Below are 57,671 nucleotides of genomic sequence, written 5' to 3' on the forward strand. Positions count from 1 at the left end.
GTCCGCCACCACCCCCGCGGGCGAGATCGGGCAAATCCGAAATGCGATCATCGGACCATCAAGATCAAGTCAGGCCGGCCCCATCGGTGAGTTGGCCACCGCTCCCAACGATCTCCGGACGGCTGACAGGCTTATTTCGCGACTACCAGCCCGCGAGCCCACCAGCCCCGCGAACCATGATCCAAACCGGACCCACCCCGGTAAGACCGGACCCCGTACATCCGCAAATACGAAAAACGCCCCCGACCAGGCAAGTCAGAGCCGCTACCGCACGCTCAAAAGGCGCCCGCAACCAGGCGTGCGCCGCGTCCCGGAATCGCCGATCATGGTCATGGTCGGCACTTCGAACACTGACATCAACCACGCCGGCACCCTCCCAGGGCCCGCCGGCCGCTGTCCATGCCGCCGCTTGGCCTCGTGGCCGTGACCATCCCGGGTGACAGCCGGTACCGCGCCACCCCCGCCCTGCTCGATACTGGTGCTGCCTGACCATACGATCCACAAAGGAGCGGCGCGGTGGCCCGGAAGGTCGTCATCATCGATGATGACGAGCGCGAGGAAGCTGACGGTGCCCTCGCCTTGGACGAGCAGATCATCGCGTCAGGCGCATTGCTGGTGGCCCGACCCGCGGTCTTCCTTCCCGCCGATCCGCCTCGGCACGGCCGGGTCGCGTTCCTGCCGACCGACGATGCCGGGCTTCCCGCCCTGCCCACCGCCGAGGTGGACATCGTCGAGTACATCCATTCGACCAAGACGGGAAGGCCACGCAAACATCCAAAGATCGAGGTACGCACCGTTTCGGCGGTCTGCCTGCCGGTCGAGGAGGCCATCCCAGTACTGATCCATGCGCGCAAGCTCGCGCTCGACTCGCCGGACTCCGCCGTCGACCCCGCTGCGGTCTTCTGGGGCACCGCTGCACTGTTCGTTCTACGCCTTGTCGCACGCGGCCGGATCCTTCCGGGCGTGTCGCCGGCGGGTATCGACGCTTGGCGTGTGGGGCCGTTCGATCGTGAGGATGCCGAGCACCTGCGTGCACTGGCGGCGCTGATGCCGCCGACAGCCCGTGCCGTCCCGCTACCCGACGATCGCGGCGATGTCCTGCTGCCGGATGCGGAACCCCTGCTCCGGGCGTTCCTCGACGCAGTCGCCGACATCCTGCCGCGTAGCCCAGCCGCCCCGGTGGTCGCCCGCAACAGCGGTGATGCGTTCACCGCGCTGCCCGCCGTGCACATCCCGGATCAGCGCCGCTGGGCGGCGGAGGTGGCGGCGGGCATCGATGTCGGGGCCCGGGTATCGCTGCGGTTGGAGACGCCCGGCGACGACGGCGCCTTCCGCGCGATCACGCAGCTCCACAGCCTCGCCGATCCGACCCGGGTCGCCGATGTCGGCGCGGTGTGGCGAAGCCTGGTCGCCGGATCCGACGCGGAGGCCGGGGCGCGCACGCAGATCGACGTGTTGCTGGTGCTGCGACGCGCGGCGCGGGTGTGGGAGCCGCTGGCACGGCTGCTGGCTAAGCCGGTCCCGGCCGGCCTCGACTTGACCGACGAGGAGGTCCACGACTTGCTCGGCGAGGCCGCTCCCCGGCTGTCGGCCGCGGGGATGGACGTGCACCTGCCCAAGGAACTGGCTCGGAGCCTGAGCGCGCGTGCGGTCGTGGGCGCGCCGAAACGTCCCGGATCCGCTGCGACCTCGTACTTCGACGCCGACTCGCTCCTAGTCTTCCGCTGGGAGCTGGCCTTGGGCGGCGAGACGCTGACCCCGGCAGAGATGAACCAGATTGCTGAGGCGACCAGACCGCTGGTGCGGTTACGTGATCAATGGGTGCTGGTCGACGAGGCGCTGGCGCGCAAGGCCAGGAAACGCGAGCTGAAGCCCCTCACGGCGATCGAGGCGCTGGGAGCCGCGTTGACCGGAGGTGCAGAGGCGGACGGGGAACTCGTCCCCGTGGCCGTCGACGGCTGGCTGGCCGATCTCCGGTCCCGGATCGCGGATCCCGCGGCGGTCGGCCGGGTCGTGGCGCAGCCGCCGGCTCTGCAAGCCACACTGCGTGACTACCAGATGCGGGGTCTGACCTGGCTGGACCAGATGACGGCGCTGGGTTTGGGCGGCTGCCTGGCCGACGACATGGGCCTGGGAAAGACGATCACCCTGATCGCGCTGCACCTGCACCGCCAGGCGGACGCCGACACCACACGCCCGACCCTCGTCGTATGCCCGACTTCGCTGCTGGGCAACTGGGAGCGGGAGATCGAGCGTTTCGCACCCGGCACTCCGGTCCGCCGCTTCCACGGAGTCGAACGCGACCTGGACGCCGTCGGCGGCAGCGAGTTCGTCCTGACCACGTACGGCACCCTGCGCGTCGACGCCGCCCGGCTCGGCGAGATCGACTGGGGCCTGCTCGCCGCAGACGAGGCCCAGCACGTGAAAAACCCCTACTCGCACACTGCGAAGGCTTTACGCGAGATCGGTTCCCAGGCCCGCATTGCGCTGACCGGTACCCCGGTGGAGAACAACCTCTCGGAGCTGTGGGCGCTGCTGGACTGGACGACACCCGGGCTGCTCGGCACATTGCCGGCGTTCCGCTCCCGGTACGCCAAAGCTGTGGAGAGCGACCGCGACCATCAGACGACCGAGCGGCTTGCGACCCTCGTCCGGCCGTTTCTGCTGCGCCGCCGCAAATCGGACCCCGGTATCGCCCCTGAGCTGCCGCCGAAGACCGAGACCGACCACCCGGTGGCGCTGACCCGCGAGCAGGCGGCGCTGTACGAGGCATTCGTCCGCGAGATGATGGCGCGGATCCAGAACAGCACCGGCATCGAACGGCGCGGACTGGTCCTCAAGCTGCTGACCGCGCTCAAGCAGATCTGCAACCACCCGTCCCAGTATCTGAAGGAGAGCGCGAACCAGCCGCTCACCGGCCGCTCAGGAAAACTGGAACTGCTGGACGAACTCCTCGACACGATCCTCGCCGAAGACAACGCAGTGCTCGTGTTCTCCCAGTACGTGACCATGAACCGGCTGATCGAACGGCACCTCGCCGCCCGCGGCGTCGCCACTCAGTTCCTGCACGGCCAGACTCCGGTGAAGAAACGCGAAGGGATGGTCCAACGGTTCCAGGACGGCGAGGTCCCAGTCTTCCTCCTCTCCTTGAAAGCCGCCGGTGTCGGGCTGAACCTCACTCGCGCCGGCCATGTCATCCACTACGACCGCTGGTGGAACCCCGCTGTGGAGGAACAGGCCACCGACCGGGCCTACCGGATCGGCCAGACCCAGCCGGTCCAGGTGCACCGCCTCATCACCGAGGGCACCGTGGAGGATCGCATCGCCGCGACGCTGAAGGAGAAACGCGACCTGGCCGACGCGGTCCTGGCCGGCGGCGAGGCGGCGTTCACCGAACTCTCCGACGCCGAACTCGCCGAGCTGGTGACGTTGAGGAGGGGACGCTAGGTGGCCACAAAGAGATTCGGCACGAAGGCCGCCGCCGGCGACCGCAGCAAGACGTTCCCATCCTTCCCACCGACCGTCGGCTCCCGCGGCGCCTTCGCCGAGACCTGGTGGGGCCGGGCCTGGGTCGAGGCGTTGGAGAACACCTCCATGGACTCCGGACGCCTCGCCCGCGGTCGCACCTACGCCCGTCGCGGCGCAGTCGAGCCGATCACCGTCACACCGGGACTCGCCAAAGCGAAGATCCATGGCAGCGCGCCAAGGCCCTATTCATCATCGATCGCCGTAAAGCAGCTCTCGGACGCCGACTGGAACCGGCTCCTCGACACCGTCGCGGCACGCGCGGCGCACATCGCAGCGCTTCTGGACCGCGACATGCCGCCGGAACTGGTCGACGACGCACAGGCCGCCGGGGTCCGACTGCTGCCCGGTGTCGGCGACCTGTCGCCGGACTGCTCCTGCCCGGACTGGGGCTGGCCCTGCAAGCACGCTTCCGCACTCTGCTACCAGATCGCCCGCCTCCTCGACCTCGACCCGTTCGTGCTGCTCCTGCTACGCGGACGCGGCGAGCACGAGCTGATGGACGAGCTTCGTGCCCGCAACGCGGCCGCCGCGTCCGCCGAAGCCTCCGCCGCGAACCGCACCGATCTCCCGTCGCCCACGACAGTCGACTCCCCCCACGCAGGGACGACCGGCAGGGAAGACGCAGCGGACGTCTTCGCGGCAGCACCGGACCCAGCGACCGCTCTAGCCGCACTCCTCAGCATGGAGTGGGGCGTCCTGCCGGACCTCCCCGGGCACCCGCCGATCCTAGCGGCGTCCCGCGAACCGATCGGAATCGACCAGCCCGGCCTGGAGCTGGTCGCCACCGACGCGACGCACCGATCCCACAGTCTGCTGGCCGCATACTCGGCCACCGATGAACCAGCGCGGACCGCCGTCCTCCCGAGGCTCTCACCCTGGCAGGACGCCGTGCGCATGCTAGCCACACGCCTCGACGACGAGACACTGCGCGCAAGAATCGCCGAAGCCTACGCCGTAAGCGACACCGATCTCGGCATCGCAGCCCTGGCTTGGCACCAAGGCGGCCCGGCGGGACTCGATGCCCTGGAGAAACCGTGGTCCCCAACCGTCACACAGAAGGCCAGAGCACACAAAGCCCTGGAGGACTACGCCGATGGCGGTGAGCCACCGCCACTGCGCCTGTGGCGCAACCGCTGGACCGCCGAGGCCGAAAACGTGCAGATCCGCCTGGGCGCCGACGGCCGCTGGTACCCCTACCGCCGAGACGCGGAGGACAACCGCTGGCGGCCGGACGGACCAGCAGAGATAGATCCGGCGGCCGCGCTGGCCACTCTGTTGGCCGGCTGAGTTCGGGCCATGCAATGTCCCGGCGGCCGGCGGGCGAACCGCGCCGAAAGTCGACCCATACGCCGAATCGCCACCACCAATACACCACAAATCCCAGACCCACGACCTACGACAGGTTCGGTCGAGGCGTGATTCTCATCCACCTTGAAGACAGAAAGGGCTTTGACCTGTAGGCCAGAGCCGCACACCCGCCGTTCGAAAACCTGCCCATGGCCACGAGGTGGAGCCTTATGGACTCACGCCCTTGGGCAGGATACGTGCGTCGACCTGCGGTTTTATTTGTAATATCAAAAGCGTGGAGCTGATCATGTGCTACTTGAACACCAGACCCGACCACACGTAGGGGGTGCGGGTGGCGGAGCCCCCACCCGCACCGCCTGCAGCGCAACAAACAATGAGGCGACATGGTCCGCGCTTTCGGCGGAGACACGTCGCCTGTCGTCGAGTGGAGATGCTCATCGCTTACTCAAACCCAACGGACCAAGTACACAACCAGCTCATGCAGATACAGCCAAGGCTGCGTTGAAGCAGCAGCGAGCTGGCTCAGCTGCAAAAGATGGGACATCTGCGCCGGATGGAGTGTTCTGCCGCGCGCAAGTACAGCGCGGTATGGAATGCCATACCGAGATCATCGCGCCACGGGCCTGTCGCAGTCACGTTCGCCGCGTGCCCACGCTCCTCGAAGTCCCCGAAGAAGCTGGTGAGCTGAAGGTTGTCGCAGTACTTCGGCGTCTCAGCAGGCAGCTCGATCGCGGCGGCGAGGCGCATCGCCGCCGGCAGCATCCGTTGCGCGCTCCGAGCCGTGGTGGTCTGCGAGTAGTAGTTCTTCAGCGGCAGGTCAATGGGGCCTTCGAAATCGATCGGGACCAGTACGTCCCAGTGGAAGACCTCCACGTCGCGCGGGCTCAGCTCACGACGGCAAAGCTCGTTGAAGCCGTCGCCCGAGAAGATCAGCTTCTCCTCGAAGGCGTACCCGGTCCCGCGCGGCTGGTGCCGATACACGGGGACCTGGATTCCGTCGTCAATGCCCATCGCCGCGAGGGTCTCATCAAGCGTCGTGAAGACATCGATCCACGGGGAGCCCCCTTCGAGATGCTCGGAGTTCGCGCTGACCAGGTACACACCCATGACGGTGCAGCGTAGCCGGGTGCACCGACGACCGTGGCCACCGTACCGGTTGATGTCGACGGCCGGCTTGAGGCGTCGGTTCACTCTCCGCCTCATCTTGTCCAGCCCGATGGTGGCGGCCTCATCGGCGTCCGGCGGAGCGTGGAAGCAGAACCACCGGGTCTGCCAGGCCATGAAGGGATGGACGGTACCCGGGGACGTGGGCCTGGCGGCAGCGGAGTGCTGCGGCAAGGCTACGCCCGACAACCTGTCAAAGTGCCCGACGGAAGCGTAATCTGTAGGGCATGACCGCTGAGACCGCGGGCCAGCCGCGTAAGGCCCCCAGGAAGACGCATCCCCGCGGAACCCGGGAACCGATACTCGTACTGACCATGCGGGAGCTCGGCAAACTGACGGTCGAGCAGGTCAAAGAGATCGATCATCCAGTTCCGGTCACCAGCAACGGCACCCCGGTCGCCTGGCTGGTCCCCCTCACGCCGGCCGAACGTCACCGCGCCGAGCTGATCGCTGCCGGCCGACTCGAGCCGCGACGCCGCGACGACCTCGAAGGTTGGCAGCCGCTGCCATCTGCCGCAGCCGGCGAGTCGACCCTCACAGAGATCCTGCAAGCCATGCGCGAACAGGAGCGCACGTGATCTACCTCGACTCCTGCGCGCTGGTCAAACTGATCCTGTCGGAGAAGGAAACCGAGGCACTGACCTCATTCCTTGCCGACCGACGCTCCGAGATGGTCAGCAGCCAACTCGCCCTGACCGAGGTGATCAGAGTCGTCCGCAGGTCCTGCTACGACCCCCAACGCCGTCTCGCCGTGGATCCAGTGGTCCGCGACGAGAGGATCGCGACAGCGGCCCGCCTGCTCGATCGGATCGACCTCGTCATCGTGGACCGTGCCATCTTCACGGCGGCGGCGGCATTCGATGACGACCCCCACGTCGGGTCCCTCGACGCCATCCACCTCGTCTGCGCCAAAGAGATCGGCGCCGCACTCAGCAGCTTCATCACTTACGACAAGGCTCTGGCCCGCGCTGCGGCCACAGCCGGGCTCCCACTGGAACAGCCCGCGTGACGTCGGCAACGCAACAGGCCCTTCAGGAAGATCCCTTTAGGGCCTGTTTTATGTGGAATGGTGGAGGTGATGTTGTGCTACTTGAGCACCGCTGACCTGCTGGAACGTCTGGGAGTACCGCCGGTTCGCCCGATATAGGTCGCAGCGCGCCGCTGAGCGTCACTTGGACGTGTCCCTTGAGCGGCCCCGTCCAGCTGTCGCCAACTGCCCAGAGCTACCAAGTCCACCTCTGCCGGTGATCCTGTTTCCAGGAGGGAGCAGCAAGCTGGCCGTCGGCCTCGAGCCCCGAGTTGGGTAGGAGTCGCGATGCTTCCTCTCTCCCCATAGCCGCCCATATCTTTGACAGTTCCCGGAAGCAGAGGCCATCTCCCATAGCTATCCCTTCAAGTAGGACCTTCTCAGCTCCTGCCATGTCTCCCATTTCTTGAAACATCTCCGCGAGATGCAGGCAACTCGTCGCGTGGCCGAGACTTACTGCCCGCCGCAACAGCGCTTCGGCGTTTTCCACATCGCCAGCGGCTTCGGAGACATCCGCAAGGAACGCCAGCGCTTCAACGTTTTCCCATTCGATCGCAACGCTCTCAAGACCGGTCAAACCAGCATGAGTGGCGACTCGTCGCCACTCATGCACCAAGCCGATAAGCGCGCCAGCGTTGCCGTTACGCGCTGCCTGCTCGCAGAGATCTTCGGCACCAGACCAGGAAGCCTTGAGCCGCCACGCCGGAAAAAGCAGGGCGGCGCTATCGCTACTGTCGATGACACGCCGCGCGGCCTCGAGCGCCTCATCCTCGTGGCCGATGCGGTGCAGCATCCACGCGAGACCGGCGACTTCGGGCTCTCGTCCGATCTCAACGGCGTATCGTGCCAGATCCAGGGCCTTGTCGCGTTCTCCGAGACGCTCGACAATTTCAGCGAACTCCGTGAGCGTCTGCGGAAATCCGGACTCCGCGGCAGCGATGGCGAACCGTTCAGCCTCCTGGACATCGCCCTCGTTGAACCGCATTACGGACAGTGCCCTCAATGCGAAGGGATTGCCTGCTTCGGCACCAGCCTCATATAGCCTTCTCGCGCCTGAGGTGTCACCACGGTGGTGAAGTACTGCGGCGAGCTCGACGACCGGATGAGTGTCTTTCGCCTCCAGCGACAGACGGGCGATCCGCTCTGCCTCATCAGGATCACTCAAACGCGACCACATGAGGCTGGCAAGGGGCTGGACAAGACCTTTCCCTGCCGAGAGGAGCGCTAGTTCTTCGGCTGACTCGTAGTCACCGGCCTGTTCTCTCAGATATGCCAGGTCTTCGAGCGCCATGAGACTTCCGGCCTCGGCCAGACGCCAATGCAAAGCCTCGGCATCTTCCAAGTCGCCCATCTCCTGCCGGAGCCAGGCAAGGCCGGACAAAGAGGACGTACTACCGAGATCGAATGCACAATGGAAAGCCAGGGAAGCCAACTTAAATCGCCTGCCAGACTTTGCCGACCAGCCGAACCTCTCAAGCTCCCGCGCGACGACGACGTTGTTCTCCACTGCCTCCCAGAAGGAGTTAGGCGGAAAGTCTCCGCGTCGAGTCAGCCTTCCGTAGCTGTCCAGGTAGTCCGCGAGTTGATAGGCATCGGGAGTAGAACCCATCGCTCCAGGTACTGCTACGTTTGACAGCGGTGATGCTACGCCTCTGATCTTGGTGCGCGCGTAGATGAGAGCCTGATCGAACCAATCGGGATCCGCCTCCTTCCGTTCAGAGTCGCTTAGGTACCCGGGCGCCGCCTGCTTGAGAAAGGCCGCGGAAACCACGCGCACGTCACCCAGTCGTGCAGCGTCCATCGCAGCATCGATGATCGCGCGTCCGTAACGCTGAGATGGCGAGGCGGCCTGTTCGTAGTGATCGACCAGCGCCGGACCCGCCGCAAGGGTCTGGGTGACATCGTCACGCATGCTGGCCTTCAACACGGCGTCCAGCGAGCGATCATGCTTCGCGGTCTTGCGAAGCACCCGCATGTCGCGCCCTGAAAAAGACCGCGGTATATCGACCGGCCTGCTCGAGGCCAGAAGCTTCCCTACGTGGCCGCCCTGCGCGAAGATCTCCCCATAACGTTCCGGCCATAGTGTCATGACGACAAACGCGGGCCCCGGCTGCTCCAGGTAGGTCCTCAACGCTGCAGCCACGACTTCGCTGGAAAGGTACTCCTGAGCTTCGTCCAGCCACAGCACGGTTCGAGGGCCTGCGGCCTGCGCCGCGAGGACGGAGAGCAGGCTCTCTTGCGTCTTCGGGAAGATGAGGACCCAGTCAGGAAGCCTGACCCGAATTGCTTCGACGGCAGTCCTTGTCTTTCCGGTGCAGGAACCACCGCGAAGAATCAGGAGCGCAGCCTGGGCTTCGGCCAGTGCGGAATCCATTCGTCTACGAAGCCCAGCGTCGTGATCACGTTCGACGTATGTCGGCACCACGAACCGGCCGAGCTCGACCTCGCGTGCCGATCCCGCTACTGCGGCGTGAACGCCCAGTTGGGCTTCAGTCCAGTCAGCCACCAGGCGAGGCTCGTCGGCGAGCACATCAACCATTGCTGTCTGCCGCCTCGTCCGCAAGCTGGTTTGAGCTGCAGAAGCCTTGACGGCAGCTCGAACATCCGCAGCGCGCAACTGTACAACGGCGAAGTAGCGCTGCCTCCATGATTCGTGGTCGAGGGCCTGGAAATCTTCCACGTTCAGCGTCCGCGCCTCGAGGGCAGCTTTGCGCAGTGCGCCGACGAGTGCCAGGAACTGATGCTCCTGTTGGGGAAACGAACGGCCTTCAAGCCAGTTGGACACTGTAGTCGGGGCCACTTGGAGCGTTCGCGCCAGCCGCCTCAAGGAGCAGTGTGGGGCGAGTCTTGCCTGATAAAGCGAGTTCAGATGATGCACCGCATCGAAAAACGCTTGCTCGGCATCAACACTTTGCGAAGACACGCGCCTGCTCCCCAAGGCTAAGCCTGACCTGGTTGGGAGTCTATGCAGACTTCGACGTGTTCACGTTCAGACGTCCAAGAATCCGGCGATCGGTTGTTGGACACCCCGATGGACGGTGACCGTGGCCCCATCCGCACAATCCACTGCCGTCGCCTTGCCGAGAAGGAGCCGTCCATGAACATCGCCGAGTTCGCGTCACAACCTTGGCCATACCTGACTATCACCCTCGCCTACCTGGGCCTCGCGCTTCCTGCAGTCTGGTCGCGCGATCCCGAGCGACGCAGGGCCGCCCAACAGGCACTCGAGACGCTTCTCAGTGCTTTGCAGCGGCGCGGGGGCCGCGACTGAGCTACCACGCCTACGGTTGCCGGCGCCCGCCCTTGCGACATGCTTACCGAGCCCATCGAGCCAACCGTCACCATCCCCACTGCCGGAACCACCTGGCGCCTGTCCCCAGTGTCCGGGAACGACAGCGGCGGCATGATCGCGATGATGATGCCGCCCTATCGGAATAAAATACAACAAAGTGGAGCTGAGGTTGCGGTACGTGAACACCGGTGACCTGCTCAGATAGTGAGCGCGCCAGCCGACTTCATCGCGGATCTGGTGTTCAGCGCCGGTAAGGGTACGACCCACATCGTCAATTCCGACCCAGAGGCCTGCGATACCAGGAGGAACGAGACTTGACCGCAGCAGCAGCTCCGACGTCGTCCATCCCGAACGCTGAACATCATGAGCGCACAGACGAAGAAGTCAGCCAGCTCAACGACCTCCCTGCTGCCGTTGACATGTACTGGGATGACCGCCGCCAAATGACGGTCATCGTGGCGAATGACCTCCCGGAGGGGGCACGAGGTGTCGCGTGGAACACAGCCGATGGATCCAGGGTCGCCGTCATGTCGAGCGTGATCTCGGTCGAGCTACGAGAAGCATGCCTGACTGAACTCGCCCGTGGGTTCAGCAAGGAGGCGCAAAAGTGATCGTTGGAGAATCGAGTGCGGCACCAGTGCCGCGACTGGCGGTTGTCGAATGCCCTCCATGGTGTACCGAACACGCTGCGGACCTTGAGTTGTGCCTCAGCGAGGACATCTATCTCGACTTCGGCGACCGCGGACCGTCCTGCGAAGCCGTTAACGATGTCCGTACAGACCTGTCCTCGTCGGAGGGCACAGTGTCCGTCGGGCTCATAATCAATCACCGGGACGGTCATGCTCTCGACTTCGACCAAGCCGAGGCACTCGCATATGCGCTGCTCTCGCAGGTCGCAACTGCTCGAGGCGAGAGCGAGCGTGCCCGAGAGCTTTCTCAGTCCGCATTCGACAGCACCCATTTCGCCGGCAAGCGCAGCGGCGAACGCGCGGACCGCTCGCGATCCCACCGCGAAGCGATCATGTGGTTGCAGCTGGGCCGCGAAGTTGAGCGCGAAGCGATCGGAAAGGCCCTTGCAGACCTCGGCATCAGCATTCCCGAACGCAAGCCCCACGCCGTGAAGTAAAGAAACGGCACACCGTCATCGAAGCCACTGGCTCGTACCAGTACATCGACCAAACACTGAGGGTGTTCCGAATAATTCGGAGCACCCTCATTTGTTCTACTTTGTGGAGCCAAGGGGACTCGAACCCCTAACCCCCTGCTTGCAAAGCAGGTGCGCTACCAATTGCGCCATGGCCCCGTAGAGCGGTCCGCCTCCCGCGAGGGGTAGGCGGACCGTGCCCCGGCTCTGGCTGCCGGGGAAGCCGGATGAGTGGTTCTCAGGCCGAAGGTACCGGGTCGGTCGCCTCGGTCCAGAGGTCCTGCTCCGACTTGTCGGACTGGACCTGCCGGTAGACCAGCAGACCGCCGATGGCAGCCACTGCGAGCAGAAGCAGCTTCTTCACGTGGCCACCTCCCTTCTGGTAGACGTCTGTGCCCCCGAGCTTAACAGTCGCGGGGCCGAATCGGAGCTGTGAGCATCACTACGCAAAAATGCGGAGCTGTTCCACTCGTCCCGGGTACGGAGTGCTACGTCGGGTGTCTAGATGCCTGGTGGGTCCGGGTCCCGGCCTTCGTGGTGGCCGGGACCTGGTGGGATGAGCGGATGGCCGCAAAAGCGTACTAATAGGGACGGGTGATCGGGTCACGCCGGCCGGGCGTACGACACCACCGGCATCGTGCTCACCGCCGCCACCGACACGGTGCTTCCCGGCTGCGGGGCGTGGATCACCAGGCCGCCGCCGATGTACAGCCCCACGTGGTTCACGTAGCTCGAGCTCCCGTAGAAGAACACCAGGTCGCCGGGCTGGGCCGCGGACGCCGACACGGCGTGCAGCCCCTGCATTTGTGCGGTGGCGGTGCGCGGGATGCTCACGCCGGCCGCCTTCCAGGCCGCCTGCGTCAGGCCCGAGCAGTCGTAGCCGCCGGGGCCGGTCGCGCCGAATATGTACGGCTTGCCGAGCTGCGACTTGGCGAACGCCACCGCGGCTCCCGCGCGGCCGGACACAGCCGGGGCGCTCGTCGTCGACCCCGAGCCGCTGGAGCCGCTGGAGCCGCTGGTGCTGCCCGAGCTGCCGGAGGAGGACTTCGACGACCCGCTGGAGCCGGACGAGGACTTCGACGAGCCCGAGCCCGAGGAACCCGAGGCCGAGGACGACGAAGACGACGAAGACGAAGACCCCTCCGAGCTCTTGGCCCTCGCCGCCGCCTCATCCGCCGCAGCCTTCGCCGCGGCCGCCTTCGCGGCCTCCACCGCCGCCGCCTGCTCCCGGGCCCGCTGCGCCTCCAGCGCGGCCCGCTGCTCGGCCTGGAGCGAGTTCAGCAGCGCCTGGGCCTTGGCCACGTCGCCGTCGAACTGCTTCTTCTTGGCCTCGGCTTCCTTGGTGTTCTCGTTCAGCAGCGACATCTTGTCCGCCGCTTCCTTGGCCTTCACCGCCAGGTCCGCCTTCTGCTGCGCCAGCAGTCTCAGCGTGTCGGAGCTGTTCGCGGTCACCCGGCCGACGGTCGCCGACATGCTCAGCATGGTGCTGGGGTCGGCCTGCATCATCAGGGCGAGTGTCGGGTCGACGTTCTCGCTGCGGTACTGCGCCGCCGCCAGGCCGCCGAGGCGGGTCTGGTTCTCGGCCATCGCGGCCTGCTCGGCGGTCATCTCCTTGTTGATGCCGTCGACCTGCTGCTGGAGCTTGTCCTGGGCATCCTTGGCGCCGTTGTACGCCTCGTTGGCGTCGGCGGCCTGCTGGTACAGCTTGTCCAGCTGGGTCTTCACCTGATCGACGGTGGGCTGCGGGTCGGCCTTCGCGACGCTGGGCACCAGGACCATGGTCCCGGCCGCGGCGGCGCCGACCGCGAGCTTCGAATACCGGGTGGCGCGCGGACGACGATGTCGGGCTGTCACTGTCATGCGAGCTTCAAGGCTCCAACTCCTTCTCGCCCGCCTACCGGGTTAGCTGACGGATTCGGGCCGAAGAAGTAGCCCTACGGTCCGCGCCTCGCGCGCACCCGGAACGGGGACGCGCCGACGCCGACCGATTCACCCCTGGCGCCGCCGGGGTCTGCTTGCGACCCGGCCGCGCCGACGAACCTGGTTCCCCGGCTCCGCGTGGTGTGCGGACTCGGCGGTGCCTCGACGCCCCGGAACCTCTACTGGCCCGTGGGAAGCGGCGAAGCGGTTCTGGACGCTAGCCATTTCCGGCGCACCGGACAAGCAACCCGTCCACTTTTCGTTCAGCGAACGCTCAGGAACCGGCCACCCTTCGGGAGTGATCCGGGACCCGCAGTGAGGAGCCGCCCCGGCCCGGGCCCGCCGGTGAAGGGCGCGACCTGGGCCGGGGCGGCCGATGTCCGATTAGCGCAGAAAACGAACCCTGCGACGTTTGTTGCCCGACGTTGTGACGTCGGTCTCAAAAGCCTGCTCGCCCTTGTCCCCGCGGTACACCCGCACGGGGAGCATGGCCGCGTTCACAGGGTGTGCCTTGTCGTCGTCCGCCGGACTCTTCACGGAGACCGGCGGCATGACGACCTCCACCGGCTCGCCGTTCATGTCCGGCAGCACCGCGCCGACCAGGCGCACCTCCTGCGGTTCCTTCGGCCCGCTCTTGGCGCCGGGCCCGTACAGCAGGTTGCTGATCTCCAGCCAGGTCTCCTCCACGTGCGAGATGTAGTCCAGCCCGCGCCGGCCCAGCGGGGCGTCGCCGACCGCCTTGGCGTTGAACCGGCCGTAGCCGAGCATCCGGCCCAGCAGGTCGCGCTCCACCCGCATGTCGTTCACCTTGCCCAGCGGCAGGGCGTCGTAGGCTCGGGTGATCACCCCGTGGGTGTGCAGGATGCGTTTGTTGGTGACGATCAGCAGGTCGCCGTTCCACACGGCGAGATGCCACGCCATGTAGAGGAACGCCACGCCGGCCACCACCCATGCCCCCAGCCGCAGTTTGTCGGCGTCCGGAGTGGAGAAGATGTCGATGCCCATGGCCGCGAGCACCGCCGCCACCGCGATCAGCACCGGGATGATGATCGCGGCGAGGTGGTGCCGCACGACTATGACCAGCCGCTCGCCCGGCACCAGGAACCGTTTCGCGCGTTCCTCGAGTTCGGGCCGCAGCAGCATGCGGCCATAGAGCGGCGGTGAGGAGTCGGACACGTCAGGTCACCGCCCCGGTGTTCAGCTGGAGACGAGATTGTGGAAGGTGTCGCCCAGAGTCTTTCCGACGCTGGCCACCCAGTTCAGGGCACCCTGAACCAGGTTGCCTGCCCCGGACGGGTTCTGGACCACGAAGTAGACCAGGAAGAGCACGATGCCCCACTGCACGGCCGGCTTGAGTTTCACGTCAGATCCCCTTCATCGTGACGGTCGTGGTGCCGCCCGCCCGGTCCCAGCATCATGTGCAGCGCTCCCGGTTCACTACTAGAGAACAGCATCCCCAACACCGTCAAAGCCTAGCCGGGGCAAGGTGATTTGGCGGCTCCGAGCCGGAGGGCGGACATAACGACTCAGTGGACATCTGTCTCAGGGGGCACACATACCGAGCATTCCCAGACTAGGTTGATCGCATGCAGATCGGTGTCTTGACCGAGCAAGCTCCGTACGAACGCCGCGTCGCGCTGACGCCCGAATCCGCGGGCCGGCTCATCGCCGCCGGTCACAGCGTCCATGTCCAATCCGGGGCCGGCCTGGCCGCTGACGAGGACGATGACGCTTACCGCGCCGCCGGCGCCATGATCGGGAAAACCCCTGACGAGATCTTAGGAATCGTCGATCTGCTGACCGCCGTCGGACAGCTGGACCAGCAGACCGCGTCCAGACTGTCACCGGGCACGGCGGTGGTCGGGCTGGCCTCGCCGAAGGACGGACGCGGCCCGGCCGGCGTGCTGGTGGACCGGCACGCGACCTTCTTCGCGCTGGAGCTGCTGCCCCGCATCACGCGCGCGCAGTCCATGGACGCCCTGTCCTCGCAGGCGATGGTGGCCGGCTACCGGGCCGGCCTGGTCGCCGCCGAGCGGCTGCCGCGCTTCTTCCCGCTGCTGATGACGGCGGCCGGGACCGTGCCGCCGGCGAAGGTCCTGGTGCTGGGCGCCGGGGTCGCCGGACTGCAGGCGATCGCGACCGCCAAGCGCCTCGGCGCGGTGGTGGAGGCGTACGACGTGCGGGCCGCCGCGGCCGAGGAGATCCGTTCCCTGGGCGCCAAATTCGTTTCGTTGGACATCGAGAGTCAGACCTCTACAACTGGGGGCTACGCCCGCGAACAGGCGGCGGACGCCCAGGCCAGACAACGCAAAGCTTTGACACCCTATGTAGCAGCGGCGGACGCGGTGATCACCACCGCCGCGGTACCGGGGCGCCCGGCGCCCTTGCTGGTGACGGCCGAGATGGTCGAGAAGATGCGGCCCGGTTCGGTGCTCGTGGACCTGGCCGCCGACAACCCCAACGGCGGAAACTGCGAGCTGTCACGGCCCGGTGAGGACGTGCGGCACGGCGGGGTGCTGATCCACGGCGGCCGTAACGTCCCCAGCGAGCTGGCCGGACACGCCTCCCGCCTCTACGGCGCGAACATGTCGGCCTTCATCCTGGCCATGTGCCGGGACGGAGTGCTTTTATCAACTCCTGAGGAGATCGCCGCCGACGAGATCGCCGCCGCGTGCTGTGTGCTGCTGAAGGGGGAGTTCAGATGAGTTCCACCGCCTGGCTGACCGTGTTCGTGCTGGCCGTCTTCTTAGGCTTCGAAGTCATCTCGAAGGTTTCCTCGATCCTGCACACGCCTTTGATGTCCGGCGCGAACGCCATCCACGGCGTCATTCTGGTCGGCGCGATCATCGCCACCGGTTCGACCGATGACAACGTGCAGCTGACGATCGGGCTGCTGGCGATCGTGATGGCGACCGTCAACATGGTCGGCGGCTTCGCCGTGACCGACCGGATGCTCGGGATGTTCGCCAAACCGCGGCAGCCGCGCGGCGGCGACGGGCCCGCGGCGGCTTCGGCGTCCGCGGCGGGCACGGGCCCCGGAGCGGGCGGCCCGGCGGGCGGCTCCGCCGGCGCCTCGGGAAGCGCTGGAACCTCAAGCCGTACCTCAACCCGGGAGGGCGGCAAGTGACCGGCGCTTGGGCCGACACCGCCTACTTGATCGCAGGAGTCTGCTTCATCCTGGCGCTGAAGGGCCTGTCGGCACCGCGCACGGCCCGGCTGGGCACGCTGATCGGAGCCTGCGGCGCGGCCCTGGCGGTGATCGTCGCGCTGACCACGCCGCACCTGAAGCACCTGGGCCTGATCATCGGCGCGATCGTGGTCGGCACGGCCATCGGGCTGCCGACCGCGCGCCAGGTGCGGATGACCGCGATGCCGCAGCTGGTGGCGCTGTTCAACGGCGTCGGCGGCGGCGCGGCGGCGCTGGTGGCGTCGGTGGAGTTCCTGCGGCCGGGCAACGCGATCTCCGACGCGGCGACCGCCGACCTGGCCGCGATCGGCTTCACGATCCTGGTCGGCGGCGTGTCCTTCTCCGGATCGCTGATCACCTTCGCCAAGCTCCAAGAACTGATGACCACACGGCCGGTGGTCCTGCCCGCCGGGCGCTGGATCACGATCGGCTTCGCGGCGGCCGGGGTGCTGTCCGCGGTGTTCCTGGTGCCGTGGCCGAGCACCGCGCTGATGACGCTGCTGGCCCTGGTGTCGCTGGTGTTCGGCGTGCTGTTCGTGCTGCCGGTCGGCGGCGCGGACGTGCCGATCGTGATCTCGCTGCTGAACGCCTTCACCGGCCTGACCGTCGCGGCCAGCGGCTACGTGCTGGGCAACACGCTGCTGGTGATCGCCGGCACGCTGGTCGGCGCCTCCGGGACGCTGCTGACCCGGATGATGGCGGCGGCGATGGGACGGCCGCTGACCGGGACGCTGTTCGGCGCCTTCACGGCCACCGCGAGCGCGGCGGTCGGCGGCGGCGACGGGGCGGCGAAGCCGGTGCGGACGTCGTCGCCGGAGGACGTCGCGATCCTGCTGGGCTACGCGCGCAAGGTCGTGATCGTGCCCGGATACGGGCTGGCCGTGGCGCAGGCGCAGCACACGGTGCGGGAGGTGGCGGACCTGCTGACGGCGCGGGGCGTGCATGTGTCGTACGGGATCCACCCGGTGGCCGGGCGCATGCCGGGGCACATGAACGTGCTGCTGGCCGAGGCGAACGTGCCGTACGAGTCGCTGCTGGAGCTGGAGGCGGCCAACTCGGAGCTGGCGTCGGCGGACGTCGCGGTGGTGATCGGGGCCAACGACGTGGTGAACCCAGCGGCGCGGCAGCCCACGGGGTCGCCGATCTCCGGGATGCCGATCCTGGACGTGGACCTGGCGCAGCAGGTGGTGTTCTGCAAGCGGTCGATGCGGCCCGGGTTCGCGGGGGTGGAGAACGAGCTGCTGTACGCGGCGAACACTTCGCTGCTGTTCGGGGACGCGAAGGAGAGCATGGCGAAGGTGTTGGCGGCTTTGAAGGCTCAGTAGTCGGTGGGCGGGTGGTTGGTAGTAGTTGGTAGTAGGCAGAGGTGCGAAAGGGGCGGCGGCCCGGGAGTTGCCCGGGCCGCCGCCCCTTTTCTCTGCTTCTCTCCGCCTGAGAGCGACTCTCTGGGGCGTTCTGGACGGTTGCCAGGTTTCGCCGCCCAAGGCGCCCGTTCGGCGCGCCAGTGGCCCGCTACGCGCTATGCGCTATGCGTTACTCGCTAGGAGTTACGCGCTCCTTGCTCCTCGCCCCTCGCTATGCCGATACGGTGCCGTAGAGGCGGTCGCCCGCGTCCCCGAGGCCCGGGACGATGTAGCCGTGCTCGTTGAGCCGTTCGTCGATGGCGGCTGTGACGATGGTCACCGGGACGGCGAGGTCCGTCAGCGCCTCCGACACCGCGGCGATGCCCTCGGGGGCGGCCAGCAGGCACACGGCGGTGACCGACGCGGCGCCGCGGTCGGCGAGCAGCCGGATCGCGGCGATCAGGGTGCCGCCGGTGGCGAGCATCGGGTCCAGCAGGTAGCACTGGCGGCCGGACAGGTCCTCCGGCAGGCGGGTGGCGTAGGTGGAGGCCTGGAGCGTGTCCTCGTTGCGGACCATGCCCAGGAAGCCGACCTCCGCGGTGGGCAGCAGGCGCACCATCCCGTCCAGCATGCCCAGGCCGGCGCGCAGCACCGGGACCACGAGATGCCGCGGACCGGTGAAGGTGACGCCCTGCGCCTCGGCCACCGGCGTGATCACCGTCACCGGCTCGACCTGCGCGTTCCGCGTGGCCTCGTAGGCCAGCAGCGTCACGAGCTCGTCGGCCAACGCCCGGAAAGTCGGCGTGTCGGTGCGCTCGTCGCGGAGCACGGTGAGCTTGTGGGCGACAAGCGGATGGTCGACGGCGTGAATGGAGACGGTCGGCATGGGCAAACGGTATCGGACGTGCGGTACTGGTGCACAGGTAAGTACTGGACAAGCACATACGGTGACAAGGTAACCTCTCAAAAAGGTCAAATCCCCCGTCGGCCCGTCGCGGCCGGCGGTCCCACGGAAGGCGGTGACCAGCCGATGCCCGCAGACCAGCCGTTGCCCCAAAGCGAGGTGGCGCGGGAGGCGCGAGACCGCAGACGCCGTCGCGAGAACTTCCTCGCCGACCTGGCCGAAGCCCAGCGCCTCAGAGAGCGCGTGGCGCCCCGCCGCGCCCGGATGGCGCGTTTGCGACAGCAGCAGTTGCTGCGGACGTTCTTTTACTAGAGCCGGGTTGTCGGGTGGGTTGGGTTGGGCCCGATGGGGCTCGACTTGGGCTTGTTTGGGCTTGTTCGGGCTTGCTTGGGCTCGCTCGGACTCGCTTGGACCCGACGACTTTGGTGACGGGTTGATCGATTGCTGGAAAGACGGATGGCTGAGGCCGCCACCCCGGTGCACGGGGTGGCGGCCTCAGCGCGGTGGGGGTGATCTTGGACACCGACCTCGCGGGGCCCAGGACCGGCGATCCGCCAGACTGGACGCATGACGTCGCCAGTTACCCGTCGTTACGAGCCCTGGATGCGCCTAGCCCTGGCTGAAGCCGCGAAGGCCGGCGCGCATGGCGACGTCCCGATCGGCGCGGTCATCCTGGATCCGGCAGGGACGGTGATCGCCGAGGGACGCAACATGCGTGAAGAGGATGGGGATCCCACGGCGCATGCGGAGGTCGTCGCCATTCGGGCGGCGGCGAGGGTGCTTCAGGGGCGGCGGAGTCTGGGTGAGTTGAGTGCGTCGAGTGCGTCGGATGCGCTCAGTGCGCAGATCGCGCCTAGTGCGCAGACCGCGCCTGCGCCGACCGCGTCCAAAGACTGGCGCCTCACCGACTGCACCCTGGTCGTCACCCTTGAACCCTGCACCATGTGCGCCGGCGCGATCGTCCTCTCCCGCCTCTCCCGCGTCGTCTTCGGCGCCTGGGACCCCAAAGCCGGCGCCGCAGGCTCCCTGTGGGACACCCTCCGAGACCCCCGCCTCAACCACCGCCCCGAAGTCGTCCCCGGCGTCCTGGAGCAGGAATGCCGCACCGCACTCGACCACTTCTTCGAAGACCGCCGCCAAAAGTGACGAGACCACCCTGCGCGATCCGGTAAGGTATCCCACGGTGACGTGTCCGAGCGGCCTAAGGAGCACGCCTCGAAAGCGTGTGAGGTGCAAGCCTCCGTGGGTTCAAATCCCACCGTCACCGCTCATGGCGAGCCCCTGACCTGTGGAAACGCAGAGCAGGGGCTCGCTTGTTTGTTTGGGAGGTCAGGACTCGTCTTCCGAGGTTGCATTCCGACACACAGCACCGCTTCCGAGGGCCGGCCGCGGACTCCACCACTGCTTCCAGCCGATCAGCCGCGATCGACAGCTGCACCGTCCGCGTGCGCAATGGATCGCGCGGTGGACGGCCGCCCGGCTTCGACCAGCGACGCTACGCCAGAAGCAACATCATCGAACGAGCCATCGACCGGCTCAACAGTTCTATGCCGTGGCGACATCCAAGCTGCCTCGGCCATCGCCTCGAGAAAATTCCGATCGCCTTAGCAACCACAGACGCGGCCCGGGCGTCGTGAGAGGCGAGAACACTGTTGTGGGTCGTTTCAAAGGGGGAACTGCGGTGGGGAACAAGCTTGCTGGGGCAGCGGTCGCCGGATCGTTGATGCTGCTGACCGGATGCGCGAGTACAGCTGTTAACAAGGCCGCCGCGCCCGGCCCGACCTCGTCTGCTGTCGAGACTTCGACTGCGGCGTCTTCGGTGACGACCACCACGTCGTCGGCCGCGCCGACGACGGCGTCCGCGTCCGCGACGGCCTCCGCGCCTACGACGGCCTCCACGCCCACGACGGCGCCTACGACTGCGTCCGCGACCACGAGCACGACCGCGTCCGCGCCGACGACGGCGTCCGCGACCACCGGTGGGCCGATCGCCGCGGCTGCGAAGCCGAGCACGCCTGCCGCGCCGACTACGACCCCGAGCCAGTCGACCGGGACGGTCACGCTGCCCTCTATCTCCTCGGTGTCACCGAACAACGGCTCCAAGGTCGGCGTCGCGATGCCGGTCCGCGTCAACTTCGCCTCCACGGTGCCGTCGGCGAACCGCGCCGCGATCGAGAAGTCGATGCTGGTCACGTCGACGCCGCATGTCGACGGCGCGTGGTCCTGGCTCGACTCGAACACCGTCGACTTCCGGCCGCAGGGCTTCTGGCCGGCCGGCACCAAGGTCTCCGTCCAGTTCGGCTCGACCGGCCGTACGCTGGACTTCACCATCGGCGCCGACCACGAGATCGTCGTCGACGCGGCGACGCACAAGATGAACGTCTACGAGAACAACGTATTGATCAAGACGCTGGCCAGCGGCACGGGCAAGACGGGCTGGGAAACCTACAGCGGCACGATGGCCATCGAGGAGATGGTCCCGCACATCGAGATGACCTCGTGCGCCATTGGCATCCAGTGCACCAAGGGCGGGCCCGGCTGGTACGACCTTCAGACGTACCATGACCTGCAACTCACCGACAGCGGCACCTTCATCCACTCGGCATGGTGGGACAATTCACTGGGCAAGGCGAACGTCTCACACGGCTGCATCCACCTCTCGGAAGCCGACGCGGCAGCGCTGTGGAACATCGTCCAGGTCGGGGACCCGGTGACGGTCAAGGGCACCAGCAAGAAGGTGAGCCAGTCCAACGGCTTCGCCGACTACACGCTGACGTGGTCGCAGTGGCTGTCCAACTCCGCCAGCGGCATCCAGGTGTTCTGACCTGCTGCCCTGGGCGGGTCACTGACGAATGCCCAGCGGGCTGTGCTGGAGCCGACGCTGCCGATGGGCATCAAGCCTGGCCGCGGGTTGCATTCCGGGCTGCATTCCGGGTTGCATTCCGAGTTACGGCGCCGCCTCAGGGGCCAGCCACGGATTTCAGCCAAGCACTCCTCGATGGCGGCCGGCTCCTGCTGAGCGGCTCACCTATTTGGCGGGCGGGCGTCCCCTGGCTCCGTGCTGTCGCCCGCACGCCTCCCCGGCTGGCGCGCTGCGCCGCGCTCGTGTAGCTATCTGCCATGCCAGTGCGCCCCGGCGTTGGATCCGCGACCTTGCTCGCCGCGTCCTTGCCCGCCTCGTCGACCGCAGTGTCCGTCATCCTCGTCGGAGGTGGAAAGGCTCAGCTGAGCGAGCCCGCCGCGGTCCGCGACCTGTATGCGAGCCCGACGTTCGCACGTCGGCGGGCCCGGGCCGAAGCGAGCGGGCTGCCGTGGTTCGTCGTCAGCGGTCGGTGGGGGCTGCTCGACCCCGACGATGTCCTCGCGCCCTATTCCTTCTCCTTCGCGGCGCAGTCAGTGAACTACCGACGAGCCTGGGGACGCTTCGTGGCCGAGCAGCTCTGCGTGGTCAGCTCGATCGGCCGGGGCGACGTCGTCGAGATCTGCGCCAGCGCCGGCTACACCGCCGCGCTCACTGCCCCGATCCAGTACCTCGGCGCTGAGGTCCGCCGGGCGGACGTGGGCACGAGCGATTCGGGGGACGAGCTGCGATAGGTCGGGATGGGCGGTGGAGTCGGCTCGGTGAGTGCTGATGCGAGGGGGGTTGGGAACGGCGCTAGCTGGGCGAACGTTCCGCATTTGCCCGATATTGCCCGTGGGGGTGGTGGCGGACCGCAGGCTCGCATCATGGATCGCGTAGACCTCGAAGCGCTTGCGCTCCGGCTTATCGACAAAGTGAAGCGTCACGGCTACGCCGCTGAATACGGCGTCGAGGACGTCACGACTCTCCGCGAGTTCCTGGAGCGGGAAGCTCGGCGCTGCGGATTTCAGGTCCACATGGGGACCCTCAGCGCTGACGAGCACTCGGTGTGGATCTACCGCCCGAAAGTCGGGGGATCTTGGCAGCCGATTGCCGAAGCAGGCCGGTAGTCAGCGATTACAGCGCAGCCAGCGGCGATGCGAGGCGAGGCGCTGAGAAGAAGGTATCCGGCTGGTCTGCGCTGCCGCGCGGCGGGATCCCTTTGGGTGCGCAGAGTGCATGGGGAGCATCATGCACCACGCCATCGGGATTATCAGGCAGCGGATATGGTGATGGAGTGAGCGGGGAGCGGCGGGGAGGGGTTGGCCGAGCCTTTACATTCGTTGCAGATGTGTCGGGCTTGAGAAGACTGACCTGGCCTATCCGGCGGGATTTACGCACGAGTTCATATTTCGACGCTGTCCCGGTTGCCACCAGATAAACATTGTTCGTGATGAGTATTTCTTTTGCGTGTTTTGCGAAGCTGCGTTGCCGCAGGTGTGGAACGTGGACGGCGAGGCGTCCTGAGCCCGGTGTAGGCCTCAGCTGGCTCCGTTGATCCGCCAGGGGTGGCGGAGCCTGGGCGAATATTCTGGATCATGTGGATGTGGCTTCGGGGGGTTGGTGGGGACTCTACGATCGCGGGATGGATCGGGTGGATGCCGAGATACTTGTTCTCCTTCTTGTCGATCAGGTGCAGCGGAATGGGTATGCCGTTCGGTATGGGGTTGAGGATGTTTCGGCTATTCGGGATCTTGTGGTGCATGAGGCGAGGAGTCGGGGGTTTTTGATTCATTTGGGGACGTTGGCTGCTGACGATCATGCTGTGTGGGCCTATCGGCCCAAGGGGGATGGGGAGGTGGGGCGGTAGGGGTTCAGGGGGAGTTCTTGGTGGGTTGGGGTTCCGGTGGGCGATCGGGTGGGTCATGGGGAGCGTTGAGCCGCTACCGTGGCGGGGTCCGTGCACCGATCTGAGGAGCCCAGGGTGGACAGCCTGACTGTGGGGGCCGGTCCGTGAATCATTGGTTTGATCAGTTGCGCAGCCAGGCGGATCGGCAGCCGTGGCTTGCTGTCGGCGTCGGGGTGGTGGCCGCTTTGGTGGTCGGCTTCGTGCTGTGGCGTGCGGCGGGGGCGGCGCGGCGGGGGATGAAGGGCCGCGCTTCCAGTGTCCTGATCACGATTGCCGCGTTGATGGCCACGGCGGTGCAGAGCGCCGGTATGTGGAAGTTTTTCGCGAACACGATGGCGTTGCCGTTGGGGTTGCGGATCTTCCTGTTCTCCTTCATGGAGGTCGCGTTGCTCGCGTGCGGTACGCGGGCGAAGGAGAACGTGCGGGCGGGGCAGGACGCCGGGATCGACGGTGTGCTGGTGGTCGTGCTGGCGCTCGGATCCGGTGTGCTGGCCTCCACCGATGCCTCCACGTGGCAGGAGGTGCTGATCCGGCTGATGGTCTCGATCGTGGCCGCGCTGCTGTGGGAGCGCGATCTGTTGGCGACCAAGTACGCGGCGCGGCAGGACGGGAAGAAGCCGGAGTCCATTCGGTGGCGGTTCGGGTGGAAGACGCTCGCGGTGCGGTGGGGTTGGGCCGACGCGGGTGACGCGAGCCTGGCCGATCAGGGGGCGAACCGGGTGTTCGACCAGTTCGTCCGGGCGACGCACACCGTGAACCGGCTGGAGCAGGGGTCGAAGCAGCATCGGCGCGCTGCGGATCGGCAGGCGGTGGCGCAGGCGAAGCTGATGTCCTATGCGCGGCTGAACACCGACCTCACGCAGCTGATGCGGACGCTCGGCGAGGTGGCCACGACCGAGGGGCTGACGATGCTCGGCGTGGAGGCGGAGCCGTCGGGCTTCGGGGCGCCGGCGGTGGGCGACGCGAGTGTGGAGACTCTGGTTGCTGATACCGATTGGGAGCAGCCTCGGGTCAGCAATGGCTATGCCGCAGAGCAGCTGAACCTTCCGGCGTCCTTCAGCCCGGCGTTTTCCGTGCCGGCCCCGCGTGTCGCGGAGCCGCAGTTGAACGGCTGGGAAGGGATGGCTGCCGAGTCGATGGCTGCCGAGCCGCCGGTACCGATGCCGATGTCGGTACCGATGCCAGTGCCAGTGGCAGCGCAGGTTACGGACCAGAACGGCGCCCTGGCGCCCACCGAGCCCGGCGAGCCGTACGCGGAGCCCACCCCCACCGAAGCATGGCCGACCGCCGCGGACGTGAACGGCGGCGCGCAGACGCTTGACCACCGGTCCGCGCGCCTGGCCAGGCAGATAGTGGGACAGTGGCCTGATGATTCGCGCGTCACGCAGCGCGCTTTCCTCGCCGAGTTCCGCAAGCACAAGCCGATCTCGAACAAGGACGGCGCGGCACTTCATCGGTACGCCGTCGAGTCCATTGAGCCGGAGGAGAGCGGCTGACGGATGCGGCGGCCCGACCTAACCTCGTCGGCCGCCGCACTCACCGTCATGCGCCACGGTTCGAACCAGCGACCTACGCCCGCCGCACCGGCCGGAACACGGCCTCCACATACTGCGACTCGTACCGAGCCCACGAGTGCTCGGCCTCGAAGAGGTCGCGGGCCGCGGACGCGATGCTCGCGCGCGATTCCGGGCTGTCCGCCAGCAGCTTCGCTATGGCATCGGCGAAGCCGCGGATCGTCATGTCGGCGGCGCAATACGCGTGCGGACCCACCAGCCGCGAGTTCTCGCGCAGCGGACGCAAGGCGATCGGGATGCCGCGCGCCATCGCGTGAGTGACCTTGTTCATCGCACAGAAGTGGTTGAACGGGTTGTCCGGATCCGGCACGGTCATCGCGTCGATGCGACCGAGGAACGTGTCGACCTCGCCGGGACCGAGCCAGCCGTGGAAGGTCACCAGGCTGTCGAGACCGAGCGCGGTGGCGTGCTCCCGGGCCGCCGGCAGGGCCGGGCCGTCGCCGGCCACTTCGAGCCGGAAGCCGGTGGTGCCGTCGGCGCGCAGTAGCGCGATCGCGTCGATGAGGTCCGTCAGACCGTCCTGCTCGCCGATCACGCCGAGGTAGCCGAGGACGGCGTCGCGATCGGTCGCCGCCACTTCATCCGCCGTAGGACTCTCGTTCACCTGCGCGGCAGCCGCAGACGAAGACACCTCCGCCGTGCGGATGATCACCGCGTCGCGACCGTACAGTTCAGCGATGCGAGCCCGCTGTTCCTCGCTAGGGGTTATCACCACGTCCGACGCGGCGATCAATTTCCGCTCCGCGCCGAGGAACACCGGCGTCAGTTTGTTGAAGCCGGCGCGCGACGCGGCCAGGACCGGGACCACGTCCCGCTGGTCGTAGACCGTCCGGACGCCGCGGCGCCGGGCCCAGGCGGCGAGCGGGAACAGCAGGTCGGGCGGGTTGCCGATCTGCAGCATCTGGCGGACGCCGCGGGAGCTGCTCAGCGCGGCGCGGACGGCGCGGGCCGCGGCCGCGGCGGTCCACACGCCCTCGGCGGCCGTGGCGATCGGCCCCTGGCCCTCGAAGGAGGCGAAGCGGACGATCTCGATGCCGTCCACGGTCTCGCTGCCTGGGGCTTTGTCGCGGATCGCCGGGCACACCACGGTCACCCGGGCGCCGTCGTCGCGCAGTGCGAGCGCTTGGGACCAGGCTCGCTGGTCGTCGGGCACCGGCAGATTCAGAATGACCAAAACGGCATGCGGACGCGCACTATTCGTCATGATTTCCCCACCCCCTGCTCCCGAGCCTAGCCCGGAATCAGGCGGCTGACACCTGGATCATGCTTCCCGGGTGGTCTCGTCGCGGTGCCAGGTCTTGAAGTCTCCGGCACGGACTGCGCGCCGGGCCCGAAGTCTGGTAATGATCGTGATTCCGAGGAACCAGGCGACCTTCGGGCCGTTGCGCACCGGCGCCGCCAGGGCGACGTTCCGCAGGTCCCCCCAGGAGGTCCGCGCCGAGTCCGAGACGGCCGCGAGCTGCGGATCGTCCGCCGCCTGCGCCGTCGAGACCAGGGCCCGCGTGCGGATCTTCAGCAGCGCGGACAGGCTGCGCGGCGGGTGGACCACGGCCCGGGCCTCCGGCACCACGCGGCGCTGCTCGGCGGGGAAGGCCAGGGACGCCGCCAAGTCGTCGCCCTGGAGCGGCGGCAGGGCGCGCAGGCGCTCGTAGCCCTCCTGGGACACCCCGACCACGCCGCGCCCGAACAAACCGGTGCGGACAGTCGGGAACTGGTGCCAGACGTCGTAGAACCACCGCACGGTCCAGGGGCGCCCGTCGGCGGGCCAGCCGCGCTCGGGTCCCGCCGCCAGGACGTCCGATGCCTCCAGGGCGGCCGCGATGGCGCGCACGCTGCTCGCGCCGAGCTCCACATCGGCGTCGACATAGAGTCGGGGAAAGCCCTTAGCGTGCTCGTCGGCCAAGCGCATCGCCGCGTGCTTGTTGGGAACGGGACTAACCAGGACATTGACGTCAGGGCCGTACCGGCCGGCGACCTCGGCCGTGTCGTCGGTACAGCCGTTGGCGACGACCCAGATCTCGATCTCACCCGGCTCGGCCTCGGCGAGCAGGCCGCCGAGCAGGCGCCCGACGACGCCGGCCTCATTGTGTGCGGGAATGACGACGGACACCACGCCGCGAGTATCCCATCGGCGGCCGGTGGCGCGCCCTCAGGGATGTGATCCCCTTGTCGCCGCCGTCCCCGCCTTGCGACCATGGCGGGGTGACGGACAGCTCGGAGCGTGCACATCCGACCACGGACCGGACACGTCCGGCCCGTCGGCCGCGGATCCTGGTGATGGTGTCGGCCGGATGGTTCCCGCCCTTCCTCGAAGAGGTCGCCGAACAGGCGAAGGCGGGGGAGCGGTCGAAGGTGTGGCTGTACGACCTGCCCTACGACCTGACGGTCCTCGACCAGCGGTTCGCGACCGGGCCGTCGAAGCTGCGCCGCCTCGTCTACGGCAAGCTGCCGCTGCCGCTGGCCTTCGCCGCGGAGGCGTTCCGGGTGCGGCGCCGCTACGACGCGATCTTCGCCTGGGGCGCCGAGGCGTCGAGCCTGCCGCTGGCGCTGGCGCTGCGGTTCAGCAGGCAGCGCAAGCGGGCGCCGCTGGTCGCGCTCTACAGCTGGATCTCGTCGGGCAACAAGGCGCGGCTGCTGCGCTGGGGCTGGCCGGGCATCAAGACCCTGGTTCTGCCGCCGACGGCGCAGGCCGAGTTCGCCCGGACGGCGCTGAAGATCCCGGCCGACCGGATCGCCAGTCCGAAGTGGGTCGTGGACACGGACTTCTTCAACGAGGAGCTGGCGACGCCGGAGGCGCACGCCGCGCATCAAGACTCGGTGATGATCTGTTCGGCCGGCCGCGAGATGCGCGACTTCGCCACGCTCATCGCCGCCCTGGACGGCACCGGCGTCCGCTGCCACATCGCCGGCTCGCTGGTCGCGGGCATGGACGACCGGTGGCGCGCCGAGCTCGGCGACCGGGGTGAGCGGGTCGGGCTGCCGGAGGGCGTCACCTTCGGGCCGCTGTCGCCGGCGGGGATGCGAGACCTCTATGCCAAGGCGCGGTTCGTCGTCCTGCCGCTGCATCCCAGCGACACCGACAACGGCATCAGCTGCATGATGGAAGCCTTCGCCATGAGCCGCGCCGTGATCTGCACGCGGGTCGACGGGCAGCGCGACGCGTTGGTGGAGGGGGTCAACGGCGTCTATGTCGATCCCCATGACGCGGCAGCGCTGCGGGCCGAGATCCTCGACCTGGTCGCCGACCCGGCCCGGGCCGAGAAGATGGGGCGTGAGGCGCGGCGCCTGGCCGAGACCGAGTTCGGGATGACGCGCTGGGTCGCGGCCCTGACCGAGGTGCTCGACGACGCGATGCGGGACCGGTCCGCGGCTGGTTCGTGAGGCGGTTCGTGAGGCGGATCGGCTTAGGGGACTTCACTTCGCGTACTGACACTGTTCCTGAGCGCCCCATAGCATGGCGTCCGTGGGGGTAGATCCAGAAGACGATCGCCGGCCGGGTGCAGTCCTGGTCGTGGTGACGTGGAACAGTGCAGACGTCCTGCCAGGCTTGTTGGACTCGCTGGAGCTCGGGATGGCGGGGTTGAGGTGGCGCCTGGTCGTCGCCGACAACGCCTCGGCCGACGGGACTCCGGACGTGGTGCGCAGCAAGGCGCCGGACGCGCTGCTGGTCGAGACGGGCCGGAACGCCGGCTATGCCGCGGCGTTCAACGCCGCCCTGGAGGCGGTGTCGCCGCTCGACGAGCAGACCGACGCCGTGTTCGTGTGCAACCCCGACATCCGGCTGCGTCCGGGATGCGGGGCGGCGCTGGTGAAGGGGCTCAAGGGCCACGGCACCGGCATCACGGCACCGGTGCTCTATGACGGCGACGGCCGCATGATCAGAACTTTGCGACGTGAACCGAACCCCCTGCGGCTGCTGGGGGAGATGGTGCTCGGCGCCGGGCGATCGGGCCGGTTCTCCGCGCTCGGCGAGCAGGTGACGGCGCCGGACGCCTATCGCAAGGACACCCGGGCGGACTGGGCGGCCGGACCGCTGATGGCGATGTCGCGCGAGTGTCTTGAGGCGTGCGGCCCGTGGGACGAGTCGTTCTTCCTCTACTCGGAGGAGACGGAGTTCGCGCTGCGGGCCGGAACGCACGGGTTCGCGACCCGGCTGGCGCCGGACGCGATCGCGACGCACCTGGAGGGCGAGGCGACGGTCTCGCCGAAGCTGTGGACCCTGCTGACGCTGAACCGGGTGCGGCTTTACCAACGGACGCACCGCCGGCCGGCCGTCGCCGCCTTCTGGGGCGCGCTGGTGCTGCGGGAGTCGTCGCGGGCGCTGCTGGGACGCTCGGCGAGCCGGGCCGCCGTGCGGGCCTTGGTGAGCCCGGCGAAGCTGCGGGAGAAGCCGGGCCCCTGATGGGGCGCCGCGTGCGCGTATAGCTCGCCATCCAACCGGGATGGACCTGGCGTCGGCAGACACTGCCGGCGCCATTCTCGTGTCTCCTCATCGGGCGGTCCCTAGGGCGACCTTCGGCGGCGCGACTACGGGCTCTGCTTTGACTCGCTCTTTACCCGGCCTTTGGTCCGGCTTTTCGCCCGCGCCGATAGTGTCGTCGAAGCCTGACATCACCCCCCCAAGTACGACCGACCGTCAGGCGGAGTCGGCACCGTTGGCCGAAGGCGGAACCCCCCACCGCCTCGGCCTCCGGGCCGCACTCCTTTTCACCGCACCGTCACAGCCGTACGACCGTACAGCCAGCCGCACAGCCCGATCGCACAACCGCACAGCCCAATCGGACAACCGCACCGTCACAGCCGCACCGTCACAACCGAACACACACCGCCACGGAAACCCGGTCGAACGCCTACTTCCGCAGCACCCCCCGCACCGCCCGAGCCGCCACCCCCCGCGCGGTCTCGGCCATGGCCAACGCCACACCGCCGACGCCCGAAGCCAACCGCAACGCCGACCGACTGAACGCCAACGCCTCGAAGTCACCGTTCCGCAGCGCGTCCTCCACGGCCGCCCTTGTCGCTGGACCTGTTCCCCCCAAGGTCAACTCCATCGCCAAGGGAAAGAACTGGCGCGGCCCGTGGAAGTCCAGCGCCACGAACGGCGGCAGTCCCAGCCGCTTCGCGTAGGCGACCGCTTCCCGGTTCGGCGACCAGCCGTCGTACTTCCGGTTCCAGATCTCGACCGCCGTCAGGTCCTTGGCCCACGCCGCGTCGAACCGGCGCCAGGCGTTGCGCCGCCACGGATGCGCGAACACCGCGATCCCGTCGGCCTCCCGCGCGTGGGCCAGGACGTCCGGAATGTCAGGGGTCTGGCTGAGGAACGGGACCTCGCCCCACACCGGGATGTGGACCACGTTGTCCGCGTCGTTGTACTCCAGCCCCGGCACCACGAGCACGTCCGGGGTCGACGCCTTCGCACAGGCCTCGATGTACTCGGCCCACTTCGCCTCGGTGAACGTGCGGCTGTGTTCGCACATCAGCAGAACGCTGCGCCCCCGGCGGTGGAAGGCTTGCGCGATGCGCTCCAGGGGCCAGGAAGCGTCGTCGGACCACTCGGAGTGGATGTGTGCCACGGCGCGGACCTTGGTCACGAGGTTCTCTTTCGCATTCGGGCCGCCTGCGCGGACAGGGTGGACCACGTGTCGCGCCAGAAGACGCGGCGCTCACCGGCGCGGAGGTTGTACCAGCGGTCGGATCGCCGCGGCCGGAGGTCGACGAGCGTCGCCCCGCGGCGGGGCCACGGGCCGGGGTGGTCGGCGATCGGGCCGCGCAGAACGGCGGCGAGATGCACCAGTTCGCGGCCGAGATGGCGGCAGACGATGTGCGGGGGCTCGCTGTCCCACGACGGCGCGGCGCCCGGGAAGCTCGGGGTGGCCGGCGGCTCCGGAACGAAATTCGGGTCCAGCGCCTGGCGGACGGCCCACACCGGGTAGGGGAAGCCACGGCGCAGGGCCAGGGCCATGCTGCCCCAGGGACGGCCGTTGACCTCCATGAACCAGGGTGTCCCCTCGGCACCGCCGTTCCCGCCGACCAGGCCGTCCTCGCCCGCCAGGCCACTCTTGCCGCGCCTGCCGGACGCACTGCCCTCGCCGACGGCCTCGCCACCGCCGCTCTCGCGGAGCAGCTCGACCATGAACATGCCCCGCCACCCGACCGCCGCGAGCATCTTCTCGACCCGGCCGCGCAGCTCCTCGTCCACGTCGATCGACCGGCAGGCGCTGGACGCCGACCCGCGCGGGTCGGCCATCCGGACCCGCCGGTGGCCGCTCCAGGCGCGCACGCCCTCGGCCGTCGCGAAGCCGAAGACGCCCTCGCCGACGCCGGTGAGCAGCTGCTGCACCAGCACCGGCCCCGCGAGGCCGGCGGTGGCCTCCTCGACGTCGGCGGCGGTGGCCGCGACCCGGCCGCCGGGGCGGATCAGCTTGTTGTCCTGCTCGACCACCGCCAGCGCGGCTTTGACGATCCACGGTCCCTCGGCGGACCGCTCGGGCACCGGGATGCCCGCGTCGCCGGCCGCCGCGACCTGGAGCCGCTTGTCGAGCGCGAACTCGGCGTTGGCCCCGGTCGCGCCGGCGACCAGCAGGCCGGTGCGGTCGCAGACCCAGACCGCGAGGTCGTCCAGGGGCAGCACGGCCGCCACGCCGTGGCGTCGGGCCGCTTCGGCGACCTCGTCGACGCACGCGGCGGCGTCCTGCTCAGGAGGCGTGACCGGGACGATCCGGACCCGCCGCGACGCGGCCAGCGGCGGCTTCGTGCCCCGCCGCGTGAAAGCGATGACCTCGTGTCCGGCGTCGGCCAGTGACCAGGCGGATTCGATGGCGGCGAAGGCTTCGGCGAAGCCGATGAGGACGGGTTCGCCGGTCATGCCGGACCCCCGGCCGGAGTCGGGGCAGTGGCCGCGCCGGGTGCTGCCCGTCGCCGCGATCCCTGCCCGGTACAGCGAAAACCCTCAGGGCTAACCCTGCTCCGCCGAGGGTAACCACCGACGCCCGGGCGTGTCGCGCGCTCGCGCGACCGTCCCGTTCGTCCTATTTCGTGCTCTGCGATGCCGTCGGCGCCGACGCGCCCGAACTCCGAAATCCCGCGCCGCATACGGGAAATCACGCATGCCGCGGATCTCATCGCCACGCCTTCACCATCAGAACACCGCGATCGACAACACGCTCCGTGACCGAGCGGGGGGTCAGCATCCGCTCCCGCACCGAAGCCGCGGTGTCGTCGACCTCCACGCTGTACCGGGGCTGGAGCCAGCTCCCCTCGAAGGCCGGCCGGGCGTCGCTGGTGAACACGGTCCGGTAGCCGGCCGACCGCAGAGCCTTGAGAACGCCGCGGTTGTAGGCGCCGAACGGGCACGCCGCGGTGTCGACCGGCCGTCCGGCGGCCTCGCTGATCCGGGTCCGCGCGGCCCGCAGCTCGGCCTCGTGGTGCGTGGCCAGCGCCGAGGTCCAGGCCCGGTGTCCGGCGCCGTGCGTGCCGACCGTCATCCCGGCCGCGACCAGGGCCCGCAGCCCCTGCTCGTCGACGCTGTCCCCGTCGCCGATCCGGTCCGCGATCGGGAAGAAGTCGGCCTTCAGGCCCCGCTCGACCAGCGCCGGAAGGGCGATGTCGACGTCCGAGGCGTTGCCGTCGTCAAAGCTCAGCCGGACTTGAGGATGCTTCGCGCATTCATCCAGTACGTCCAGAAACGTCTTCTCGGTGACCCAGTACCGGTGCTCGCCGGGCTCGCGCTCGGCCCCGTTCGGTACGCCTATTCCGTGGAACGAGATGTTCCGCAGCTCCGTCGCGCTCATGCGCCCTCCCCGGCGAGTTGCTTGTCTTTGTCCTTGTCCCACTGCGTGTAGAAGCTCGACGGGTTCACCAGGTAGCGAACCGTCGGGGACGGGATGTGCATGACCCGGTGCCGCCGGGTATAGCGGTAGAGCATCTCCCAGTCCTCGCGCGGGAGCAGCCCGATCGGCCGGGGCATCCGGCTGAACATCAGGGCCCGGCCGCGGTGCGCGACGAAGGCGTTGCAGTCCAGGAACGAGTCCCAGGACGCGCGTTTGCGGTCGAAGGGGACTGAGAGGACGTCGAGCTCGGAGCCGTCGGGCAATACGCGGCGTAGCGCTGTGTACACGCCACCCAGTTTTTTATTCTGCGAAAGAGCACCTATTGACAGTTCGAGGTGATCAGCTTCCCAGACGTTGTCATCATCCAGAAAAGCCACATACTCGGACGAGGACAACCGCATGCCGACGTTGCGTACCAAACCGAGCACATGCGAGTTGCGGGACAGTGAGGCGGTCCGCAGCCGGGGATCTTCCGGCAGCGCCGCGGTGTCCAGCCCGCCGCCGTCGTCGACGACGATGACGACCAGGTCGGTCCAGGTCTGGGCCAGGACCGAGCGGACCGCGACGGCCAATCCGTCGGGTCTGCGGTAGGTCGGGATCACCACCGCGACCGTCGCCGAGGACGGTGGACCGCCTACGGACAGTAGCTGTCTGACTTCTCGATTCTCGAAACGGCGCATCCGTAGCGTGGACGGCCATTTCAGGACTTTGTTACGCCACTCGAAGATCACCTGCCAGCCGATCCGGTGATTGAGCGCGTCCTTGGCCATGCGTGTAACACTGCGCGACATCCCCATCCCCCCACACCACCAGGTCGGGGGACCTTCGGTGGTTGTTTAAGTACAGATCTCGTCTAGACATGGTGCGAACACAGGCAGACCCACACTAAGTGTTAGCCATGATATCTCCTCGCCACATCTCGCGCGAAGTATGCCAGGCCACTACCATGGCTTTTCGTTCGGCTGTGTTCGGGCAATCACGCGCGGTCATGCTTAGGGTGCGGGGCGCTTGGCGTCAGGCGGTGCGGTAAGGGATTCCGTGGGGGGATTCAGCATGGCGGTCGGTTCAGACGTGGGTAAGCGGGTCGTGCGTGCGCCAGTCGCGCGACCCCTGGCGAGGTATGGGCGCAGAACCGGGACCGTGGTCCTGGTGCTTCTGGACTGGGCGTGCGCGGCGTTGGCCACCTGGGCCACCGTGCCGCACGAGGACGACTGGCCGGCGATGGCCGTCGTGCCCGCGGCCTGGGTCGGTGTCACCTGCTGGCACCGGCTCTACGAGCGGCGGCACGTGGGCCCCGGCACCGAGGAGTACCACCGGCTGCTGAGGTCGTGCCTGGCGGCGATGGCGGCGCTGGCCGCCGCCTACGCGCTGCTGGGGCAGAACGACCGGCTGGTGCGCGGCGTGCTGCTGGCGGTCCCGGCCGCCGCGGTGGGCTCGCTGCTGGCCCGCAAGGTCATCAGGGCGCTGTCGGCGCGGCGGGTGGGCCTGGCGGCCCGGCCCGCGCTGCTGGTCGGCACCGCGGCGCAGTGCTCGGCGATGGCCGACATCCTGCGCCGCGAGCGTTCGGCGCTGCGCGCGGTCGCGGCCCTGGACGTCGGCGGCCCCGGCGGCTACTTCGCCGGGGACTACGACGACCCGTCCGGGCCGCACGGGGTGCCGATCATCGGCGACCTGACGGCCGACGGCGGGGCCGGCGACGCCGAGCAGGTGGCGCTGGCGCTGGAGGCCACCGGCTGCGAGGCCGTGGTCCTGATGCCGGGCCCGCACCTGGGCGCGGCGGCGCTGAGCCGGCTGGGCTGGCGCCTGGCCAATCAGGGCACGGACATCCTGGTCGCGCCGTTCCTGAGCGAGATCGCCCCGGCCCGCCTGGCGGTCCGGCGCGACGGCGGCGTGCCGCTGCTGCACGTCCGCGCCCCGCGCCTGTCCCGGGGCGCGCGGGTGCCCAAGGACTTCTTCGAGCGCGCGATGGCGGCGGTGGGGATCATCCTGCTGGCGCCGGTGTTCCTGGCGGTGTCGCTGGCGATCCTGATCGGCGACGGCCGCCCCGTGTACTTCCGCCAGCGCCGGGTCGGGCTGCGCGGCGAGCCGTTCACCCTGTTCAAGTTCCGCACCATGGCCTCCGGGGCCGCGGCGGCGAAGGTGGAGCTGGCACATCTGAACGTGAACACCGACGGGCCGCTGTTCAAGGCCCGCCGGGACCCGCGGATCACCCGCGTCGGCGCGGTGCTGCGCCGCTACTCGCTGGACGAGCTGCCCCAGCTGCTGAACGTGGTGCGCGGGGAGATGGCCCTGGTCGGGCCGCGCCCGCCGCTGCCGGAGGAGGCCGCGCAGTACAGCGAGGAAGTGCGGCGCCGGCTGCTGGTCAAGCCCGGACTGACCGGGCTGTGGCAGGTGAGCGGCCGCTCGGACCTGGCTTGGGCGGACGCGGTGCGGCTGGACGTGGGCTATGTCGAGAACTGGTCGCTGGGCCTGGACGCGGAGATCCTCTTCCGGACCGGCTCGGCGGTGGTAAAGGGAAAGGGAGCTTACTGATATGTCTGGGGGGACACCGGCCGCCGACCAGCGGCCGGGTATCGCGGTGGTCGGCGCCGGTTACTGGGGGCCGAACCTTGTGCGGAACCTGTTCGCGTCGCCGGACTGGGACCTGCGCTGGCTGTGCGATCTGGACGTGGAGCGGGCCGCCAAGGTGGCCCGTCCGTATTCCGACGTCCGGGTCACCGACGTGCTCGACGACGTGCTGGCCGACCCGCGGGTGACCGCGGTGGCCATCGCCACGCCGGCGCGCACGCACCGGGACGTGGCGATGACCGCGCTGCGCGCCGGCCGCCACGTGCTGGTGGAGAAGCCGCTCGCGGCCACGCAGGCCGAGGGCGAGGAACTGGTCCGGGAGGCCGAGGCCCGCGGGCTGACGCTGATGTGCGACCACACCTACTGCTACACCCCGGCGGTCACCGCCATCAGGGATCTGATCCACTCCGGATCGCTCGGCGAGGTGCACTTCGTCGACTCGGTGCGGATCAACCTGGGGCTGATCCAGCCGGACGTCGACGTGCTGTGGGACCTGGCCCCGCACGACCTGTCGATCCTGGACTACATCCTGCCGGACTCGGTGCGGATCGAGGCGGTGGCCGCGACCGGCGCCGACCCGATCGGCGCCGGGCGGTGCTGCGTGGCGTACCTGACGCTGCGCCTGTCCTCCGGCGCGATCGCGCACGGCCACGTGAACTGGCTGTCCCCGACGAAGGTGCGCACCACCATCGTCGGCGGCTCCAAGCGCACGCTGGTCTGGGACGACCTGAACCCGGCGCAGCGGATCAGCGTCTTCGACCGCGGCGTGTACCTGGCCCGGCCCGAGGAGCTGGGCCAGGACCAGCGCCGCGCGGCCCTGGTGTCCTACCGGCTGGGCGACATGGTGGCGCCGGCCCTGGGCGAGCGCGAGGCGCTGGCCGCCGCGGTCGAGGAGTTCGCCCGCGCCATCGCCACCGGCACCCCGGCGGCCACCGACGGCCGGGCCGGACTGCGGGTCCTGCGGATCCTGGAGGCCGCCTCGCGCAGCCTCGCCGAGAACGGAGCCCTCGTGGCTGTGGAACAGAACGACGCCTTGGAGGGCGAGTGAACGACGCACAGAACGCGGGCGTCCCGCTGGCGGGGGCCCGCGCGCTGGTCACCGGCGGGGCCGGCACCATCGGCTCGCACGTCGTGGACCGGCTGCTGGCGGCCGGCGCGGAGTCGGTCGTGGTGCTGGACAACTTCGTGCGCGGCCGCCGGGAGAACCTGGCCGCCGCGCTGCCCGACGGCCGGGTGCGGGTCGTCGAGGGCGACATCCGCGACCGCGGGCTGCTGGCCGAGCTGACCGCCGGGCAGGACCTGGTGTTCCACCTGGCCGCGATCCGGATCACGCAGTGCGCCGAGGAGCCGCGGCTGGCCAACGAGGTGCTGGTGGACGGCACCTTCAACGTGGTGGAGGCGGCCGCGGCGGCCGGCGTGCGCAAGGTCGTCGCCTCGTCCTCGGCCTCGCTCTACGGCCTGGCCGAGCAGTTCCCGACCGACGAGCGGCACCACCCGTACAACAACGACACCTTCTACGGCGCGGCGAAGGCCTTCAACGAGGCGACGCTGCGCAGCTTCCGCGCCATGTACGGGCTCGACTACGTCGCGCTGCGCTACTTCAACGTCTACGGGCCGCGGATGGACATCTTCGGCCTGTACACCGAGGTGCTGATCCGCTGGATGGAGCGCATCGCCTCCGGCACGCCGCCGCTGATCCTCGGCGACGGCACCCAGACCATGGACTTCGTGCACGTCGCCGACATCGCGCGGGCCAACGTGCTGGCCGCCGCGGCCGACGTCACCGACGAGGCGTTCAACATCGCCTGCGGCGTCGAGACCAGCCTGAACGACCTGGCCAAGACGCTGCTGGAGGTGATGGGCTCGGACCTGCCGGTGGAGTACGGACCGCCGCGCGCGGTCAACGGCGTCACCCGGCGTCTGGCCGACACCTCCAGCGCCGAGCGGCGGCTGGGCTTCCGGGCCGAGATCGCGCTGCGCGAGGGCCTGGCGGATCTGGTCCAGTGGTGGCAGTCGGAGCAGGAAGCGGAGCAGGGCGCTGCCACCGCCGGGACCGCCTCATGAGCGTCGTCGCCAACACCGCCGTGGCCACCGAGATCGCCGACCTGCCCAAGATCCCGGTGATGGTGCCGTGGCTCGGCGAGGAGGAGGCCGAGGCCGCGGCCTCGGCCGTGCGCTCCGGCTGGGTCGCGCAGGGTCCCCGGGTCGCCGAGTTCGAGCGGGCGTTCGCCGCGCAGGTCGGCGCCGCGCACGGCGTCGCGGTCAGCTCCGGCACCACGGCCCTGCACCTGGGCCTGGTGGTGCTCGGCGTGGGGGCCGGCGACGAGGTCGTCGTGCCCTCGCTGTCCTTCATCGCCACCGCGAACGTCGCGCGCTACGTCGGCGCGACGCCGGTGTTCGCCGACATCGACGAGGCCACCGGGAACCTGACCCCGAAGACCATCGAGGCGGCGCTGACCCCGCGCACCCGCGCCGTGATCCTGGTGCACCAGGGCGGCGTGCCGGCCGACCTGGAGCCGATCCGGGAGCTGTGCCGGCAGCGGGACGTGGCCCTGCTGGAGGACGCCGCGTGCGCGGCCGGCTCGCGCTACCGCGGCCTGCCGGTCGGCGCCGGCGCGCAGGTGGCCGCCTGGTCGTTCCATCCCCGCAAGCTGCTCACCACCGGTGAGGGCGGGATGGTCACCACCGACGACCCCGAGTGGGCGACCCGGATGCGGCGGCTGCGCGAGCACGGCATGAACGTCTCCGCCGCCGACCGGCACGCCAGTGCCAAGCCGGTGCTGGAGGCCTACCTGGAGACCGGCTTCAACTACCGGATGACCGACATCCAGGCCGCGGTCGGGCTGGTGCAGCTGACCAAGCTCGCCGCCACCATCACCGAGCGGCGCGAGCTGGCGGCGCGCTACCAGCGGGAGCTGGCCGGCGTGCCCGGATTGGTACCGGTCGCGGACCCCGGATACGGCGAGACGAACTACCAGTCCTTCTGGGTGCGGCTCACCGAGGCCTTCCCGGTGTCCCGGGACGAGCTGCTGGACCGGCTCTCCGAGGCCGGCGTGTCGGCGCGGCGCGGCATCATGGCCGCGCACCTGGAGCCGGCCTACGCCGACGTCCAGGCGCCCGCGCTGCCGGCCACCGAGGCGCTGAGCCTGAACTCCCTGATCCTGCCGGTGTTCCACGGGATGACCGCGGGCCAGCAGGACCGCGTCCTGGCCGTCCTGAAGGCGGCCGCGGGTGCCTGACGGCGCGGCGGTCCCGATCGCGGTGGCCGGGGCCGGAGGGTTCGGCCGGGAGACGGCCGACGCCATCCGGGCCCTGCCGCCCGGCGCCGCCGCCTTCGCCGGGTTCCTGGACGACGGCACGCCGTCGGAGCGGCTCGCGCCGCTGGTCCTGGGCCCGATCGCGGCGATCCACGACCGGCCCGGGCTCGCGCTGGTGGTGTGCGTGGGCAATCCGCGCGACTACTTCGCCCGGGCCCGGATCGTGGCGCGGCTGGGGCTGCCGGAGCACCGGTACGCCACGGTCGTGCACCCGCTGGCGTACGTGTCGCAGACCTCGACGGTCGGCGCCGGCTCGGTGCTGCTGGCCGGGGCCGTGCTGACCGCCGACGCGGTGGTGGGCCGGCACGTCGCGGTGATGCCGCAGGCCGTCGTCACCCACGACGCCGTGGTCGAGGACTACGCGACCCTGGCCTCCGGGGTGCGCCTCGGCGGCGCCACCCGGGTCGGGGAGGGCGCGTATCTGGGCGCCGGAGCGCTCGTGCGCGAAGGCGTGCGGATCGGCGCGTGGTCCCAGGTCGGGATGGGCTCGGTCGTGCTGCGCGACGTGCCCGACGGCGAGGTATGGGTCGGCAACCCGGCGCGCAAGTTACGCGAGGTCATTCGCCCTACAGGGATAACCCCCGAGGCCGTGCTGCGATGACCGCGAGACGCGAAGATGCGGCGAGGGTGGCTTTGCGCGCCCTCGCCGCAGTTGTTACCACTCCGCTACGAAATGTAGTCGGCCGTCGGGTCGAGGAACCGAGGAAGAGATCATGAACTCCCGAATACCGCTGGTCGACCTGGCCGCCGCGCACGCGGAGATCGCCGAGGAGGTCGAGGCCGGATTCGCCGAGGTGCTGGCCCGGACCGCCTTCGTCGGCGGCCCGGCGGTCGCCGAGTTCGAGCGCGAATACGCCGAGTTCGGCGGCGTCCGGCACTGCGTCGGCGTCGGCAACGGGACCGACGCGGTGGAGCTGGCGCTGCGCGCGGTCGGGGTCGGACCGGGCCACGAGGTGATCGTCCCGGTGAACACCTTCGCCGCCACCGCCGAGGCGGTGGCGCGCACCGGCGCGGTGTCGGTGTTCGTCGACGTCGATCCGGACACCTGTCTGATCGACGTGCCGGCGGCGCTGGCCGCCGTCGGGCCGGCCACCAAGGCGGTCGTCCCGGTGCACCTGTACGGCCAGCTGGCGCCGGTGGAGGAGCTGCAGGCCGGGCTGGCCGGCGGCGAGGTCCGGATCGTCGAGGACGCCGCGCAGTGCCAGGGTGCCACCCGCAAAGACCGGACTCCGGGGTCCGGGCCGGGCGCGATCGCCGCGACCAGCTTCTACCCGGGCAAGAACCTCGGCGCCTACGGGGACGCCGGAGCGGTCCTGACCGATGACGACGGTCTGGCCCGCACTGTGCGCACCTTGGCCAGCCATGGCGGGCTGACCAAGTACGCACACGACATCGTGGGGGTGAACAGCCGGCTGGACACGCTCCAAGCCGTGGTCCTACGGGCCAAGCTGCGCCGGCTGCCGACGTGGAACGCCGCCCGGCGCGCCGCGGCGGCGTACTACGACAAGCTTCTGGCCGACGTCGAGGACGTCGTCACCCCCACAGTGCTCCCGGGGAACGAGCACGTCTGGCACCTGTACACGGTCCTGGTCCCGGAGCGCGACGCGGTTCTGGCCGACCTGGACGCCGAGGGAGTGGGCGCGGGGATCCACTACCCGGTGCCGCTGCACCGCACCGGCGCGTTCGCCACCGACGCGTCGTTCCCCGTCGCCGAACACATCGCGGCGCACACACTGTCTCTGCCGCTGCACCCGCATCTGACGCGGGACCAGCAGGAAAGGGTCGCCGCCGTCCTGGCCCGGGCGCTTTCGGCGCACCGGCGCCCCGAGTGAGCACCACCGAGCAACCTGACCGAGAAAACGGAAAACGATGAGACAGAGCAGGAGATACACGAAACTCCGGACGGCGCTCTACGCGACCATGACCATGGTGCTCGCGGCGACCGTGACCGTCTGGGGCAACGCACCGCAGGCCTTCGCGTCCTGCGGCAACGCCGTGGCGTGCGAGAACCAGCAGACGACCGGGCGGCAGGACCTGACCGACGGCGCGAACAACCTGGCGACGTACACCAGCGCGTACGGTGACATCCAGGGCTTCGCGACCGCGCAGAGCGCCCTGCCCGGCGGGACCGTCAGCCTGAAGGTGCAGTCGCCGACCAAGTACGCGGTCGAGGTCGCGCGCCTGGGCTACTACGGCGGTCAGGGCTCGCGGCTGATGTCGTGGACGATGAACACCTCGACCGGCACCTACCCGGCGACCTACGGCAGCACGCTGCCGGCCTGCGTCAGCGACAAGCCCACCGGTCTGGTCGACTGCGGCAACTGGGCCACCACGGTCCAGATCCAGGTGCCCTCGACCGCGGTGTCCGGGCTCTACATCGTCTCGCTGGAGCAGTGGGACAGCACCGACGCGCTGATCGGCTACATGCCGGTCCCGGTGATCGTGCGCGAGCCGGACAACGCCGCGCACCACAGCGACATCGTCGTGCAGACCTCGGACGAGACCTGGCAGGCCTACAACACCTTCGGCGGCCAGGACGTCTACGTCGGCAACGGCCCGGCCCCCGACGGCCGCGCCTACCGGGTCAGCTACAACCGGCCGCTGCCGGACATCGGCCAGAACGGCGTGTTCGGCTCGGAGTTCGCGCTGCTGTACTGGCTGGAGGAGAACGGCTACGACGTCTCCTACATCTCCGGCATCGACGCGACCAACGACCCGGCCTCGGTCAGCAACCACAAGGTCTTCATCTCCTCGGGCCACGACGAGTACTGGAACCAGGCCCAGTGGAACAACGTGATGGCCGCGCGGCACGCCGGCCAGAACCAGTTCTTCATGTCCGGCAACGAGGTGTTCTGGCGCACCCGGTTCGAGAACAGCATCGACGGGACCAACACCCCGAACCGGACGCTGACCACGTACAAGATGACCAAGCTGTACGACTCCACCCCGGTGAACGGCATCCCGGACCCCTCGGGCCAGTGGACCGGCACCTGGATGGACGCGCACGGTCTGGGCACCGGGGCCGCCCCCGAGGACCAGATGACCGGCACGCTGTTCTCGGTCAACGCCAACCAGTACTCGCCGATGACGTTCTCCGCGGCGTACGCCAAGATGCGGCTGTGGCGGAACACCTCGGTGGCCGGCCTGCTGTCCGGGTCCACCAGCACGCCCTACGGCCTGCTGGGCTATGAGTGGGACTCCGACTACGCCGACTCCACCCGGCCGCCGGGCATGATCGACCTGTCCTCGACCACGCTGAACGTGGACCAGCTGCGCCTGGACTACGGCAACAGCTACGGCAACGGCCAGGCCACGCACAGCCTGGTGGAGTTCCGCGACCAGACCTCGCACTCGCTGATCTTCGGCACCGCGACCGTCCAGTGGTCCTGGGGCCTGTCGAACCTGCACGTGGACAACACCGGCGTGGCCAACCCGCCGAACCCGCCGAACCAGAGCACGACGGAGAGCCGGGACGTCAAGCAGGCCACCATGAACGTGCTGGCCGACATGGGCGTGCAGCCCAGCACCCCGACCACCGGCCTGGTCACCGGCTCGGCGCTGCCGGCCGGCACCCCCGGCCCGACCACGCTGGTCACCGCCCCGGCCTCCGGGACCACGGTGCAGGTGCTCAAGCCGATCAGCATGACCGGCACCGCGACGCCCGCCGCGGGCACCGTGGTGGCCCGGGTGGAGGTCTCCACCGACGGCGGCACCACCTGGAACAAGGCGGCCACCACGCCGACCGTCGCCGGGGCGGTGTCCTGGAGCTACGCCTGGACCCCGACCTCGACCGGCAGCGTGGCGGTGCAGGTGCGGGCCGAGGACGACAACGCCGACATCGGCGCCGTGCAGACGCTGAACCTGACCGTGGGCCCGCAGATCTGCCCGTGCGTCATCTTCCCGTCCACCGCGGCGCCGGCGCAGGCCGACAGCGGTGACGGCGCCTCGGTGGAGGTCGGGACCAAGTTCCGGACCAGCACCGCCGGCAAGGTGACCGGCGTCCGCTTCTACCAGAGCACCGCGAACACCGGCTCGCACGTGGCCAGCCTGTGGACCTCCACCGGCCAGCTGCTGGCGTCCTCCCCGGCCTCGACCGCGGTGTCGAGCACCCCGGGCTGGCAGACGCTGAACTTCACCACGCCGCCGATGATCAAGGCGAACACCACCTACATCGTGTCCTACCACGCGCCGGTCGGGCACTACGCCGCCGACGCCGGGTACTTCACGTCCAAGGGTGCCGGGCAGACGCCGATCCAGGCGCTGAAGACCGGCACCGACGGCGCGAACGGCGTGTACGCCTACGGCGGCTCGACGGTGTTCCCGAACAACTCCTACAACGACACCAACTACTGGGTGGACCCGGTCTTCGACAACACCGGCGTGCCGACCACGCCGCCCACGGTGACCTCCACGTCGCCGTCGTCGTCGATGGCCGCGACCTCGCCGACCACCACGGTCAGCGCGAACTTCAGCTACGCCATCGACATGTCCGCGGTGACGTTCACGGTGAAGGACGGCTCCGGGACCGCGGTCCCGGGCTCGCTGAGCTACACCTCGGCGACCAACACCGTGGTGTTCACCCCGGACAGCCCGCTGGCGCTGAGCACCACCTACACCGCCTCGATCCAGGCCTCCGACATCAACGGCAACGCGATGACGGCGCCGTCGACCTGGAACTTCACGACGGCGGCCACGATGCCGGCGCCGTCGTGCCCGTGCGCCCTGTGGGCCGGCACCACGGTGCCCGGGACGGTGGACTCCGGGGACGGCAACGGCGTGGAGCTCGGGGTGAAGTTCTCGTCCTCGCTGGACGGGAATGTGACCGGGGTGCGCTTCTACAAGAGCGCCGCGAACACCGGCACCCACACCGGCACGCTGTGGAGCAGCACCGGACAGCAGCTGGCGGCCGGCACCTTCACCGGTGAGAGCGCCTCCGGCTGGCAGACGCTGACCTTCGCCACGCCGGTCGCGGTGACGGCCGGGACCCAGTACGTGGTCTCCTACCACGCGCCGTCCGGCCACTACTCGGTCGACGCCGGGTACTTCACCAACGCGCACAACTACTATCCGCTGAGCGCCCCGGCGAACAGCACCAGCGTGAACGCGCTGTACTCCTACGGAGCGTCCACGGCGTTCCCGACGGACACGTACAACGCGTCGAACTACTGGGTCAGCCCGGTGTTCCAGAACACCGCGGCCGGGGCCGCGGCGACCTCGTCGGCGGCCTCCTCGGCGGCCATCGTCAACGGGGCGCAGCTGCGGGCCACCACGGCCAAGCCCACGACCGGCACCGCCAAGGCCGCGACCGCGCGCAAGCTGGACCCGGTGATGGACCCGACGCACCCGATCACCACGGTGCTGCCGGCCATCGCCCAGCCGGCGACGGTGCGGATGACGGTGCAGACCGTCGGCGCCACGCCGGGCCAGGAATGGCAGCCGGGCACCTCGATGCCGGGGTACGTGACGTTCGAGCCGAAGACGCACACCGTGGCGTTCCACCCCAACGGTGGGCTGCCGCGCAACGCGTCCTACCGGGTCACGGTCACCGCGAACGGCCCGAACAACTCGGCGCTGCCGGAGCTGACCTGGCTCATCGCCCCGACGCCGATCTCCGGCAACGGGCCGAACATCCCGGGTCTGGGCACGCCGGTCGGCGTGGCCCCGGGCTACGTGCCCGGTCCGGCCACGGGCGGCAAGAACACCCGGCCCGCCGGCCGGTGAGCAGTGACCAGCAAGAAGTAGATCGGTAGAGAGACAAAAGAGTGGCAGACCATCGGCCGGGCCCCGCGGTTCACACGGCGGGACCCGGCCGATCGGCTGTCGGCGAGGAACCGTTGAGGAGTGCGATGGGCAGCGTCAGTGTCGTGATTCCCTGCTACCGGTACGGCCATTTCCTGGCCGACTGCGTACGCAGCGTGCTCGACGAGCAGCCGGGGGTCGATGTCCGGGTTCTGATCATCGACGACGCCTCACCCGACGACTCGGCGGCGAAGGCGCACGCGCTGGCCGCCGCCGATCCGCGGATCGAGGTGCGGGTGCACGAGACCAACAAGCGGCATATCGCCACCTACAACGAGGGCCTGCTGGAGTGGGCCGACGGCGACTACTGCGTGCTGCTGTCGGCCGACGACCGGCTCACGCCCGGCGCGCTGGTGCGGGCCGTCGCGCTGCTCGACGCGCACCCGAACGTCGGCTTCGTCTACGGGCATCCGCTGACCTTCCAGGACGGCGAGGACCTGCCGCCGGCGCGCGGCGTGGACTGGCGGCCCGGCCAGTGGGCTGTGCGCTCCGGGGACTGGTGGCTGAAGCGGCGGTTCCAGGCCGCGCAGGGCTGCATCACCTCGCCGGAGGTGGTGATGCGGACGTCGGTGCAGAAGCGGATCGGCGGCTACGACCCGGGGCTGCCGCACTCCGGGGACATCGAGATGTGGATGCGGGCCGCGGCGGTCTCCGACGTCGGGCACATCCGCGGCGCGGACCAGGCCTACTACCGGCGGCACGGCGCCAACATGTCGGCCGTCGACTTCGGCGGACAGCTCGACGACCTGCGGCAGCGGCGCGCGGCCTTCGAGTCGGTCTTGGTGAAGTGCGCCGAGCAGATGCCGGAGGGCCAGGCGTGGGCGGCGCGGATGCGGCGCAAGATCGCCCGGCAGGCGCTGCGGCGCGCGGTCCGGGCTTATGACAAAGGCCTGACCGGCACCGTCCCGGTGGACGAGCTGACGGCGTTCGCGGCCGAGTGCTGGCCGGACTACCGGCGGCTGCCGGAGTACACCGGGCTGCGGGTGCGCCGCGCGGTGGGCGCCCGGACCATGCCGTATCTCAGGCCTCTGGTGCTGAGTGCAGCGGTGAACCGGGGTCGGGAGTGGATGTGGTGGCAGTCTTGGCGGCGCCGGGGCTGGTGAGGAAGCTCTGGAAGTCGTGGCCGCGGCTCCGGGCCCGGCCACGGCGGTGGTCCTTGGTCCGGTCGAAGGACCGGTCCAGGGCCTCCTGGAGCTCGCGGTCGAGCTCGAACTCCGGAGCGCCGGTGTCGCCGGCGGCGGCGCGGCCGTTGTCGTGGGCACCGTCGCGGGCACCGTCGCGGACCAGCTCCAGGGTGGCGGCGCGGGCCGGCTCGGGGGCCTTCTCGTGCTCCGGGCCGTGCTTGGTCTTCCAGTCCATCTCGCGGCGCAGCATGTCGCCGCTGTCCACCACGTCCCCGCCGCGTCCGCGGTCCCGCGCCGGACCGAAGTCCAGCAGGTCGGGCCGGACGTCGGCGCGCCGCGGCAGCGGCTTGAGCTTGATCCGGTCCGGCCGGGCGGACGGTTCCGGCGCGGGCTCCGGTTCCGGCGTCGCGCCGAACCGGCCGGCCACCTTGCCCCAGATCAGCCGCAGCATCGGCAGCGGCACCGCGATCGGCACGTAGGCCGCCGTCGACAGCAGTCCGGCCACCGCCACCGCCAGGTCCGAGTCGCCGAGGGCCTGCTGCACCGCCAGCGCGACCCCGACCACCACGACGCCGCCGAGCACCGGCCGCCAGCAGACCGCGAGCACCCGCCGGGTGTCGACGCCGACGGCGCCCAGCGTCAGCAGGTAGGCCGGCGCGATCAGCACCAGCGCCACCGCGACGTGCGCCACGCCGATACCCATCAGGCCATTGCGATGGCCGCCGTAGATCAGCGCCGGGACCAGCGCGCACAGCCACAGCGCCTGTACGGCCAGCAGGGCCCGGGAGCGGCCGGCGGCGACCAGGAAGTCGTAGCAGAGCTCGAAGATGATGCGCAGCAGTCCGAGCAGCGCCAGGAAGCGCAGCGCGCCGGCCGAACCGGACCACTGGCCGCCGTAGACGCCGCGGACGATCGGCCCGGGCAGCGCGAACAGCAGCGCGCAGGCCGGGACCGAGGCCAGCAGCAGCGGCGACAGGCCGCTGGCGAAGCTGTCGGTCAGCGCCTGCTTGGTCTCCACGGCCCGGGAGAAGCCGGCGAAGGACACCCGGCGCGCGGTCTCGGAGATGGCGCGCACCGGCCAGCTCGACATCGTGAAGGCCACCCGGTACAGGCCCAGCGCGACCGGCCCGAGAGTGGCGCCGACGACGACCGAGTCGGCGTTCATCGTGCCCAGCACGAACAGGCTGGCGCCGGCCAGCGGCATGCCGTAGTGGATGAGTTCGCGGGCGGTGGCCGAATCCCAGCCGGGCCGCAGATATCCGGGCGCCGCGATGGCGCAGCCGATCAGCGCCATCATCACTCCGGCGATGCTGCCCCAGGCGAAGCTGCCGGCGCCCCAGCCGGCGAAGGCCAGGATCAGGGTCAGGCCGGAGCTGACGACGAAGGTCACCAGGTCGATGGTGAGCCGGGCGCCTTGCCGGAACTCCCGGGTCAGCACCGCGTTCGGCACGCAGGCCAGGCCGTCGACGACCACCGCGAAACACAGGATGCGCAGGATGCCGACGGCGTCCGGGGAGCCCAGGGCCCCGGCCACGGTGGGCGCGGCGAACCACAGGACGACATAGAGCGCCAGGCTGGAGCCGGTGGCCAGGGTCACCACGGTCGGCGCGAACTCCCGGGGGTCGCGGGACCAGCGCACCACGGCCAGGCTGACGCCGAGCTCGTTGAACGAGAGCAGGACGGCCTGGACGACGCCGCCCAGCGCGTACAGGCCCCAGTCCCGCGGCGAGAGCGCCTCGCGGGCCAGGATCACCCCGGTGGCGAAGGTGCCGATCCGGATGACCAGGGTGTTGATCAGGCTCCACTTGGTGGCCGAGCGGACCCGGTCGCCGAGGGAGGCGGCAGCGGCGCGGCGGTGCTTCATCAGGCGCCGCTCATCCGCTGCTCGCGCTGGGCCGCCTCGGCGCGGGCGATGCCCAGATAAGCCCCCGAACATCCCAGCAGCAGGAAGAACAGGCCGCTGAGCATGGGGAAGCTCAGGGTGTCGAAGGTGGCGCTGATGACCAGCATCACCGCGAACGCCGCGGCGAAGCACTGGCCCAGGTCCCGCTGGGCCGGATCGACGCTCAGGCGCCGCCCGAGGCGGCCGGCCCGGATGCCGGTGAGGTACACGACCAGGACCGCCGCCACTCCGACGACTCCTATCTCGACGAGGGCCAGCAGGTAGTAGTTGTCGGTGTAGCGGTAGAGGGCCGGGATGAAGGTCGAGGGACCCCGCCCGAACCACAGGCGTTCCTTGATGTACGGCGCCACGCCGGCGTAGTCCTTCGTGCGGGCCTGGGTGCTGTTGTCGGAGTTGCCGGAGGCCGAGGAGAACAGCACCAGGATGGTGCCCATCAGCCCCGGGACCAGGACCCGGACCGCGGCCGCGCCGAACAGGGCCATGAAGTAGGCCGGGCGCCGCCGCTCCTTGGGCCAGGACGGCATCAGGATGGCCATCGTCACCACCAGGCCGATGATCGCGGTGCGGGACACCGTCATCGGCAGGCTGACGATCATGATCGCCACCGGGGCCAGCCGGCGCGCGTTGTTGCGCCAGCCGGGCAGCCGCCGCGCCGGGTCGCCGGCCTGTTGCAGCGCGAAGGGCAGGTGCACGGCGATGACCGCGCCGAACTCCAGCGGCTGCGTGGTCGTGCCCTGGGCGCGCAGGTGCCCGCCGCGGTCGCCGGCGCCGGGCATGATGTTGGTCTGCAGGCCGGGCAGCACGATGTGCTCGGTGAGCCGGAATCCGGTGAAGAACTCCAGGATGCCCATCGCGGCGACGACGGTGCCGAACAGCACCAGCCGCCGCAGCAGCACGTCCAGCCGGCCGCGGTCGGTGATCCCGGCCGAGGCCATGGCCACCAGCCCGCACCAGACCAGCCCGATGATCAGCGCGCGGTCGGCGGCCTGGATCTCCGCGCCGCTGGCCACGCGCCCGGAGACGCCGACGTAGGAGATGAGGATGACGCCCATCAGCAGGCACATCGCCTTGCGGACCGAGCTGGAGCCCGGATCCAGGCGCAGGTGCCCGGTCATCCGGCCGGCCATGAACCACAGCAGGGCCATCACCGAGTACATCGTCGCCGGGGACCCGAGCGCGCCCAGGTTCGCGACCGTCTCGGTGGCGGGCATCAGCATGATGAGGAAGGCGTAGCCGGTCAGCACGGCGGTCGCGTCCCACCGCGTGGCGTCGGCCTTGGACTGTCGCAGCCGGCGCCGGCCGGCCGGGCCGGGGCCGTCGGGGGACGACGGTGCCGGGTCCGGTCCGGTGCCCGGGTCGGTGTCCGGGCCGAGGTCCGCGCCGGAGCGGGGGCCGGGGACCCGGCGGGGTTCACGGGTGACGCGCGACGGCGCCGAAGCGCTCATGGTGCGCCGGGCCCTCAGCGTGTGCCCGGGTCGCGGTCGCCGACCGCGAGATCTTCGAGCGGGCGCGACTCGATGTCGATCCAGGACTCGGAGCCGCTGTCGTCCTCGCTGTCGTGGTCCGCCTCGCGGTAGCGGGGGAGGGCGATGGTGGTTTCGAGCGTGGTGGGCGTGCTCGCCGAGGGACGGCGCTTGGCCAGGCCGGCCGACTCCGAGGCGGCGGCCCGGGGGCTCGGCTCGTCGAAGGCCTCCAGCAGATCCGAGGCGGCGCTCTCCACCGGCTCGGTGCTGCGCGGCCGGCTGGTGCCGCCCGTCGTGGCGCGGCGCCGGGCCGACGGGGCCGACGAGGCCGACGAGGCGGAGGCCCGGGTGCGGGACTCGGAGCGGGGGAGGTCGAAGTCGGCGTCGCGGTCGGCGGCGCGTTCGGTGCTGCGCTCGGCCCGTTCAGTCCGCTCTGTGCGCTCATTCCGTTCTGTGCGCTCAGTGCGCTCAGTGTTCCGTCCGGTGTCGGAGTTGCGCGGCACGCTCGCGGGCCGGCCCCGCCGAATGGCCAGCGCCTCCGCGCCGAACGTCGACACGAACAGCAGCACCATGCCGCCGACCCCGGCCCCGGCGACGTCCTCGAGCTTGGACTTCATCGACGCGATCGGCTTCTGCGGCGGCACCATGACGATGGCCCGCAGCAGCGTGTTGGCCGGCAGCGGATACTGGAGGTTCTGCGAGGTCTTGTTCTGGATCGACGCCAGCTCCGCGATCGCGAAGTCGTCGAACGTCTTCATCTCGGCCAGGATCTTCTGCGGGTCCTTGCCGGTGATGGTCAGCGTGATGAACGGCCCGGACGCGTTCGGGGCCAGCTCCGCGGCCGCCAGGTCGGTGACGCCCTGACCGGCCAGATCGGCCATCGACTGGTCGGAGTTCAGCGTCCGCGCCAGGTAGTCGGCCATCCCGGTCAGCGAGTTGTCGAACGCGGTGAAGGGATTGCCGGTCCGGTTCTGCCCGCTGGAGGCGGCCGCCGAGTTCAGCAGGCTGATGGTCGAGGTCGACGCGTACTTCGCGGGAACGGCAAACCACGCCACGACAGGAAGCGTCAGCGCCAGGACCAGAGACGGCACGCTCACGTACCACCGTTTGATCATGACGCGGATCATTGTGCCGAGATCCATGGTCCCCCCACGTTTCGCGTCGGCCGTCCGCGGCGAGCCCTGAGCAGGACCCGACGAAGGTCCATGATATGTCCCTATCAGTTCTCTGGAAAGAAAAAGTAAAGGATGGGACCTAGGGATCTCCCGCAGCCGAGAGCTTCCGGTCACCTCCGAGGAGCAGGATTATCAAGGGGGCGCTTCCACGAGGACACGCGCCGTGACGAGTCGCCGCCACGCTCCACGCGACTCGCCGTTCCGAGAGGTGGGGGAACTATGCGAACGTTGCGACGGATCGTGCGAGAACACTGGCGCCCGTGGCACCTGGCCGTACCGATCCTGGTCCTCACGATGGCGATCGGCTACCTCGCCTCGCACCCGGCCCCCCGGTTCCGGGCCCAGGCCGTGATCGAGATCCAGGCCCCCAAATCAGAACTCGTGCACGCCGACAACCCCAACCCCTACGCCGACGTGAAGGGCTCCCTGGCCGCCACCGCCGCCATGGTCGCCCAGGGCCTGTCCAGCGACTCCAGCGCCGCCGCCCTCCACGCGCAGGGCCTGGCCGCCGGCTACTCGCTGACCCCCCGCAACAGCGGAACGGTCCAGGAGCCGTACTACTGGCTGCCCCGCCTGGACATCACAGCCGACGGCCCCAGCGTGGCCGCCGCGATGTCCTCCCTCAAAATCCTGACCGCCGCCCTCAACGACGACCTGATCAGCCTGCAGGACCGCGCCGGCGTGAGCCCGACCGACCGCGTGACGACCGGCGTGCTGGTGCAGCCGAGCACGGGCATGATCCCGGTGCGGAAGTCGCGGGCGCTGGCCGGAGTGGGCCTGATCGGGATCGCGGTCGCGTGGCTGGTGCCGGCCTGGATCCGCAATGTGCAGCGCCGGCGCGCGCCGGCGTTCCGGGCCGGACGCTTCGGGGCGGTGCCGGCGACGAACGAGTAGGCCGAGCGGCTCAAGTCGGCGCAAGGCAGTCCATGGCAACCCAAGGTAGCCCAAGGTGGCCCAAGGCGGCCCAGGGTAGCCGGGTAGGCCGGGTGGTCCGGACGTTCGGGCTCACTCTCCCATCAAGTCGGCCAGAGCCCGGTCCAGGTCGGCATCCTGCGGAGTGGGGCACGCCCAGCGCGCGGACTCCATCGCCGCCAGGAAGTCCGGTTCGGGGGCGAGGCCGTACTCCTCGATGTAGTAGGTGAGGGCGTCGTTCCAGATCCACTCGCCGTCGGTGCGGAAGCTCATCGGGACGACCTCGCCGCGCGCCGGGTCGACGATGTCCGGTTCCGAGGCGGTGGTCATCAGCAGCGGCGCTCCGGCGTTGAGGTAGGCCAGCACCGGGCCGCGCTCGGTCGGGGTGAGGCGCGGGTGGTCCGGCTTGTAGTACGGCACGCCGTCGGTGGCGCCGTCGAAGACCTTCGCGAGGCGGGTCATGGCTGTGCTCCTGTTCCTGCTGTCGCCAGCGGCGTGCCGGCGGGCTGTGCGGTGAGTGTGTGAGTCTCTGCCAGGGCTTGAAGGACCAGGTCCGGCGACAGATGGCCGGGGAGGCTTCCGAACAAGGCCGAGTGCGGATGCTGCCCGGACAAGATGGCCTGCTGGGCCAGCGACCTGAAGGATTCCGGGCTTGAGCTGAGCGCCAATTGTTCCAGGTCCGCGCGGTCCTGCGGGCTCAGCGAGGCGAACGCCTGGCGAACCGTCTCGTCGAGCGGTGGCGGAACACTGTGGACAGTGTTGTTTGCCGCAGGGCTCACCACGGGTGCGGGAGTCGGCGGGAGCACGGGCACCGGTGTCTGGTTCGGATCCACGGTCTTTGCGGACACGGGCGCCGGTGGGGGTGTCGTCGTCGGGGCAGGCTTCGCCACGGATGCCGGCGGCGGCCCGGGTATCACCGCTGGTGCTGGTGCTGGTGCTGGTGTCGGCGGAGGCGGGGGCAGGGGCACGGGCGGCGGCGCGGGCGCAGGCGCTGGAGGCGGCGGGGCCTCGCCGCGCGCCGCCCGCAACGCCGACTCCGGCACTCCCAGGTCCCGGGCTCCGGCCTCGTCGACGTGAACCAGCGCGTCCACCGTCGTCCGCTTCACCGTGCCCGTGTGCTGGAGCGCGACCGTGAGGTCCAGTGGTACGTGCACCGCGTAGATCGCGCCCGGGTTGCGGTCCCAGCGCGGCCGCGTCTCCGTGGACTGCGTCCGGGTGGTCTTGTCGCGCTCCTCCAGGCTGTGCGCGATGCCGACGCGTCCCTCGATGGTCCATCCCGTCGGCGTTATCCCCCGGACCGTCAGCTGCCCCTTGTTGTCCTCCTTCCGCGCGTCCGTGTGTTCCGTGACGTTCGCGACCTCGCGGTGGCTGAACGACTCCCGCTCGCCGCCGGCCTTGAGGTAGGCCACGCTCTTTGGCGTGCCGAGTCGTCCCTCGATCTGGACGTGGGGCCGCACCATCAGCGTCGATCCGCCGCGGTCGATGCCCTGGAAGCGGGTCCCGCCGGGCTTGAGCACCTCGTGCAGCGCGCCGGCGAACGAGCCCTTGGTCAGGACCGCCGCGTCGGCCGGTGCGTGCCGCTCCTGGCCGCCGCCGAACTCGTCGAACAGCACCCTGAGTTTGTCGAGGCCGTGCCAGTCCAGCGTCACGGCGTCCGCGGCCAGGGTCCGCGGGGACGAAGACGTGCTGCCCGGGGTGCCAGTGCCGGTGCCAGTTCCGGTGCCGGTGCCGGTGCCGGTCGTGCCGCCGCCGGGTGCGCTGCTCTGTCCCAGGTGCCCGTCCAAGGAAACGGTCCGGGGCTCGAACACCCGCACCTCGCCGACGTAGCTCCCCTCCACGGACGTCCGCATCCACTCCGGCGGCCGGGTCCCGAGGTGCAGATTCCAGAACGGGTGCGAGAGCTGCGTGATCGTGTACTGATACTCCACGTCCTGGCGGTACTCGTCCGCGGACTCGCCGGAGAACCGCGTCCCCTCGCTCTCCACGTGCCGTAGGGCGCGGATCTGCACGTCGCCCTTCGACACGGAGTTCCCGTGCGTCCCGCTCACCGCCGCCACCACCGCGTCGACGCCCGCGGTCACCTCGCCGGCGGTGGTCCGCGCCCCGCCGCGGCGGTCGTTCGACGTGTTCGAGTCCGCGTTGAACATCTTCGCGCCGCGAGTGGCGTTCCGGTCGTGGAGCACCGGCTGCCCCAGCGCCCGGGCCCGCACCCGCAGCTCGTACCGGCCGCTGTCGGTGACGATCGGGTGGGTCAGGCCGCCGTCGCTCAGCTTGCGGATCTGCGAGGCCAGCGTCGGGGTCTGCAACAACTCGCGCACCTGCGCGGCGAGGTCCTGGTCGGCGAACGCGGCCGTGGCCTTCGCGGCCGCCTCCAGCCCGAGGCCGCCGTCGGCCCGCGCGCCGATCGGTCCGAAGAACATCCCGGCCCGCAGGGCCGGCGACGGATGGCCGTCGCCCGGCCGCGTGAAGCCCTGGAAGACCGTTTCCGCGCTGTCGAGCGGGAAGTCGAAATGCCGCTCCCGGCCGTGCAGCTCGCTCAACGGAACCAGGACCAGTGTCTCGGCGACCGTCTCGATCAGCCGGTGGGTGCCGCCGGAGGTGTGCGAGCCGCCGGTCCCCGGCCGTCCGTGGCGGTCCTCCTTGACGCCGATCCGGTGCCGCACCCGGGTCCGCACCAACGCCATCTGCACCGTCTTCGCGGTGACCACCCGGGTGCTGGTCTCCTGGCGCCCCGAGCTCGAACCGCGCGACTCGTCCTGGCCGTGGCTGACCGCGACGTTGCCGACCGCCTCGGCCACGTTCCCGCCGCCGGCGGCCGAGCCGTTTATTCCGGACCGGGTCTCCCGGTCGTGGTCGACCGCGCTGCCGGACTCCCCGTGGCCCTCGACGTTGACCCCGATCCGCCGCAGGACCTGCGGCCGGCCGACCGGTGTCACGTCCCAGTGCACGCTCGGGCCCACCCGGACGCCGCCGCCGGTCAGCAGCGGCAGCTGGGCCAGGAACCGGCCGGTCCCGAACTCCGCGGCCAGCTCCGGATAGCGCTTCGCCACCTCCGCGCGCACCTGCTGCATCCCGCCGCCGGTGACCGCCATGTGCACCTGGGTCCGGACCAGTGGCGAGGGCTCGCGGGCCGGCAGGTCCCGGACCGGTGGCAGGGCGTTGAACCCGGAGGCCGCCTTGACCAGGTCCGACGACACCCACAGGAACAGCCCGCTGTCGACGTGGCTCTCGACCCGGCGGTCGCCGCCCTCCAGCCTCCAGTGCATCCGGCCCTTGATCTGGAACAGCTCGCTGCCGCTGTTGCTGCGGGTGTACTGCCGGACGCCGCCGGACTCCGTCGACCGCGCCGCGGAGATGCCGCGTCCGGCGAACGTCACCTTGAACAGTCCGTTGTTCTTCCCGACGGTGAGCGTGCCGTTCCCGGCCCGGTCGTACTGCTTGGTGCTGCGCAGCCGCGAGGTCTGCGACGCCTGGTGGACCGTGATCGGCGTCAGCTTCTTGTCCAATCCCAGCGAGACCGCGTTGTCCGGGTCCAGATCCCGCAGGTAGAGCCGCAGCGAGGCGTCCCGGCCGCTGATCCGCAGCGGGATCGTCACCCCCTCGCCGGCCAGCGCGTCGGCCCGCTGTCTGAGTTCGGTGCCGGCCGTCGCGGCCACGATCCGCCGCCAGTTCTCGTGCGCGTCGTCGGCCCCGTGCAGGAAGGCGCCGGTCGGATCGGTGAGGAACAGCGCCGCCAGATTCTCCTGGGCCTGCTCCGGCAGGTGCCCGGCGAGCTGGGAGACCACGTCCTGATACAGCCGGTCCAGGTGCGCGACCTCCTTCACCTGGCCCAGCGGCAGCCCGTCCGCGGTGACCAGCCACCGGTCCAGCTTGCCCGCGTCCGGCGCCGCGTCCGGCCGCTTCGGCGCGTCCGGTCCGGCCACCAGCCGGTCGCGGTCGGCGGTGCGCAGCCGCAGCCAGGCCGGGGCGGCGTCGACGGTGATCGTCCCCTCCGGGCGGCCGGCGACGGCCACGTGCAGCTCGATCCTCGACGCCAGCCGGTAGGAGGCGCTGTCGTCCTCGGCCCGCACGGTCCGGATCATGGTGTGCGCGGACTCCAGGGTCGAGGTCTCGATCCGGGTGCTGGTGCCGGTGTACCCCACCGAGATGCCGCCGTCGGCGTTCTTCGCCCCGACCGTGATGCTGCCGGGCACCCCGCCGCCCCGGCCGGTGTTGATGCCCTGCCGCACGGTGTGCCGGGTCACCGCGTCCATCTTCAGGCCGGCGCGGACGCTGCTCACCTGCGTCAGGGTCGTGGCGTCGGCGTGCGCGCCGAGGCCGACGACGACTGTTCTGCCCTTGTCGTCCGTGGCCTCGATCGACGTCGTCAGCCCGGCCCGGCGGAACGGATCGGCGCTGTGCAGCGCGGCGATGTTGTGCGGCGAGGCCACTTCGCGGAAGTAGGCGTCGACATCGGCCCGGGCCTGCTCGGAGAGCGTCAGGCCCCGGCCGTGCACCAGCAGCAGGAAGTCCCGCTTCAGCGGGTCGCCGTAGCCGGTCCGCTCGCCGAGCAGCATGTCGATCGTGGGATCGTCGAGCGCCCTGGTGACCGGCCGGGCCGTGCCGTCGTAGCCGGTGGCGGCCATCAGGTGGTCCTGGATCCGCAGTTCGACGGTGTGCGGCGGATCGCCGGCGGCCGGCGAGTCCTGCCGCCAGGACCCGGTGGCCAGGTCGACGGCCTCCAGATGGATCTCGGCCGTGACGGTGTAGCGGTGCGAGCCGTCGGACGGGTCGAAGAAGATGTCGCCGCCGTAGGACTCCGACGACGTCACCTCCCGGTTGCGGATCCGGGCGCCGCCCAGGTTGACGGCGGCGCTGCCCGGTCCGTAGCCGGCCTTGATCCCGCCGTCGACGGTGAGGGTGCGGCTGGACCCGTGGGCACCGCCGTCGACGCCGGGGTCGAGCCCGGGCACGGACCACGCGGCGTCGGCGCCGGAGCGGAACATCCGGCTCTCGTTCTTGGCCTTGCCGCCGGAGCCCGCGACCTGTGCCGGGCCGGACTTGAGCAGGGCCTTGAGATGCACGTCGTAGAACGCGCCGTCCCGGCCGACCCGCAGGGTCAGCCCGCCGCCGACCATCGGACCGAACCCCTCGCGCAGCTCGGCCGCCAGCCCGATCTCGAACCGCAGCGGCCCGCGGCCCGGGATCATGGCCCGCAGCCGCGCCTCGACGCGCTCGTGGCCGTCGAAGCCGGCGGCCGTGAACAGGCCTGGGAGCGCGGCGGCGAGGCTGCGGGCGTGCACCAGGTCGGCCGGCGGCACCGCGTGGCCGATCGGCGGCCGCGGCACCGCCCGGTTGTGCAGCCGGTCCCGGATCGGCCGGGCCAGGAAGTCCGGGTTCCGGTACCGGATGTCCTTGTCGGCGGCGGCGTGCAGCAAGCGCCCCAGCAGGTCCGACGGTGCGCCGGTCTCGTTCGGGAGATCGGGCAGGCGGGCGCCGAGGGCGCGGTAGAAGGACTCCGGGTCGTCGTGGCCGCGCCGGTCGTAGGACGTGTGGGCGAGTTTGGCCACCTCCAGCGCGCGCCGCATCTCAGCCATCGTGGCGGCGTCCGGATTCTCCGGCGCGTGCTTGCCGGACACCCGGTGATAAAGCAGCGCGGCGTCGCGCTCGATGCTGTGCCGGTCCGCCCAGGGCGGGGACAGCTCGTAGCGGGCCCGCACCCAGGGCGCGCGGAAGAACCCGTTCGGGTCGCGCCGGTTCCGCCCCTGGCTCAGGCTGCGGGTCAGCGCGGCGTCCAGCGCGCTCAGGCTGTTGCCCTCGCGCAGATGCGGGACCGCCGCGGCGAGCCGCTCGATGCCGGTGCCGACGTCCTGGTCCGGGCCGAGCAGCTGATGGACCAGGTCGGCGAAGTCCGAGACCTTCGGCTCCCGGACCGGATCGCGGCCGAGCTCAGGGAACTTGGCGAGGTTGACGGCAGCCAGGATCCTGAGATCCCCGGCGGTGACTCGGCCGCCGAGCTCCAGGGATAGCGCTCGGGCTTCCGCGGCCGTCACGGACCTGCGCGGCTGCGGAGGCGGCGCGGCCGTGCGGCGCGGGAGGTCGATCGGCGCCGGATGGGACGGCGGGAGCGGCCGGCCGTCCCGGGCCGCCAGGTGCCGCTCCAACGCCGAGCCGGACAGCGGCGTGCGCCGGTGGGCGGCCTGGAACGACCCGATGTCGGTGCTGAACCGCCGGATCCAGTCGACCTCGGTCTCGGCCTCGGCGCGCTGGTGGCCCAGCTGGCGCCCCAGGTGTTCGAGGTCCTGGTGCCGGATCGGCCGCTCCAGCGAGGCGGAATGCGCCGGAAGCACCTGACGGTAGGTCTCGACCGTCTTCCACAGTGCCTTGAGCTCGGTGAGATGGGCCCCGGTCGCGAAGACCTCGGGCTTGAAGCCGACGTCCTCGGCGACGGTGAGGACGTCGA

At 69.8% G+C, this 57,671-nt stretch carries 45 protein-coding genes, 2 tRNA genes and 1 riboswitch (1 of these 48 only partly in view); of the genes, 27 read left to right on the forward strand and 20 right to left on the reverse strand.

Going from position 1 to position 57,671, the window contains the following annotated elements; all coding sequences use genetic code 11:
• Positions 1–579: 579 nt before the first annotated feature.
• Together ABD481_RS11440 and ABD481_RS11445 are read left to right on the forward strand one after the other, a co-directional pair.
• On the forward strand, positions 580–3,447 hold the full coding sequence (locus ABD481_RS11440; protein ID WP_425559146.1) for a DEAD/DEAH box helicase: 2,868 nt from the start codon (positions 580–582) through the stop codon (positions 3,445–3,447).
• Entirely contained in the window at positions 3,448–4,815 is a 1,368-nt protein-coding gene (locus tag ABD481_RS11445; protein ID WP_344665565.1) for an SWIM zinc finger family protein, read from the forward strand.
• A gap of 543 nt (positions 4,816–5,358) precedes the next feature.
• Here the strand turns inward: ABD481_RS11445 and ABD481_RS11450 are convergent.
• The gene (locus ABD481_RS11450) at positions 5,359–6,117 is read right to left on the reverse strand and encodes a hypothetical protein (RefSeq protein ID WP_344665566.1); all 759 of its coding nucleotides are present in this window, start codon (positions 6,115–6,117) and stop codon (positions 5,359–5,361) included.
• A 110-nt stretch (positions 6,118–6,227) separates the two neighbouring features.
• Between ABD481_RS11450 and ABD481_RS11455 the strand changes: the two genes are divergently transcribed.
• Together ABD481_RS11455 and ABD481_RS11460 are read left to right on the forward strand one after the other, a co-directional pair.
• Positions 6,228–6,578 (forward strand): hypothetical protein, encoded by a 351-nt coding sequence (locus ABD481_RS11455; RefSeq protein ID WP_344665567.1) that lies wholly within the window; start codon positions 6,228–6,230, stop codon positions 6,576–6,578.
• On the forward strand, positions 6,575–7,009 hold the full coding sequence (locus tag ABD481_RS11460; RefSeq protein ID WP_344665568.1) for a type II toxin-antitoxin system VapC family toxin: 435 nt from the start codon (positions 6,575–6,577) through the stop codon (positions 7,007–7,009). Before ABD481_RS11455 ends, ABD481_RS11460 begins: the two co-directional genes overlap by 4 nt.
• 214 nt (positions 7,010–7,223) lie before the next feature.
• Here the strand turns inward: ABD481_RS11460 and ABD481_RS11465 are convergent, their stop codons facing one another.
• Entirely contained in the window at positions 7,224–9,950 is a 2,727-nt protein-coding gene (locus tag ABD481_RS11465) for a tetratricopeptide repeat protein (RefSeq protein ID WP_344665569.1), read from the reverse strand.
• A 174-nt stretch (positions 9,951–10,124) separates the two neighbouring features.
• Here ABD481_RS11465 and ABD481_RS11470 point away from each other — a divergent pair, with 174 nt between their 5' ends.
• The 3 genes from ABD481_RS11470 to ABD481_RS11480 all read left to right on the forward strand — a co-directional run bounded on the left by ABD481_RS11470 (position 10,125) and on the right by ABD481_RS11480 (position 11,445).
• The gene (locus tag ABD481_RS11470; RefSeq protein ID WP_344665570.1) at positions 10,125–10,298 is read left to right on the forward strand and encodes a hypothetical protein; all 174 of its coding nucleotides are present in this window, start codon (positions 10,125–10,127) and stop codon (positions 10,296–10,298) included.
• Between the two features lie 335 nt (positions 10,299–10,633).
• Entirely contained in the window at positions 10,634–10,930 is a 297-nt protein-coding gene (locus tag ABD481_RS11475; protein WP_344665571.1) for a hypothetical protein, read from the forward strand.
• Complete coding sequence (locus ABD481_RS11480; RefSeq protein ID WP_344665572.1) at positions 10,927–11,445, forward strand: hypothetical protein; 519 nt, start codon at positions 10,927–10,929, stop codon at positions 11,443–11,445. Before ABD481_RS11475 ends, ABD481_RS11480 begins: the two co-directional genes overlap by 4 nt.
• Before the next feature lie 104 nt (positions 11,446–11,549).
• Here the strand turns inward: ABD481_RS11480 and ABD481_RS11485 are convergent.
• The 5 genes from ABD481_RS11485 to ABD481_RS11505 all read right to left on the reverse strand — a co-directional run bounded on the left by ABD481_RS11485 (position 11,550) and on the right by ABD481_RS11505 (position 14,745).
• Positions 11,550–11,622: transfer RNA gene (locus ABD481_RS11485), tRNA-Ala, on the reverse strand.
• Positions 11,623–11,701: 79 nt separating this feature from the next.
• Positions 11,702–11,827: a DLW-39 family protein gene (locus tag ABD481_RS11490; RefSeq protein ID WP_212016801.1), complete on the reverse strand. Its 126-nt coding sequence runs from the start codon at positions 11,825–11,827 to the stop codon at positions 11,702–11,704.
• A gap of 239 nt (positions 11,828–12,066) precedes the next feature.
• Positions 12,067–13,323 (reverse strand): C40 family peptidase, encoded by a 1,257-nt coding sequence (locus ABD481_RS11495; RefSeq protein WP_344665573.1) that lies wholly within the window; start codon positions 13,321–13,323, stop codon positions 12,067–12,069.
• A 16-nt stretch (positions 13,324–13,339) separates the two neighbouring features.
• Positions 13,340–13,550, reverse strand: a riboswitch (cyclic di-AMP (ydaO/yuaA leader).
• 217 nt (positions 13,551–13,767) lie between these two features.
• A complete protein-coding gene (locus ABD481_RS11500; RefSeq protein ID WP_344665574.1) occupies positions 13,768–14,559 on the reverse strand; it encodes a PH domain-containing protein in 792 nt (263 codons plus the stop codon).
• Between the two features lie 21 nt (positions 14,560–14,580).
• On the reverse strand, positions 14,581–14,745 hold the full coding sequence (locus ABD481_RS11505; protein ID WP_344665575.1) for a hypothetical protein: 165 nt from the start codon (positions 14,743–14,745) through the stop codon (positions 14,581–14,583).
• 224 nt (positions 14,746–14,969) lie between these two features.
• On the opposite strand from ABD481_RS11505, the gene ABD481_RS11510 reads away from it, so the two are divergent.
• From ABD481_RS11510 to ABD481_RS11520, 3 genes are read left to right on the forward strand one after another with little or no spacing between them, the layout of a single operon-like run.
• Entirely contained in the window at positions 14,970–16,088 is a 1,119-nt protein-coding gene (locus tag ABD481_RS11510; protein WP_344665576.1) for an NAD(P) transhydrogenase subunit alpha, read from the forward strand.
• Positions 16,085–16,510 carry an NAD(P) transhydrogenase subunit alpha part 2 gene (locus tag ABD481_RS11515; protein ID WP_344665577.1) on the forward strand — a complete coding sequence of 142 codons (426 nt, stop codon included), beginning with the start codon at positions 16,085–16,087 and terminating at the stop codon, positions 16,508–16,510. The genes ABD481_RS11510 and ABD481_RS11515 overlap by 4 nt, the downstream gene beginning before the upstream one ends.
• Positions 16,507–17,895, forward strand: a complete 1,389-nt coding sequence (locus ABD481_RS11520; RefSeq protein ID WP_344665578.1) for an NAD(P)(+) transhydrogenase (Re/Si-specific) subunit beta — start codon at positions 16,507–16,509, stop codon at positions 17,893–17,895. The genes ABD481_RS11515 and ABD481_RS11520 overlap by 4 nt, the downstream gene beginning before the upstream one ends.
• 250 nt (positions 17,896–18,145) lie before the next feature.
• Here ABD481_RS11520 and upp read toward each other — a convergent pair whose 3' ends face one another.
• Positions 18,146–18,799, reverse strand: a complete 654-nt coding sequence (upp, locus tag ABD481_RS11525; protein ID WP_344665579.1) for a uracil phosphoribosyltransferase — start codon at positions 18,797–18,799, stop codon at positions 18,146–18,148.
• Between the two features lie 585 nt (positions 18,800–19,384).
• Here upp and ABD481_RS11530 point away from each other — a divergent pair.
• From ABD481_RS11530 to ABD481_RS11550, 5 genes are all read left to right on the forward strand, one after another.
• Positions 19,385–19,963: a nucleoside deaminase gene (locus tag ABD481_RS11530; RefSeq protein WP_344665580.1), complete on the forward strand. Its 579-nt coding sequence runs from the start codon at positions 19,385–19,387 to the stop codon at positions 19,961–19,963.
• A 36-nt stretch (positions 19,964–19,999) separates the two neighbouring features.
• A tRNA-Ser gene (locus tag ABD481_RS11535) sits at positions 20,000–20,084 on the forward strand.
• Positions 20,085–20,888: 804 nt separating this feature from the next.
• A complete protein-coding gene (locus tag ABD481_RS11540) occupies positions 20,889–21,641 on the forward strand; it encodes a L,D-transpeptidase (RefSeq protein ID WP_344665618.1) in 753 nt (250 codons plus the stop codon).
• A gap of 296 nt (positions 21,642–21,937) precedes the next feature.
• On the forward strand, positions 21,938–22,411 hold the full coding sequence (locus ABD481_RS11545; RefSeq protein WP_344665581.1) for a DUF6884 domain-containing protein: 474 nt from the start codon (positions 21,938–21,940) through the stop codon (positions 22,409–22,411).
• A 132-nt stretch (positions 22,412–22,543) separates the two neighbouring features.
• On the forward strand, positions 22,544–22,786 hold the full coding sequence (locus ABD481_RS11550) for a hypothetical protein (protein WP_344665564.1): 243 nt from the start codon (positions 22,544–22,546) through the stop codon (positions 22,784–22,786).
• Between the two features lie 275 nt (positions 22,787–23,061).
• Here the strand turns inward: ABD481_RS11550 and ABD481_RS11555 are convergent, their stop codons facing one another.
• Positions 23,062–23,421: a hypothetical protein gene (locus ABD481_RS11555; RefSeq protein ID WP_344665582.1), complete on the reverse strand. Its 360-nt coding sequence runs from the start codon at positions 23,419–23,421 to the stop codon at positions 23,062–23,064.
• Between the two features lie 269 nt (positions 23,422–23,690).
• Between ABD481_RS11555 and ABD481_RS11560 the strand changes: the two genes are divergently transcribed.
• Positions 23,691–25,061 carry a hypothetical protein gene (locus ABD481_RS11560; protein WP_344665583.1) on the forward strand — a complete coding sequence of 457 codons (1,371 nt, stop codon included), beginning with the start codon at positions 23,691–23,693 and terminating at the stop codon, positions 25,059–25,061.
• 73 nt (positions 25,062–25,134) lie between these two features.
• On the opposite strand, the gene ABD481_RS11565 is transcribed toward ABD481_RS11560, so the two are convergent.
• Both ABD481_RS11565 and ABD481_RS11570 read right to left on the reverse strand, forming a co-directional pair.
• Complete coding sequence (locus ABD481_RS11565) at positions 25,135–26,292, reverse strand: glycosyltransferase (protein WP_344665584.1); 1,158 nt, start codon at positions 26,290–26,292, stop codon at positions 25,135–25,137.
• 108 nt (positions 26,293–26,400) lie between these two features.
• The gene (locus ABD481_RS11570; RefSeq protein WP_344665585.1) at positions 26,401–27,252 is read right to left on the reverse strand and encodes a glycosyltransferase family 2 protein; all 852 of its coding nucleotides are present in this window, start codon (positions 27,250–27,252) and stop codon (positions 26,401–26,403) included.
• Positions 27,253–27,341: 89 nt separating this feature from the next.
• On the opposite strand from ABD481_RS11570, the gene ABD481_RS11575 reads away from it, so the two are divergent.
• Both ABD481_RS11575 and ABD481_RS11580 read left to right on the forward strand, forming a co-directional pair.
• Entirely contained in the window at positions 27,342–28,520 is a 1,179-nt protein-coding gene (locus tag ABD481_RS11575) for a glycosyltransferase family 4 protein (protein ID WP_344665586.1), read from the forward strand.
• A gap of 82 nt (positions 28,521–28,602) precedes the next feature.
• Positions 28,603–29,541: a glycosyltransferase family 2 protein gene (locus ABD481_RS11580; protein ID WP_344665587.1), complete on the forward strand. Its 939-nt coding sequence runs from the start codon at positions 28,603–28,605 to the stop codon at positions 29,539–29,541.
• A 448-nt stretch (positions 29,542–29,989) separates the two neighbouring features.
• Here the strand turns inward: ABD481_RS11580 and ABD481_RS11585 are convergent, their stop codons facing one another.
• From ABD481_RS11585 to ABD481_RS11600, 4 genes are all read right to left on the reverse strand, one after another.
• The gene (locus ABD481_RS11585) at positions 29,990–30,730 is read right to left on the reverse strand and encodes a PHP domain-containing protein (RefSeq protein WP_344665588.1); all 741 of its coding nucleotides are present in this window, start codon (positions 30,728–30,730) and stop codon (positions 29,990–29,992) included.
• Positions 30,727–32,004: a hypothetical protein gene (locus tag ABD481_RS11590; RefSeq protein WP_344665589.1), complete on the reverse strand. Its 1,278-nt coding sequence runs from the start codon at positions 32,002–32,004 to the stop codon at positions 30,727–30,729. Before ABD481_RS11590 ends, ABD481_RS11585 begins: the two co-directional genes overlap by 4 nt.
• A gap of 253 nt (positions 32,005–32,257) precedes the next feature.
• Positions 32,258–32,929 (reverse strand): polysaccharide deacetylase family protein, encoded by a 672-nt coding sequence (locus ABD481_RS11595; protein ID WP_344665590.1) that lies wholly within the window; start codon positions 32,927–32,929, stop codon positions 32,258–32,260.
• Complete coding sequence (locus ABD481_RS11600; RefSeq protein WP_344665591.1) at positions 32,926–33,738, reverse strand: glycosyltransferase family 2 protein; 813 nt, start codon at positions 33,736–33,738, stop codon at positions 32,926–32,928. Before ABD481_RS11600 ends, ABD481_RS11595 begins: the two co-directional genes overlap by 4 nt.
• Positions 33,739–34,108: 370 nt before the next feature.
• On the opposite strand from ABD481_RS11600, the gene ABD481_RS11605 reads away from it, so the two are divergent.
• The 8 genes from ABD481_RS11605 to ABD481_RS11640 all read left to right on the forward strand — a co-directional run bounded on the left by ABD481_RS11605 (position 34,109) and on the right by ABD481_RS11640 (position 45,755).
• Positions 34,109–35,500, forward strand: coding sequence for a sugar transferase (locus ABD481_RS11605; protein WP_344665592.1), 1,392 nt, complete (start codon positions 34,109–34,111; stop codon positions 35,498–35,500).
• Position 35,501: 1 nt separating this feature from the next.
• A complete protein-coding gene (locus ABD481_RS11610; protein ID WP_344665593.1) occupies positions 35,502–36,584 on the forward strand; it encodes a Gfo/Idh/MocA family protein in 1,083 nt (360 codons plus the stop codon).
• Entirely contained in the window at positions 36,581–37,600 is a 1,020-nt protein-coding gene (locus tag ABD481_RS11615) for an NAD-dependent epimerase/dehydratase family protein (RefSeq protein ID WP_344665594.1), read from the forward strand. Before ABD481_RS11610 ends, ABD481_RS11615 begins: the two co-directional genes overlap by 4 nt.
• Positions 37,597–38,775 carry a DegT/DnrJ/EryC1/StrS family aminotransferase gene (locus ABD481_RS11620; RefSeq protein ID WP_344665595.1) on the forward strand — a complete coding sequence of 393 codons (1,179 nt, stop codon included), beginning with the start codon at positions 37,597–37,599 and terminating at the stop codon, positions 38,773–38,775. The genes ABD481_RS11615 and ABD481_RS11620 overlap by 4 nt, the downstream gene beginning before the upstream one ends.
• Positions 38,768–39,454 carry an acetyltransferase gene (locus ABD481_RS11625; protein ID WP_344665596.1) on the forward strand — a complete coding sequence of 229 codons (687 nt, stop codon included), beginning with the start codon at positions 38,768–38,770 and terminating at the stop codon, positions 39,452–39,454. Before ABD481_RS11620 ends, ABD481_RS11625 begins: the two co-directional genes overlap by 8 nt.
• A gap of 112 nt (positions 39,455–39,566) precedes the next feature.
• Positions 39,567–40,685 carry a DegT/DnrJ/EryC1/StrS family aminotransferase gene (locus ABD481_RS11630; RefSeq protein WP_344665597.1) on the forward strand — a complete coding sequence of 373 codons (1,119 nt, stop codon included), beginning with the start codon at positions 39,567–39,569 and terminating at the stop codon, positions 40,683–40,685.
• A gap of 37 nt (positions 40,686–40,722) precedes the next feature.
• Positions 40,723–44,574, forward strand: coding sequence for a DUF4082 domain-containing protein (locus ABD481_RS11635; RefSeq protein WP_344665598.1), 3,852 nt, complete (start codon positions 40,723–40,725; stop codon positions 44,572–44,574).
• 125 nt (positions 44,575–44,699) lie between these two features.
• The gene (locus tag ABD481_RS11640; RefSeq protein WP_344665599.1) at positions 44,700–45,755 is read left to right on the forward strand and encodes a glycosyltransferase family 2 protein; all 1,056 of its coding nucleotides are present in this window, start codon (positions 44,700–44,702) and stop codon (positions 45,753–45,755) included.
• Here the strand turns inward: ABD481_RS11640 and ABD481_RS11645 are convergent.
• The 3 genes from ABD481_RS11645 to ABD481_RS11655 are packed head-to-tail and all read right to left on the reverse strand — an operon-like array spanning position 45,673 to position 50,257.
• Positions 45,673–47,640 (reverse strand): lipopolysaccharide biosynthesis protein, encoded by a 1,968-nt coding sequence (locus tag ABD481_RS11645; protein ID WP_344665600.1) that lies wholly within the window; start codon positions 47,638–47,640, stop codon positions 45,673–45,675. The genes ABD481_RS11640 and ABD481_RS11645 overlap by 83 nt on opposite strands.
• The gene (locus ABD481_RS11650) at positions 47,640–49,124 is read right to left on the reverse strand and encodes an O-antigen ligase family protein (protein WP_344665601.1); all 1,485 of its coding nucleotides are present in this window, start codon (positions 49,122–49,124) and stop codon (positions 47,640–47,642) included. Before ABD481_RS11650 ends, ABD481_RS11645 begins: the two co-directional genes overlap by 1 nt.
• Before the next feature lie 14 nt (positions 49,125–49,138).
• Complete coding sequence (locus tag ABD481_RS11655; RefSeq protein WP_344665602.1) at positions 49,139–50,257, reverse strand: hypothetical protein; 1,119 nt, start codon at positions 50,255–50,257, stop codon at positions 49,139–49,141.
• Between the two features lie 279 nt (positions 50,258–50,536).
• On the opposite strand from ABD481_RS11655, the gene ABD481_RS11660 reads away from it, so the two are divergent.
• On the forward strand, positions 50,537–51,211 hold the full coding sequence (locus ABD481_RS11660) for a hypothetical protein (RefSeq protein WP_344665603.1): 675 nt from the start codon (positions 50,537–50,539) through the stop codon (positions 51,209–51,211).
• A 111-nt stretch (positions 51,212–51,322) separates the two neighbouring features.
• Here the strand turns inward: ABD481_RS11660 and ABD481_RS11665 are convergent, their stop codons facing one another.
• Positions 51,323–51,691 carry a hypothetical protein gene (locus tag ABD481_RS11665; RefSeq protein ID WP_344665604.1) on the reverse strand — a complete coding sequence of 123 codons (369 nt, stop codon included), beginning with the start codon at positions 51,689–51,691 and terminating at the stop codon, positions 51,323–51,325.
• Positions 51,688–57,671, reverse strand: the 3' portion of a protein-coding gene (locus tag ABD481_RS11670; RefSeq protein ID WP_344665605.1) for a hypothetical protein. 15,469 nt of this gene lie beyond the right edge of the window; 5,984 of the gene's 21,453 nt are visible here — the last part of the coding sequence; its start codon lies beyond the right edge, outside the window; its stop codon occupies positions 51,688–51,690. Before ABD481_RS11670 ends, ABD481_RS11665 begins: the two co-directional genes overlap by 4 nt.

It is taken from the genome of Catenulispora yoronensis, from assembly GCF_039531695.1.
In the GTDB taxonomy this organism is placed as follows: domain Bacteria; phylum Actinomycetota; class Actinomycetes; order Streptomycetales; family Catenulisporaceae; genus Catenulispora; species Catenulispora yoronensis.

What these genes read in the sequence shown, in the direction of transcription:
- ABD481_RS11590 (WP_344665589.1), bottom strand. Translation starts at nt 32,004, where the DNA reads ATGACCGGCGAACCCGTCCTCATCGGCTTCGCCGAAGCCTTCGCCGCC.
- ABD481_RS11665 (WP_344665604.1), bottom strand. Translation starts at nt 51,691, where the DNA reads ATGACCCGCCTCGCGAAGGTCTTCGACGGCGCCACCGACGGCGTGCCG.
- ABD481_RS11645 (WP_344665600.1), bottom strand. Translation starts at nt 47,640, where the DNA reads ATGAAGCACCGCCGCGCCGCTGCCGCCTCCCTCGGCGACCGGGTCCGC.
- ABD481_RS11610 (WP_344665593.1), top strand. Translation starts at nt 35,502, where the DNA reads ATGTCTGGGGGGACACCGGCCGCCGACCAGCGGCCGGGTATCGCGGTG.
- ABD481_RS11555 (WP_344665582.1), bottom strand. Translation starts at nt 23,421, where the DNA reads ATGCACCACAAGATCCCGAATAGCCGAAACATCCTCAACCCCATACCG.
- ABD481_RS11655 (WP_344665602.1), bottom strand. Translation starts at nt 50,257, where the DNA reads ATGATCAAACGGTGGTACGTGAGCGTGCCGTCTCTGGTCCTGGCGCTG.
- ABD481_RS11635 (WP_344665598.1), top strand. Translation starts at nt 40,723, where the DNA reads ATGAGACAGAGCAGGAGATACACGAAACTCCGGACGGCGCTCTACGCG.
- ABD481_RS11530 (WP_344665580.1), top strand. Translation starts at nt 19,385, where the DNA reads ATGACGTCGCCAGTTACCCGTCGTTACGAGCCCTGGATGCGCCTAGCC.
- ABD481_RS11510 (WP_344665576.1), top strand. Translation starts at nt 14,970, where the DNA reads ATGCAGATCGGTGTCTTGACCGAGCAAGCTCCGTACGAACGCCGCGTC.
- ABD481_RS11450 (WP_344665566.1), bottom strand. Translation starts at nt 6,117, where the DNA reads ATGGCCTGGCAGACCCGGTGGTTCTGCTTCCACGCTCCGCCGGACGCC.
- ABD481_RS11550 (WP_344665564.1), top strand. Translation starts at nt 22,544, where the DNA reads ATGGATCGCGTAGACCTCGAAGCGCTTGCGCTCCGGCTTATCGACAAA.
- upp (WP_344665579.1), bottom strand. Translation starts at nt 18,799, where the DNA reads ATGCCGACCGTCTCCATTCACGCCGTCGACCATCCGCTTGTCGCCCAC.
- ABD481_RS11650 (WP_344665601.1), bottom strand. Translation starts at nt 49,124, where the DNA reads ATGAGCGCTTCGGCGCCGTCGCGCGTCACCCGTGAACCCCGCCGGGTC.
- ABD481_RS11470 (WP_344665570.1), top strand. Translation starts at nt 10,125, where the DNA reads ATGAACATCGCCGAGTTCGCGTCACAACCTTGGCCATACCTGACTATC.
- ABD481_RS11495 (WP_344665573.1), bottom strand. Translation starts at nt 13,323, where the DNA reads ATGACAGTGACAGCCCGACATCGTCGTCCGCGCGCCACCCGGTATTCG.
- ABD481_RS11600 (WP_344665591.1), bottom strand. Translation starts at nt 33,738, where the DNA reads ATGGCCAAGGACGCGCTCAATCACCGGATCGGCTGGCAGGTGATCTTC.
- ABD481_RS11515 (WP_344665577.1), top strand. Translation starts at nt 16,085, where the DNA reads ATGAGTTCCACCGCCTGGCTGACCGTGTTCGTGCTGGCCGTCTTCTTA.
- ABD481_RS11660 (WP_344665603.1), top strand. Translation starts at nt 50,537, where the DNA reads ATGCGAACGTTGCGACGGATCGTGCGAGAACACTGGCGCCCGTGGCAC.
- ABD481_RS11620 (WP_344665595.1), top strand. Translation starts at nt 37,597, where the DNA reads ATGAGCGTCGTCGCCAACACCGCCGTGGCCACCGAGATCGCCGACCTG.
- ABD481_RS11640 (WP_344665599.1), top strand. Translation starts at nt 44,700, where the DNA reads ATGGGCAGCGTCAGTGTCGTGATTCCCTGCTACCGGTACGGCCATTTC.
- ABD481_RS11545 (WP_344665581.1), top strand. Translation starts at nt 21,938, where the DNA reads ATGCCAGTGCGCCCCGGCGTTGGATCCGCGACCTTGCTCGCCGCGTCC.
- ABD481_RS11595 (WP_344665590.1), bottom strand. Translation starts at nt 32,929, where the DNA reads ATGAGCGCGACGGAGCTGCGGAACATCTCGTTCCACGGAATAGGCGTA.
- ABD481_RS11455 (WP_344665567.1), top strand. Translation starts at nt 6,228, where the DNA reads ATGACCGCTGAGACCGCGGGCCAGCCGCGTAAGGCCCCCAGGAAGACG.
- ABD481_RS11630 (WP_344665597.1), top strand. Translation starts at nt 39,567, where the DNA reads ATGAACTCCCGAATACCGCTGGTCGACCTGGCCGCCGCGCACGCGGAG.